This is a genomic window from Xenorhabdus sp. KJ12.1, from assembly GCF_963876495.1.
GTDB classification, from domain to species: Bacteria; Pseudomonadota; Gammaproteobacteria; order Enterobacterales; family Enterobacteriaceae; genus Xenorhabdus; species Xenorhabdus stockiae.
In genome coordinates this window covers 114696-160219 of the sequence record NZ_CAWNQH010000013.1, presented here as the reverse complement: position 1 = coordinate 160219, position 45524 = coordinate 114696, and the positions used below count along the sequence as shown (strand labels likewise).

Here is a 45524-nt window from a genome sequence, read left to right as displayed (position 1 = left end):
CAACCAGCGGAAATATCTTCACACCGTATATTTCCTTAATCATCTGTGAGCACCTGTCAGTCGGTTCCAGAAATACGTGAGGGCGATACTGCCCATTGCTCCGCACATACCTGCACTGGCGAATGTCATGTATAAGCTCAGCCCCGCCTCCAAACTGATAAATCCACCTATCAGTCCGGTAAATCCTGAAACAATGACCTGGGCAAATGCCCCAAGCCAACTCCAGCGGGCGTTGCTGGTTTTTATATCAATGATATAGCGGACTATCCCGCCCCATGCAGAAAGCAGCAAAAGTATCAGCCATTGAGATAGCTCAAAGCTGCCTGGGTCTTTATTTGGCATACGCATATTTCCACCCCATCAGAACAATGGGCGTCCGTGGGGTGAGTCTGTGGTCGCCCCTGTGAGTTGTAGTGAATAGGATGCCAGCCGCAATAGGAGATACTGAGGTTATGGAAGTGATTACGGTGGCAAATTTCTTATGTGTGGAGTTAAATCGTTATATGTGGAGTTAACTTCACATATAACCTCCAGAAACAAAAAAGGCCGCATAAGCAGCCTTGAAGAATAATTTCAAGCTTAAAAACAAAGATATTAAGAATTGGATTTATATAAATCCCAATCACAAAATGTCATATCATCTTGTCCTGGCTGCCAAGAAACCCAATCAGCATTACCAAATTCATCATATATCATAATATTTTTAGCTGGATCGTAACTACTGACAGCAGACATTCTAAGAATCATACCTGCAGGCCAGACCTTACGATGCACTTGGTTACCCAAATACATCTGAATCATCGCCCACGGGAATGAACCAACAGGTGCAACTGTATCATTTGCAATTGTAACCTTGACCTTATATTGGTCAGGATCAAACGAACATGGTGTACTATCCAGCTTATTAACATCAGACATAAACACCTCACTTTATTATTCGTTAAAGGTCATTTCATCCTACTGCTAACTAGCCGGTTAATATTACTGAGGTCAGGTTCTTATCTCAATTGAATAGCCTGTAACAGAATCAATACGCCTTAAAATAGGGTGGCGTATTATAAAGTTTATCTGTTAGTCGAGTGCGTGATTCAGTGAGGTGTATATTTGAAGTTTGGTGCTGATAACTTATTTCCCGCTTGGCTTTGCTCTTCCAGTCCAATAGCGATCATGCTCTTCTGGTGTAGCACCTTGACTCTCAAAAGCATTACTAACTTTTAGTCCATCGGGTAAAAGTGCCCAAGCAACGTAAAAATATCGGGGTTCAAACTCTTCGCCTATCCATCGATAGATGCCGTTGTATTCTTTTTCATTCCAAAAACGAACATAACCGATATGCCAGCCATCGCAGGGATTTAAAACCAGTACCTCTTTGCCATCCATATCAAATGTAGGCTGCTCAGAGGCAGGGCGAATAATTAAGGACTCTGTGATTGGTGCAGGCATTCATTCCCCCGGTGTATTTTAAGTTTGGTGCTGATAGTAAAGCCTCGTTTCGTGAAGCTAACGGTCAGGGATATCACACTGATACCGGATGCAAGATAACATTGCCGCAATGACAATGTGTTTTGCGTTCTATAGGGAGCTAGATGCTGCTCACATCAACCAAAATCATATCTAACATACTGATTTAAATATGGTATATGGTGCTGCTCGACCCCGATCTAACTACTTGAATTTGTTCCGATACTGTAGAATAACTTTCAACAATACCGTCATCCAGACGGTAGCCTGAGTAGACGCACCTTAAACAGGTCTTAATGCCTCTCAAGGAGGTGACAAGGATATTACTCTGAACATCCCGAACTTATGGGATTTCGAACTACTGCAAATTCTTCAGGAGTTGAGTTGTAAACTCTAAATTGACTACTGGTAGATATGAAAAAGCCCCGCGAGTGCGAGGCTATGGAATTATTCCGACCTCTCAGCCGGAGTGGTTGGAGTCCCAGACCTAAGTCGAAGTGACCAACTGGGCGGAATCGATAACAAGCGCCGCCCCGATTTGCCTTGTTACCCGCTCTTTCGCTTCTTGCTCCGAGCATACCTAAAATATACACTCTCATAACTTTTTTTCAAGTTATTTCAGAAATATTTATTGTTTCTATTCCTTTTTGTGAGCGCTCTCTTACTATTTCATCCTGTAACACCATATAGACTTTTGCATGAAATAAACTAATGCACCATTTCACCCGATCAATACATTGTTTGATGGTCAACCACGGAGCAATATCACTCTGCATATAGTTTGCGAGAGTCTGCACGGTGTTTCTACGAAGGTAGTAATCAGTAGCGAGAACATAGACAGGGTTAGACTTACTAAAAGCCTTTAGGATCGCCTTTTCTACAAAATCAGCTTCGTCTATATCGTTGGCACGTTTAAACATGTCACTGAGTGATTGCTTGGGGAATAAGATCATGTGAGCTTTTCTCAGTAGCTCTTCCCCTTTATACCCAGCGGTTCTTAGATTATCGAATACATCCATAAACTTCTCTTGCTGCTCTCCTGACCATCCACTAATAAATCGCCAAATACCATCGCAGCCACTACCTCCATATCCTCCAGAGTAGGCTGAACCTCCCATTTCATCAGCCCAAAGTGATAATATAGCCTTAACCCATCGTTCTTGGGCTGGCGTTAATCTGCGCGCTTTGCCTAGGTATGATTTCCTTGGCGCGCTGGCTACATGCCTGTAGCTGTTAATATCCCTCATCTTACCTCCGGCAATACTGTATGCTCTTTATCGAGACGCGTTGTATACATCAAAATTCCCGCCATTGATTTTCTATGTACCCTAACAACCATCCTTCCGTCCTCCAGTTGGAGAATGCAGCGGTGATGGCCTGTTTTTCTTTTCAGATATCTGGCCTCTTCGATTGCAGGCTCTAGTTCGGTAAACATACCTCCTCCCGTGCCCGTAATTCCCTGAGCTTTTCTTTGTACTTATCCCGAATAGACTGACATTCCTCAATCGTCCAACGGTGCCGATCATGATTGGACTCAATAGCATCTACCTCTGTCTGACCAATACGCCGGATTAACTCAACCCGGTAAGGAACAATATTCCCGGATTTATGCTGGTTACAGACGATGCACTGCCGCTGAATATTCCGTTCATCAAATCTCAACTGAGGAGCCGCAGAAGTTGTCCTATAGTGCCCCGCATCCCATTGAGAAGACGTGTACGTGCCACAGGAGACACACGGTAAGTCGCGGTCTCGTTCTCTGATATAGGTATTTACGGCGCGTTGGGCTTGTTGAATCCAATAACTGCGGGGTTTTACGGCTAACTTGCGGGCTTTGAGTTTATCTCGGTTGGCTACTTCTTTTTGTCGTCGTTCTCGCTCTAACTTCTGCCTAACTCTTTCATATTTCCTGTCTTGTCGTCGCATTCCCAATTCTGCGCCATGTTCCGGGCTACACCACCATATATGGTCAGCTTTTGGATGAAACCACTCACGACAGATTTTACATTTTCTCCGTACCTGCTTTTTCATTCCTTTCCGCCTTATTCTTGTAGTATATCGCCCAGCTGATGGCATCGAGTTTTTTCCGGCCTTTTGCATCAATGAGGTAAATACCATCCTCACAGGCGTGATTTTCCTTAACGTCAATTTCGAGCCGCTCTAAATCGTCGTAACTATGCTGAGCTAACTTAACTCTGTTCCAACCGTAATTACGTGGTAATTTGTTCACCTTATCCCCCTAAAGCCAGTCCCATAATCAGTGTGATTGTTATCCAAAAGAGTGTGAATGGGAGGTATTTCATTTGATTTGTTCCACAGTCAACCCATAGCCAAACACTGCGCCAGTATCGATATATCGCTGATTCCAATATTGAGCATTGTCATGTGCGGGTGTATGCCCGAATATAAACAGGTCAGCGCCGGTAATTTCCCTACCTATACCGCTTTCGGTCGCATCGTAAATTCGGTCTCGATTCCAGATGACAGACTGCCAATTAACCAATTTACCGAAATCATACTCATTGTCTGGATAGTCAGCATGGGCAATGACAATTACCTTGTGCCCTGTGTCCACTTCAATAACCAGAGGTAACTGCTCCGCTTTTGCCAATAAAGTCTTTGCCAATATTTTCTGCTCAGCATCCAGATACAGAAACCACTGACCGCCGTTGTTAAACCACAGGTCACTATTACCGCTATGGAATAGCGCATCTATCGCCATCTGCTCATGATTACCCCGAACCGCCCTGAACCACTTTTGAGTTATCAGGTCGAGACATTCGACATTTCGATCCCCCCTATCAATGAGGTCACCTACCGATATCAATAAATCGTTTTTATAATCAAATTCAACCTGTTGCAGTTTATCCATTAAAAGCTGATAGCATCCGTGCAAGTCCCCAACCACAAAAATACGATGATATTGATCGCCCTCTATTTTTAGATAATTTCCGTTTCTGATTTCACTCACTGCTCCTGCCTCCACTTGAGTTAAATTCGATGACCGTAATAGTTCAGCGTGTAGCGTTTCTCTGTGAGCTTTACGCCCTGATATACGGCCCATGCCTGTGAATATTCAATTAAACTGCTCATGCGCTTTACACTCATTCTGGCGGTACTTTCCCTTGCCAGCGGTACTAATTCACCTTCCAGCCCTGCGATGATTTGCCCCTCTTTTCCGGTCGCTTTGGCGTGACCAGAGACGAAAATGCATTTCCATTCCGGCGTCTTCCATGTATTACCAGCCCATTCAATACCCTGTTTAGAAACGTCACCACATAACGCATGGAACTTGTCGTTCTGCGGTAGTGTTCGGCTTGAATCTGATAGGGTGACTTGAATGGGGAATTCGTCGTTGAGGGGTAAATTATTGAGAGAGGCTATTAGGTTTTTGAGTATGTGCGCATTTCTAAGCAGAAAGACCTGCTTTTCCATCAGCCCTCTCTCTTATTCCACAATTTAATTGCATTCTTCATGCTTAATTTTGATTCAACAGAAAACAGGCACATCAAACATGTAATTTGGCACTTACATTTGGGCTTTTGATTGTGGTCTATTCTAAGCCTGAATCCATTGCACTTGCTGCAATTTTTAATTTCTTCACTCATACTCCCACCCTCCGACAAACAAAATTACTCAGTTCCACTTTCTCCACACCGATATCTGCATTCATATTCCTGCGCCTCGGTGAGACCATTTTCTCGCATTCTTTTTTGGTGAGTTTCTTATCTGAGTTCCGTATCCAAGTAACAGGTAATCCACCGGCTCTAGTGATGGTGGCTGTGATTTGGTATTTCATTCTGCCTCCAGTAGTTCATCAGGGATTTCAACTTCGTCGCCTAATTTAGAAGAGACTACAGCGCGGCATATGGCGATTTGCGGTGTTTGGCCTTCCTGTACTTTCCAAATGGAAAAATCATTCACTGTTACCGCCTTACAAGATGCTATCCAAGGAGAATCAATACACATACGGGTTAAGCTATCTAGATATTTATCAATTAACTGGACGCATATAGACCAATCAGAAGATGGCTTAAATGAATAATATCTACTTTTTTTATCTACAAAATGCCCACTTGGTAATTCCAGAAAACGACCCTTACTACAAATCTCTGCTCCTAAAGACAACGCCACAGCCCAATCCAACGCCTTACCTGTCAGCTCACTTGTTTTGATTTTCATTCGTTAATAACCCTTTTTGTGTTTTCTGTTGCTCTCACATAACCACTCATGAAAGCTTAAGTCAGTTTTCTTAAGCATCTCTTTCAGATAGTAAATCTGCCTTAATGACTCATAGGAGTCGGTAGGCGTGTATTTTTTCTCTATTTGAACAACTGGCTCTGGTATTTTTTCTCCTGCCTGAATGCGCTTAGCCATGATTTTCAATTCCCGGCTACAGAGTTTTTTAACCTCCGAATCAGTTAAGTTCTGGCGTAACATTTCAGCGTGAATATTTGTCACCATCCAGTAACAGGCGTTAGATTGCCACTCGACATCACGCCAACCACGATACTTACAATAATCACGGAACATCTCGTAAAGCTCGTCTTCGGTTGGCAGTCCGACTGACAATGCTTCTCCCTGTTTACACCACTGCACGAATTGACCCGGCGAAGGCCAGAACGGAGATTCACTGGCACGAGCCTGACGCATTCCCGCAGATAATTGCTCTTTGGTGCGAATACCATTTTCAGCGAATGCGGCGATCCACTGCTGTTTAGCCAATGCCTCGTCTGACTCGTTCCGTAGATTGGTCTGCATTGCAGCAGGAAATACCTGTTTCAGTTGCCTGAATAACGCATTGACCAATCGTTCGGCGTTCTCGTTCACTACCGGTTGATTACTCGGCTGACGGTCTTCTGACAAGCGAGATAATGCCGCACCATCACGGTTAGCAATGGCGTTAACCAGCTTGCGGTTCATAGAAATTCCTCCCATGCCTCAGCCGTGTTCCAGTTGTTAACTGACTCCGGGTTAGGGTTGGCAATTTGCTTGCGGTTGGGTTGGGTGCTCTGCGCTTCGAGCGTGTCCCATTTTTCCCGTAACTTGGTAGGTGACAAGATATTGCAATACCAGAATGCATCCTGATTTGCCCACTTGAACAGGCGGCAGATCTCCGCATGGGTTCGATTGTCGGATTGCCTCATCAAGCGAATATCATTGGCCCATGATGCCCAATTGGGTGTTTTGGTATTCGGCCTGACAACCAAGACTTTCTGATAAATCCACTCAGCAGCAGTCAGGTCTTCGGTAGTTCCCCACTTATCACCTTTAGGTGAACTGACAGCAGCATCAGGATTAACCTTGCCAGACGATTTAGATTTTCTCGGACGATCATTAGATACGTTAGTATCTAATATATATTCTTGTTCATGATGTGCGGGGTTATGTGCGTCTCCATGTGCGGGGGGCTGCTCTGAGACCGCGTTATTACTGGGTTCGTCATGTGCGGCTGTATGTGCGGCCTTATGTGCGGGTAAATTGTCTATTTTTTCGGCATAATCACTGTAATTTGTGATGGTGATCACCGTGCCTTTATGCTTTTCTCCTTCGATAGTGATCATTCCTTCCCGAACAAAAACAGCCAGCATTCTATTTACCGCATCTCTACTAGTTGGTTTATTGTTCCTATCGCACAGGTTTAGCCCGAGGTCAGCGGGAGTAGTAACTAACTGACCAGCTTTTAAGTGCCAGATGTTACCTTTGAAATTCGCTATGTAAGGTTGTCTGGCTGCATCCATAAGCAAATTTTCCCACAGCGTTCTGAGAAAAACGTCTTTAGCCCACGGTTTATTTCTGATGCTCCTGTACAACTGGATGAAACCTAATTTCTGGTTTTCCACCCTGTTGCTCCTAGTTTTTCGAGCCGCATTAAAATCAAAAACCTCCGCTGTACTCATACGGCCTCCCTACCATTAAATCGGATTTTCATGTATACTTACCTCGTTGTTGGTCGCTTTAGAGTGGGCTTGCATACCTCTTCTTCATTGAGATACCAACACTCCAAACTGTATAAAGAGGCCCTAGTTGTTTGCCCAACTGGGGTTTTTCTTTTTATCCCGCCTGTAATTCCCATCGGTAACATTCCTAAAGTGAAATGACAGTTAGACTTTGTTTAGAAAATAAAAAGAGAGATCAACTATCCTGAGATAGATGACTGTTAAACGACCAAAGCTGGTTGATGAGTGAGCCTTTACGGGATAATAATCCCGCTTGCCTGAGAGTAGCCCTACCTCCCGGCGCTATTTCGATTTGCTAGGGTTCACCAGTAGCTTGTCGTGAGGGCAGATTGTTAAAGAGCAAAAAGAACAAAAACTATGCTGCTAATTCAGGCCACATTTTCACCCAATCAGAGTGAAGATCTTTGCGAGTAACTGCACCGTTACTATGTTTTTCAATCAGCACACACAGGCTGGCACCAAGTTTTTTCTTGGTATAAACAGCATTACGCAGATATCCAGCCGTAGTTTCACACTTAGCAGCAAAGGACTCTCTCTCCTCCGCTGTTAGTGCGTTTAAAAATATCCTTAGCTTATCCATTTGTTGTCCTTCGGTTACCTAAACATAATATTAATATACCCAAGGGTAAATGAAAAGTCTATACCCACAGGCAATTTACCAACAGGTATTTTTGAACGATGATTTAAACTATGAACACAGAACTTGATTTGTATGAAATTCGAAGAAAAAAGCTGATTGAGCTTGTTTCTCAATATGAGACGCAAGAGGAATTTTCTCGCGCAATAGGAAAAGATAAATCTTATGTCTCCCGCATGTTGTATCCCCCCACGAAATCTGGATACAAAAGAATAGGTGACAAGATGGTTCATGCGATCCAGAAGGCTTTAAATCTTCCTGCTGGCTGGATGGATGGCATAGTTGATATGGCAGTAACCATAGAACCAAAACATGATTCCCAATACTACAAAGTTGAAGTATTTGATGTGCAAGCAAGTGCAGGAAGGGGTGTTATGGTTCGAGATGAATTTATTGAAACAATTCGTTCTATTGAATATACGAACGGCGAAGCAAAATCACTATTTGGTGGCAGACCAGCAGAGCATATAAAAATGATTGCCGTTAATGGAGATTCAATGGCTGGTACGTTCGAATCTAAGGATCAGATATTTGTTGATGTTTCAGTGAAGCATTTCGACGGGGATGGAATATACATTTTTCTTATTGGCAATCAAGTATTTATAAAGAGGTTACAGCTACAATATAAAAAAATGGCGATAATTTCAGACAATAAAAAATATGAAACTTGGTACTTGGATGAACAAGAGGCTAATGAATTATTTATTCAAGGAAAAGTTTTAGTTAGTCAATCACGCGCGTACAAATTCCACGGTTAACATCAAACAGGCCGCACCTAGCGGCCTCCTACCAGTTTTATTTCTTAATCAATTCATGATCGCAATCACATTTTGAAAACAATAAACAAAAAAATTACCTGAAATTTCAAACAGGTAAACTTTTCTTTGTATTTTGTTTACCTTTAGGTATTTACAATCAGGGTACCTATGGGTATATTTAAGTCATCCAAGGCAAGGAGCCAAACGTAAAAGGAAGTTCGCTCTTTAACAACCTAACTCCCACGACAGGCAACTGACGAGCCCTAGCAAACTGAAATCGCGCCGGGTAATTACTCAAAGTATCGGGTAATCATTCAGGCAATCGGGCGAGACAACCGGCCCGTAAAGGCGTACTCGTTAAGATGTTATGTCGTGTTATCAACTAAGGAGAATTTATGTAAACCAAAGCGGGTTAGACCGCAAGCGTAATGCTTTGATGATGCGGTAGTGACGCATCCCCGAATAGCCAAATGGTTAGCCTGTGTAGCGACGGGTTAGGGTTAATGATTACAAATAGCTCCGATAAGCAGCAAGAAAGCCAATCTTGCGTCGGTTATGGCTGAAAGAAGGCACTCAAGGGCATGAGCGCGACCACTGCGAGAGTGTGGTTCAGAGTGCAGTTGGCTTTGAGGTGTGCTGAACATAGCCATAGCATCAAAGCCAATTAACGGGAGAATATTCATGAAAGACAGACTTGAGTTAGCTCTTGATAATATTTTCAACGATATCCAGAAGCAGCGAAAAGAAGACTTCTGGAACAACCGCCAACCCAAACAACGCATGACCAAACAGGAACGCGACACTGTTAACGCATTAACCAGCTTTATTACGACAGTTAACGGCGCTCCATCTAAAAAACCAGTTTCAACCAAAACCAAATCCCGCTGTCTGGCGTCGGGGAATGTTACTGCGAGGGTGTAAGTATGATTCAATCTCAAATGAAATTTGCGTTGTCATGTGCAAAAGACGATAAAGAAAAATACGATTATTATCGTAGTGAGTTAAATGTTTGTCGAAATAACCCTGTTTTACGTAGACGTACTATTGAAATTTGCTTGATGTATCGTAGGCATTATCGCTCATGGCTTAATGACATTCCTTTATATCTACGTAACAACTATGGTTGCATTTAACTAACTCCAGCTCATTTCCGAGTGGGCTGTGGTGAGTGACTCTGATATATTCATGGATTCGACAATGGAATTCATGAGGGAATATGTTTGATATAAATCCAATAGTATTTTATGCAGCTATATATATGGGGATATTATATAAATTTTGGTATATTTCTATTCCTATAGGGTTACTTTTTGGCTTTCTGGCACTTAAGGTAATTAAAAAGACATTCTCCAAAATATTATTATCAATAATAGCAGCAGGGTTATTAATCCCACCAATATTGGCGGCATTAATATTTTTGGCTATTTATATAATGTATCTAAATCATTAAATCACCAGCCTCGCCAATGCGGGGCTTTTTATTACCTGAATATAGGAAAATGACAATGAGCAGAATTACGATAACAATTAAATAAATACAGTATATCTGTGATATGGCTGGTATATCTTATGAGAAGGTTGAAGAAAGTAGATTGAATGAAGAATATACCATATGTAGTAATTTACAAATTGAAGATGAAGATGGTTACAAATACACGGGGAAAGCTGTTTATTGCACTGATTACTCAGATGAAGGCGCTATGTCTCTGGAGGATAGATAATGCCTAAACACATTCACGCTGATTTAATATCTGAGTACGCTAGATTGTCTCATATTACCGATAGGCCGTGGGAATATTTTGAGATGTTTCATGGTGGTGATTGGTGTCAGTGCTACGCTGAATTAATATTCTGGTCAGATTATAAATACAGACTAAAACCACGAACTATCAAAATCGGGGAATATGATGTTCCTGAGCCTTTAAGATGCGAGCCTGAAATTGGTCAACCATATTTCTTGGTTAGAATAGATTTGATTCAAGGGGCTAGGGAATATAGATGGGATGGAGATGATTGGGACATGATGGTATTAAAATCAGGCTTAATACACCTCGACCGCGAATCAGCCGAACTCCACGCAAAAGCCCTTATTGCTCTGACTCAGAAAAAGGAATAGCCATGGGTGATGTCGGTGATGATTATAGAGTGTGGAGGGAGGAATTAAAAAGACGTAAGGAGGAACGGCATTCAATCAATAGAGATAAATATTCGTCGATTGATATTCCCTACACTATCGATAATAACGGAACTGTTCGTTTTAATACCCCAAAAGGGAAAGTACTTTTTTATCCAACCACAAATAAGTACCAGTATAAGCAAATCGTCAAGCGCGGTTCTTTAGAATCTGCAATTAATTTCGCTAAAAGTCTCGGCGCTAAGTAATCCAACCCCAAAATAACGCATCGTTTTCGCTAACGAGGGCTTCTTACATGCGCAATAACATGTTCGACGGGTGCGCAGTCATACCCAAAAAACCACAAGCAGTCAGGAACCGGCGCGCATGGAAGCGCCGAATTATTCTCTTTCTCATCTCATTAACTGTATTTATTCCTGTTTAATCACAATGGAGAAATAACACATGCGTCTCACAAGATTTGCAGTTAAAAAACGCCACGGCATGGAACAAATAGCGCGAATTGCTCAAGAGAATGAATTAACCGAATCAGAACTTGATGATTTGGTAATTGAAATTAAGTTCAGATTATTGATGGCACGGAGCAAACAACAAACAGCCAAATTTGAAAGGATCCCACTATGAGAAATTTCGGTTATAACACTTATGCCAATTGGGAGCGGGCACGGAACAAAGCAGAAGAGGATGCTGCTTATCAGGAAATGATAGAGGAAGAACGAGGTGAAAAGGCTTACGAATTATATAGCAGCCTACCGGAAGAGCCTGAGGGTGTCTTATCCCCTAAAATGATGGAGATTTTTAGTCCATTAATCGACCAGAATAGCGATGCTCTTGAGTACCTCAATGACCTTTTATATGACCTGTGTTTGCTGGAAATTAAGAGGCGGGAGGCAGCATGAAGCCCGGTATCTATTACGACATATCCAATGAGGATTATCACAAGGGTGAAGGGGTGAGTAAGTCGATGCTGGATGATATAGAAGAAATGCCCGCAGAATTTATATGCCGAAGGGATTCACCTATCGATGAGGAAAAAACAAAAGCTCTGGATATGGGAACCGCACTACACTGTTTGCTATTAGAGCCGGATGAGTTCAGCAATAGATTTATTGAAGCACCTCCATTCAATCGACGCACTAACGCAGGAAAGCAGGAAGAACAGGAATTTCAAAAAGAATGCGCCGATACTGGAAAAATCATCATGGATTATGAACAACATCGGAAGTTAAAGATCATAAGAGATAGCGCAATGGCTCACCCAACCGCAAAGTCACTGTTGGAGATTGACGGAAAATCAGAGTGCAGTATCTATTGGGAAGATTCGACAACAGGGATTTTATGCCGCTCCAGACCCGACAGGCTGGTTGAAAATCATCACTGGATAGTTGATGTAAAAACAACGGCAGACATAAACAGATTCGATAAAACAGCCTATGACTATCGTTATCATGTACAAGGCGCATTCTATTCAGATGGGTATAAGGAAATAATCGGTGAAACACCTACATTCGCTTTTATCGTTGTTAGTACCACCGTGAATTGCGGTCGCTACCCAGTAAGAACTTACATCATGACTGAGCAGGCTAAATCAGCAGGACGCGCAGCCTACCAAAGAAACCTTGCCACCTATGCTGAATGCCTGAGAACAGATGAGTGGCCCGGCCTGCGAGAACTATCACTACCCTACTATGCAAAGGAGCGAAGAGATGACTAATACACCACCGCTAGCGCAAGCTGATTTACAGAAAACTCAGCCACAAACTAAAGTCGTAACCACCAAAGATCAGGCTCTTATTCAGTTCATTAATAAGCCCAGTATGAAGGCGCAATTGGCTGCTGCTTTGCCTAATCATATGACCCCTGACCGCATGATCCGTATTGTCACCACTGAAATTAGAAAGACTCCAGAACTCGCTAATTGTGACATGCAAAGTTTTGTTGGTGCAGTCGTCCAATGTTCTCAGTTGGGACTTGAACCCGGTAATGCACTGGGTCATGCCTATATTTTACCATTTGATAAAAAACAAAAAGAAGGTAATCGGTGGGTAACTGTCAGAACTGACGCTCAGTTAATTATTGGCTACCGGGGAATGATTGATCTGGCTCGTCGCTCCGGTCAGATAGTTAGTATTTCCGCTCGTACAGTCAGGAGTGGCGATAAATTCCATTTTGAATATGGACTCAGTGAAAATTTAACACACGTTCCGGGCGAAGATGAGAACGCACCAATAACCCACGTTTACGCAGTAGCCCGACTAAAAGATAGCGGCGTTCAGTTTGAAGTCATGACATTTAATCAAATTGAGAAAGTCAGAACACAAAGCAAAGCGGGCAGCAATGGACCGTGGGTATCTCACTGGGAAGAGATGGCGAAAAAAACCGTAATTCGTCGCCTGTTTAAATATCTACCTGTGTCTATTGAGATGCAAAAAGCTGTCGTTCTGGATGAAAAAGCAGAAGCAAATATCGATCAAGAGCATGCTGCAATCTTTGAAGGTGAATTCGAAGAGGTACAACAGGATGGACAAGGAACCGAATAAATATTTTGAAGGTAAGCCGTGTAAATTAGGTCATACAGCAAGGTATGCAAAAAATAATTGCTGTGTTCAGCGCCATAGGGATTCAGATAAAAGGAGACGGGAAAAAAATAAGAAAAACCCGCCTGCGGAAATTTCCAAAGGGAAAGTATATTGCGAAACTGATTTCACTCACGAAGTCCTTATTCTGGGTAACCTGAATAGTCATTTAAAACACGCAGGCCTTAATCACAGCAATACCCCAACCATACTATCTACGTGATTTAACCAATTCTAACCCTACACCCTATCACTACGCTGCTGCGCGGCGGGAGGATTATTATGCATATCGAAACATCGGATGTCGCTAAAATACAGATCACGGATGTACCACGTCATGATCCTATTCATGTTTATCTGGAAGATTACGGTAATAAGATGGGCCGGATAACAATCTCTGAATATGGTAACTCATGGTCTGCATTCTGGCCTGCGATGGGCTGCTCGTTATCTGATTTTGTTCTCAAGGCTGATAACGGGTATCTCATTGGATATCTTGCTCCCGCGCTAAACATTGATAGTCCAAAATACAAAAGGATGGATTCTCGTTTAAATGCTGTGAAAGAAGCATTGAGGAGATTGCATATATAGCAACTCAATTAGACATCAGTTTTAACACCTGTCACTTCGGCTGGTTTGATACTGATATGTGTAAGAAAGCAGAGAGTATATGCAGGAGAATTAATAATGAACAATGATGTGATTAGAGACATAAATACAACATTAGAATCAGCCGAGAATTTAAAAGCAGCAGGAGCTAATGAAATAACATTGGATTTAGACTCATACATCACGATATTAAAACGTCTCGCAAAATATGAAAATATGGAACCCGCCGGCCATTTCATCGTTAGTGGAGATGGTTTTATCGGCGAAGTTTTTCATGAATTCAATAATGACCCCGATGTATTTAAGCTCTACCGTCATCCAAACAAATAACGAGAAGTAATATGGACTACAGTCAATTATCAGATTTTGAAATTAACAAGCTAGTAGCTGAAAAATTCAACTTATCACAATGTATTTTTTGCGCCAATGATTCAGAAGAAATGATATGGAATGTTTCATCAGGTGATAATTATGGTGGCTTTATCAGTAAACGAGGCCGGGCATTCGATCCCTGTAATAATCCATCAGAATCTATGCCAATAATTATTAAATATGGAATCAGTCTTATATTTCAGGACAGAAAGTTTCATTATGCAAGTAATGATGGTGAAATAGAGTGCTTTCTTGATAATCCATATAAAGCAGCAATGGTTATATTTCTGCATATGAAGGACATGGAGAATGAAATATAGCCTCATATTGGCTGATCCCCCGTGGCAATATAATAACGTTGCCAGTAACGGAGCCGCTAATAACCACTATACCACCACTGATTTTTATTCCCTCACCCGACTTCCCATAGAACAAATAGCCGCTGAAAACTCTGTGCTCTGCATGTGGTATACGGGAAATTTTGCACTGGAAGCCATCAAGCTATCTGAGGCATGGGGATTCACGGTCAAGACTATGAAGCTGTTCACATGGGTCAAGCTGAATAAGTTAGCAATGGATCGCATAGATAAAGCCATTCAGGAAGACAAGCTGTTCGATAGCTGGGATTTCATGGAGCTGCTTAATACTGAAACACGGATGAATGGTGGCAATTACACTCGCAGCAACTCAGAAGATATGTTGATCGCCGTTAGGGGTAATGGACTACCCCGACAAAGTGCCAGTGTGAAACAGGTTATTTATTCATGCTTAGGTGAGCACTCACAAAAGCCGCGAGAGGTTCACCATAGACTTGAGCAATTATACGGTGATGTACCCCGCATTGAATTATTTGCCCGTGAGACAGTCGAGGGCTGGGATTTATGGGGCAATGAATCACCCCAAAATAATATCGAATTTATTAGTGAGGTTAAATTCATCACCGATGACTAACGAATTCGAGAACGCAAGGAGGAAGGTGGCAAGGGATTGCCTTAAGGAACTGAAACAGCATCCAAAACGTACAGCTCAACAAACCAACCAAATACTCACCAAGCACCTACCCCGATTTAAAACCACTATGTCGTCATATCAAAAGAGTAAGTTCCTGCCTGTGATGTGGCTGAGATATTACGTAGATATGATTGATAAGGAGATGAGATGAATTTCATTATTCGCGGTATCTTCATGTCGAAAAAAAGGAGATAATTATGGAACGCCACGATTACACCCTTATTACCGACACGGAGCTAATAGAGCTGACCGGGTATCAAAAACCATACAAACAGTGTCAATCACTAGAAAAAGCCGGTATTTTCTTCATTAAACGCCCCGATGGACGACCTCGCACTACGTGGGGTCATTTTAACAATCCTATCTCCAGGCTTTCTGACTCAACCTCTACTGAAGAACCTGATTTTGGAGCAATATAGCATGGCCGGAAAAAGGAAAAACCCAGAAGATAACTGGATGCCACCGCGTGTATTTCGAGGTCGGTCTGCCTATGAATTTAAGCACCCGGACGGGCGTACTATCCGTCTGTGTGCTCTGGATACTGATAAATCAGTTGTATGGAAGCATTACGAAAAATACCTCCACGATGAGAAAAATGTTTTTAATTATGAGTCACTCACAAATCATTTCTTACGCTCTGCTGATTTTATAGAACTTGCAGCAGACACACAGAAAGATTATCAGAAATACGCCAGAAAAATTATTCTTGTCTTTGGCAAAATGAACCCTGATAACATTAAGCCAGAGCACATTAGAAAATATATGGATAAGCGGGGCTTAAAGAGCAGAACGCAAGCTAACAGAGAGAAATCCTTCATGTCGCGAGTATTCCGCTGGGGATATGAGCGAGGATTGGTTAAAGGCAACCCCTGTAAAGGTGTTAAGCAATACCGCGAAAACACGCGTGAACGTTACATTACTGACATGGAGTATCAGGCACTTTATAACTCTTCCCCTCTTATTATTCAGGTTGCTATGGAATTGGCTTATCTTTGCTGCGCTAGACAGAAAGATATCTTAGAGCTTCGTAAAGATCAGTTAATGGAAGCCGGTATTTACATCAAGCAGCATAAGACAGGAAAGAAGCAAATCAAAGGATGGTCAGAGAGATTAAGGAAGACTATCAAAATGGCTGAATCTCTTCCACGAAAAGAAGGTATTCATAGTCTATATGTTCTCCATCAAGATAATGGAAAAAGGTATACCAGAGATGGATTTAATAGTAGATGGTTCAAGGCGAAAGAGACTGCTACTAAACAATTTCCAGAATTAGATTTTAATTTCACTTTTCACGATCTGAAGGCGAAAGGTATTTCTGACCTTGAAGGAACACTACAAGAAAAGCAAGTTATCTCCGGTCATAAGAACATCGGTCAGACTGCCAGATATAATCGCAAGGTGGAAATAGTGCCTGTTGTAGGCAATCAAAAAAATGGAAAGAACAAACACCAAGGGAGTTAAAGTACCTTGTGTCTGATGCTTATAAATGTTCAGAACATAAGTCATTTTTAACCCGTAACATGTTGTTTTTATTACATGAGAAAAATCCCTTATGTTCTGAAAAAAATAACAACGAATTGATTTTTAAGTAAATATATACTGATTTAAAATCCCTCGGCTGTAAGGCTGTGCGGGTTCAAGTCCCGCCCTGGGCACCAAATTAAAAACCACTGATAAAACAGTGAGTTGGGGAATAAAAAAGGCCACCGCAAGGTGGCTTTTTTCTTTGATCAAAATCACATTCCTAATATTATCCTAATATCCATTCCTAATATTTTGGCAGCAAAATTGGCAGCAGTGATGTTTTCTTCTCGCGCGCTGATCGACAAAAAACAGTAGAAATTTATTTTTGATTAAATAGTCAACGTTGAAAACATAACAACGATATTGATGTTTTGAGTTATGGGTATCATTTGAAATAACGCAGAGATTTGATTAATGGACGAAGAAAAATTAGAACTGGCATACGTTCCTGCCTTGATCTTACTCCTTGTACATGCTCAGAATAAAAAAGGGACTCCTTTGACCAGAGAGGAAGTCGAAGATATTCGTGATAATGGTACATGCATAGTTTGCCCTGTTTCGGTAAACCAAGCTATGGATGAAAAAAGAGGCTACTCGGATATTAACCCGGATTATGTATGGAAAGAGTGGCAGGAGTATTTAGAGTCAGTGCAAAATTAATCCCTGCATCAAATCCTACATCGATTCATGTATACTCATCTATAATGGATAAAATCAATTGATTAAGGCAGCAGTATATGATCCCCAAAAAAATTCACTACGTGTGGGTAGGTAATCAACCAAAACCCGAGTTGGTACTTAAATGTATAGATAGCTGGAAGAAACATCTCCCTGATTATGAAATCATCGAATGGAACAACGAAAGATTTGAAGAAATCAAAAATACATACTCAGAACAAGCATACCAGAATAAAAAATGGGCGTTTGTTTCTGACTACATTAGACTCTATGCTCTTTACCATGAAGGTGGAATCTATTTAGATACTGATGTAGAGATTACCAAAAACATGGATGAGTTCTTACAATTAGATTTTTTTAGTTGTTATGAAAAAGGCGACGAATACTACCCTATCACTTCAGCGGTCATGGGAGCAAAAAAGAAAAATGCTATTATTGGTGATTTATTAAGTCAATATAATGATCTATATTTTGAAACAATTAATGGATTAGATCTGGAAACCAACATAATAAAAATAACATCTTATTTTAAAAGTGAATTCAACTTATTACCCCCATATGATGGAACAAAAAAAACCTATTTAAATGATAACTCAATTATTTATCCATCTAATTATTTCTGTACTCCTGAATTAGGTATGATAAATTTTGCAATACATCATTTCAATGGTTCTTGGTTACCCTCTCATTCCCGCAAAGATAAATTAAAATTTTATAAAAATAAACTAATTTTCTCTCGTTTCATTAGATTAAGAGATACAGGAGAACCTCAAGTATCATCAAAGGAAAAAGTACTTTTCAAAATCCCCGTATCAAAAAATAAACAATATGTATTAATAATGAAAAGATAATGGTTCATATTATGAAAATATTTGTCATTAATATTAAAAGTAATTTAGACCGCAGATTAGCTATACAGCGACAAGCAGACACATTGAGCTTACACATTGAGTTTATAGATGCTGTAAATGGTGCTGAGTTAACTGATTGTGAAGTGTCAAAGTTGGTATATGACTACCCTAACTGCAGATTAACCAAAGGTGAAATTGGTTGCGCTTTAAGTCACTTATTCATATACGAAAAAATTATTAAAGAAAAAATTTCTCATGCTCTCATCTTGGAGGATGATGCTATATTATCTGATAATATTCATAATGTCATATCAGAGATAGAAAATATAGATAATATAAAAAAGCCTAATGTATACTTACTCAACAAAGCCGAAAAATATGTTAATAACAGAAAGGTCGAAGCAAAAGAATTGCATATATATCAAGCATATGAAGCCAGCGGCACGTATGGATATTTGATAAATAAAATCGCGGCGAAAAAATTATTAAAAGAATTAAAGCCAATAAAATATGAAGCTGATATGTGGGGTATATTCAAATTTAGACACTTTATAAATGTGTACTGTATTATTCCACATGTTATCAGTACATTTGATCTAGATACACTTAGTTCTTCAATAGAGACAGAGAGATCTTCATTAAAAAAAGAAAGAGAATCATATCGTCATAAATTAAAGAAGCAAGAGCCGAATTATCAATTTTATAGACTGAAAGATTTACTCCTTAAAAAATTCATCTATGAAATAAAAGAATTATCTTAGTATCATATAGAAAGCCCACATGGGCTTTCTATCATATCCAATATATTAATCTATCACCCAAATTTCCCCCATCTTCCATGATGAATCTTGACAAGTCGCACTTCGTCCATCTCCAGCTAATGTAAAGATATGAAATTGTGGGTAGCCACCAGCATACCAAGAAACTTCATATTGCCATCCACCAACTGGAAGAATGACAGCTGGAGCAAACCAGCCAGAACCATTACCTCTAAATAATAAATACTTACCCCTGACATCTTCAGTAAACCCAACATTCTCCCATTTTCCCCAACTTCCAGAGAAAACCCTACGAGCATTCACCCCAGCCCCTTTAAGTTGGTATCGGCTGTTAGATTCTCCTTTTGTATAACTTTCTCCTCTCAGTGCATAATTTCCTGCTAGTTGATAATTACCAGCTGGTTGGTAGTTTCCTTTAGATTGATATTTCCCATCCGACTCTGGCTTAGTGTAACTCTCTCCTTTCAAGGCATAATTCCCTGCAGGGGCATAGTTACCTTTTGATTCATATCGACTGTTACTTTCCGCTTTAGAATAGCTATAGCCATTCTCCAGATATTGGCCTTTGGGTTGATATTTCCCATCCGACTCTGGCTTCGTATAACTTTCGCCTTTCAACGCATAGTTTCCGGCAGGGGCATAATTGCCTTGAAGTTGAAAACGGGCATCCGATTCTTCTTTGCTATAAGCCCCCACCTCATCAGCAGTCAGATCAGCTTTTAGTTCTACCCATGCATTCCCTGCTTTTGGCTCTTCTTTGTTGTTCTCAATGCGGGATTGCCAGAGTTTCTGCTTATGGTAAACCAATCCACGCAGAGGATAAGGTTGGCCCTCCATTGTCCATTGCGCCGCGCCAAAGGTCTGGATATCTCCCACGGCTTCGGTAATATCGTGGAAAATACCATTCATCTTTTCACGTTCGATATTCATGGCAGCAGGATCTTCGTTTGGATCAAGTCCATATCCACTACCATAACCTTGAGCATATGAAACAGTACCATCTTCTCGAGGCTGATCAGGAATAGAAACTCTATCTCCCTGCGCTGCAAAGGGAACTTTAAATGTTTTTGTCATGAGATTAGGCTCCGAAGTAGCTGTTGAAGAAATTGGCATGTGAGTAGCCAAAGCCAAAGATATTACTGACACTGTTTTCAGCTTGATTTAGTGTGACAGTTTGTTTTTTCCTGATTGGAGTATCAGGAAATACATTATCTTTTTTCGTCGCCTTATCAGGTTTACTATCTTGAGTATTCATATATAACCCTCATTTAATCAACAAAGTATTTTGCTAAGTAATATGAAGGCGGTGTGGTCATTTCCGCCCGTAAACATCAAATTGGGTTTATCAACACGGAACTTTCTGTTTTAATAAATTTTTGTTAGTGATGTAAGAATTTATCTTTTTATAGCAGAAGGATGTCATATAAAACATTAATAAAATTTATTTCGACAATAATGTCCAATGAAACACCTCGTGATATTTGTGGGTAACCATATTGTGATTGGAGTTAATATAAAAACTGTTATTATTAGTGATACACCAGCTGGCTTATCCACTGTTAGTATTTCTGCATTAAAAAAATGCCAAGTGAAATAATATCAATATATCTCACTTAGCTCATATCAAATTTATTATTGCTTTGTAAATCAGGGTATGACTAATGATTTTGATTCTTACAAAGGAAAACTATAATATTACGAAAAAATAAAATGCCATAATTAATTAATCAGCCAAATCTCCCCTATGCTCCATGAAGAATCCTGGCAACTTGCACTTCGCCCATCACCTGATAATGTAAAAATGTGGAATTGTGAATTACCACCAGCATACCAAGAAACTTCGTATTGCCACCCACCAACAGGCAAAATTACAGCAGGGGCAAACCAACCTGAAGCATGACCTTTAAACAACAAAAACTTACCTCTGACATCCTCAGTAAAGCTTGCACTACCCCATTTGCCCCAGTTACCAGAGAAAATTTTGCGGACATTCACACCCGCACCTTTAGGTTGGTATCGCTCATCAGATTCGCCTTTTGTGTAACACTCCCCCCTAACCGCATAATTCCCTGCCGGAGCATAGTTTCCAGCAGGTTGATAATTGCCACGAGGCTGATATTTCCCATCGGACTCCCCTTTCGTGTAGCTCTCCCCCCGCACGGCGTAATTACCTGTTGGCTGGTAATTACCCTGTGGCTGGTACTTAGCATCTGATTCGGGTTTAGTGTAACTTTCGCCTTTCGGGGCATAACTACCAGCAGGCGCATAATTGCCTTTCGGCTGAAAACGCCCGTCACTTTCGTCTTTAGAATAGCTATAACCGGCAGCCAGATAGTTACCTGTCGGCTGGTATTTACCATCTGATTCTGGCTTGGTGTAACTCTCCCCTTTCAGCGTATAATTCCCGGCAGGTTGATAGTTGCCTTTCGGTTGAAAACGATTATCAGACTCTTCTTTGCCATAGCTGTACCCCGCAGACGTATAGTTGCCCAATGGCTGAAAGCGTTGGTTGGCCTCCTCTTTGTTGTATGCTCCAACCTCTCCGGCAGTTAGGTCGGCTTTGAGTTCAAGCCAAGCATTGCCTGCTGCGGGCGCTTCTTTGTTATTCTCAATACGGGATTGCCACAATTTTTGCTTGTGATACACCAGTGCCCGTAACGGATAAGGCTGTGCTTCTACTGCCCATTGCGCCGTACCGAACGTCTGTATTTCTCCCACGGCTTCCGTAATATCGTGGAAAATCCCGTTCATTTTCTCGCGTTCGATATCTTTCGCTGCCGGATCGGTATTCTGGTCACGCTCGTAATCGTAACCGTAGCCCTGCGTATAAGATACCGCGCCGTCTGGCTGGACTTCATTAGGTATAGCGACCCTGTCCCCTTGCGCAGCAAAGGGGGTTTTAAAGATTTTAGTCATGGATTTAAGCTCCGAAGTTACTGCTTAAGTAGTTGGTGTGTTTTTTACCAAAGCCAAAGGCTTTTTTCGTGACGACACGGAATTTGACGCCGACACCGGAAGGTCGGGGCATCAGGTCAAAGTTTTCCAGTAAGACCCGTAACTGCTCGTCAGGATTGAAGTTAAAAACGTAATACATATACGTCATATCCAGCGGATCGAGCACAAAGACCTTGCTGTCATCACGCCAGAAAAAGCGTTCTAAAAAGGTATTGATGTTAACTACTGTCGGGCTTTGCGTCAGATTGAAGTAGCGCATACGGATAATCAGTCGCTTTTGCCCGGAGGTTAATTGCAGGGTGTAATCACTGTTACGCCGGAAGTTGCCCTTAAAATTACGTTTCTTACCAAAGCCCACACCGATTTTAGTTTTATCACTGGGGGCCACATCAATTCCCAGTGACACATCCAGAATTCGCGCCCAGACCGCCAGCCCGAAATCATTGGCGGTATCGATATTGAACACATCCCGATACCAGTTAAGCCAGAACGCCACATGGCTTTGTTCAAAATAGGCGGCTTTGTGGTACGCCAGTGTGTTGAGTTTCGGAGCGTTTTCGTACTGCCAGAGGATGGCGCGCAGCAGATCAGAATGAAAATCAAAAGACTGTATTTTCATGTGACCACCACCTGCACTGAGCCGCGATGCAATCGGGCTACTTCGTTAAGTTTGATGGGAATTGTCCCCATTAACCAGTGCTGGCCATCGGTGGACAACTCCACTTTGGTGATAAACAGTCGCGGTTCGATGCTGTTAATAGCAGCGGAAATTTCAAACGGTGACACTTCCCGCCCGACGACCAGACCGCTATCACCGTCCAGTTCACCCCGTACCCACTGCTCGACAGCAGCGGGAATAAGGCTTTGGGCATCCACCGTCGATTTCTTCACGGTCACCCGGCAAAAAACGATTTTCTCCGTCGGTCTATCAAAGCGAATTTCATATTCCTGCCCGCTCACCCGTTCGGTGACAATCACCACTTCCTGCCCGTTATAGGCTGCCCCAATGGTTTTGGTACGCAACAACGCACGGGCAATGGCTTCCCGGTCGCCACCCTCCACGCAAACATACACGCTGTGGGGCAGCAGTTTGATACCATCAAGGGTGAGTATCTGTGCGGTCGCGTTTTCCCGGTAAGAAAGCGAGTTCACCCCTTCCAATTCGTACAGGGAAGACGTGATCGCTTCGCCCACGCTGACGGTATTTCTGGCCAGTGTCTGTTTACGGCGACGCCGGGCACTGATATCCGATTCGGCTTCACGCCCGACAACGGCATGAGTCGGATTTTTGACAGTCTCCCAGCCCAGAATCGAACTGGCCACACGCTCAAGGTGTCCGGCTTTGCATTCGATACTACCCGGTTCAACCGCCCGCATATCACCGGTGGTTTTGCCGTTCTTGCCGATAATCAGAGTACTGATCGTTTCAAATCGTGCGCCGGTCACCGATTCCGCCTGTGACCCTTTCGGGATCACCGTATCAGGTACGCCGCTAAATTCTACGTTACTGAGATAAGACCGTGTGGCGGAAAAACGCCCGCCCCCCATCAGTGCCCAGATCGCATCTAAAAAGAGTCCACCGGCAATGTCCGGGTTTATCTGGTTGGCGAGTTCGGCATTGTTACGCACCATGGCATCACGGTTCTCAATCTCCATCGTCACCAACACACCTTGCGGAGTTTCCGGTGACAGGTCGATATCCTGACCAAATGCAGCGTAAAAGTCATTTTCCACCCCGCTGCGTAACTCTGCCGTATCCGGCACAATCACGCCCTGCCGGGTAACGTAGTGATAATCAGCCATTGAAGGTAAAACTCCCATAAATAGAGCGGATAGTGGTGAGATAACGCAATGTGTTATCAGCAATCGTGGCTTCAAACGAAACCACCTCTTCCACACCCGCCACTTCGTGCATGCGTTCACGGAACGCCGCTTCAAACATTGGAATATCAGCTTGCCGACCAAACACGGTTTTCCAGTACGGCAATCCTTTATCGACTTTATGCAACATTTCCCCGCGCAGGGCACGGGCATAGTGAGTGCAGAGGTTCCTGACTGCTTGTGCGTTTTTACACAGTGACAGGTTGCCATCATTACCCAGCACCAAATCGTTATTGGCATCCACCGCAAAAGTGATCATAACGGTGCTCCTGTATGGCTATCACCGGTGTGAACACCACTGTGTTGGTGGGTATCTCCGATATTGCATCCGTTATGGTGCATCGTGCCGCCATAAGAATCGCTGTTACCATTGACCGCATGGTTGCCATTAATCATGACATTGCCGGTGAATATCGTTTCAGGTGCGTTAACTTCAAATTTAGGCGTGTCCAGTACCGCCTTATCCTTGTGCAGTGACAAACAAACGCTGCCATCCATTGACTGGATAACCAAGGCATCGATATTTTTGCCCTCAATCACCCAGCCTTTCAGGGTATCGGGGAAAAACATCGCATCACTGAACGAATGCAGCCGTGCCGTGTTCGGCTGGTCTTCCTGTCCACCGCGCTGGCAGATCAAGCTGATATCCCGGTCGTTGGCTTTTAACCAGCCAAAATCACCGGGCTTGATGGGAACGCGCAGAAAAAAGCCCCCGCCGCCAAAACGAAATACCGGGATATTCTGCACCGGTGCGCGGGATATTGTCTGTCCTTCAGTGGTGGCCATCATTACCAGCGGTTTAATGACTGCACGGTTGGTGTGCTCATCATAACTGACCACCGTGGCAGGCAGCATATCTTCCACATTGAGCAGCAGATTGCGGAAAGCCGCCATAAATTGCCCCGCCAGACTACCTTCACTGGCGATATCGCTATTGGGTTGGTTCATGTTTACGCTCGCTTACAGGTGGCGGTGTAGAAAAAGGCATCATCGTGGGAGGCAATATCAAATTTCAGTTGCTCAATAAGGTAATCGCCGTTCAGCGATTTATTCAGTTTGCTGTCAAGGCGCAACATACCGCCCAAAAAAGATTCACCATCAATCAGAAAACTGACGTCTAAGCCCTTTTCAGTGGCTTTAGGAATACCCACCATGCCCGACTTCATATTCAGGATACGCAGGCGATTCTTCAGCGCTTTATCACTGTCTTTGACGTACAACACATCATCATCAATAAAAGCTTTGACACCGCCGGATTCCTGCAAGCGGGCAATTTGTGACAATGCCGCGCCACAGTAGTACCAGTTAGCAATGTTTTTCTCGCTGGCCTGAAAATCCAGTTTGACCTTGCAGTCATTGGCGATCCCCTGTGCAATCTCAGACAGCTTTTTGATGGCTCCGCCACTGGATGAGACGATATCACCGCTACGGCTGTTGCCTGTTTTGGCTTTCAGCGTCAACGTGACATCGGGTGGTGAGACAATTTCAGCACTGACAATATCACCGACAAATACCCGAAACAGTCCGGTATTCACCCGACCGGCTTCGAGTATCAAACGGCGCGGTTGTTTGTTTTTAGTGTAGGGACTGGTCTGAGTGAGAAGGTAATCGCGGGTATCGCTGCTCAGACCATCAATCTTGACCGAACATTCATTTTGTAGCGGATTGGCGTATTTGGTGCCGGAAGCTGAGATGCGCATGCCTTCGTACCAGTTGAGCCGCCCGCTGACTTCAATCCCCAGCCGGATGCGTCGCAGGTCTATCATCATCACTCCAATAAATAAGCGTTTGGGTCGATTCGAACTGTTCCCACCAGGGCAGTTCATCCTGTTCAGTCAATAAGGAAAAATTACCGGTCGAACCGAGGTAGGCATAAGGAATTAATGGGGCATTGGGCATTAACCGGCTGCCCTGAATAATCATCACATCATCACGCTGAATATCGCACAGCATCATGTTTCTGGCGGCTTTGAGGGTGATCACCCAATTGGTGTCACCAAGCGTCACGGCCAGCCGTTGATTGGGAATGGCCCGTAACGGGATTTCACGCATATTAACCTCCGCTATTGTTTTGTCCCGAATAAGCCCTCACCATCCATGATTTTAGTGGCGATGGATTTTTTCTTACCCTCAACGTCTTTAGTCTGGACATTGCCCCGATTGACCGTGCCGGACTGGGCTTTTTTCGCCACCCGACGTGGTGGCAGCTCGCCGTATTCCGGTTCGATGGTGCGCCATTCGGCAAAGCGCAGCGATAACTTAATCGCATCCGCCATCTCCGGCACTTCGTCATGATACAAATTAGTCAGGATCATCGGCTGATAGGTTTTCACCCGTGTCTGGATACCTACCAGTTGGTGCGTATCGTAAGCCTGCTGCATGGCGGCAAAGTGGTTCTTGAGTTCGCCGGTGAGCAGCACCTCCATACCAATCTCCACCGCTTCAATCACAATATGGTCACTGCGGGTTTCGCCGTTCTCCACCTGAAACTTCGTCACCTTATGCTCATCACGCACACTCACCTGCAAAGGATTGGCTGATTCAAACAACGTGACAAACGTGTCCACATTAAAAATTTTCACCTCAGTGATCATTTCTCCACTCCTGTCGCTGTTTGTTGGCCTAAGTCTTTCAGTTGGTTATTCAGCTCACCTTTCATATCCTTAACGACGCCTTGGGCATCCGTGGCTTGTGTGGTGATAGTGATTTCGCCGATTTGGGTATTGGTTTCATGAGTCTGGTGCGACTGGTTGCTGATAGCCTGACTGGTGACCGGATTAAGCGGGTTATTAGATGCGGCGGTCAGGCTCTGGTTCAGTTTATCGATATCGGCTTTCAGGGCTTGTTTATCATCGGCGTTGATATTATCGGGTTTCGGTGGTTTGGTCGTGATCTCACCCGCGTCATTGATGGAACGCTCAACCAGCTCCACTGTCTTATCCTCACCAAAGCCAAACCAACCCTTGACGGTACTGAGACCTTTAGATACGGCATCCAACCCTTTGCTTATCCAGCCAATGACTTTTTTCACCTGTTCCCACATCCATTCAAATGCCCCCACAACGGCATCGGACACCGAATCAAAGACACCGCTGAACTGTTTACCCCATGCCAGTAAATCCGTCATGGAACTTAACAGCCAGTTAATAAATTGAGTGATTTTCTGATCCATCGTATTGAACGCATCAATGACCAAATCGGCGATAAATTTCACTATCGCCTTCAGGTAGCCAAACAGCATTTTCCACGTTTCCCACAGCAGCATGATCACTTTCTTCACCATCGGGTACTTATCCAGTATGCACCCGATCATCGAATCATTGCCCTCAATAAAGTTCATAATGTCGTCATAAACAAGAGCAAAGGCCGCCGCCAGCAACGCAATAGCGGCAATAATCGCCAATATGGGCCAGGTGGCTGCCAGTGTCGCCGCCGCAGCTGACAGCATCGGCGGCACGTAATAGGCCGCAACAGCAACGCCGATAGCCAGAAAAAAGCCAATAATGAGGTGCTTGTTTTCTTTGCAAAAGCCGATAAACCGGGAAAGCCAGTCCATGCCTTTAGCGAGAACGGGAATGACCATTTCCAGAAAGCTATTTTTGAGCAGGCCCGATGATTGCTGAAACTTGTTCATCGCCGCATTGAATTTGACCGATTTTTCGATGCTCTCTTTGGTGATGCCTGCGTACTCTTTCTGGATCCCCATCACCCGTTCCAGCTCTTTACGGCCTTTCATCATCATTTCGACGGTTTTGTCATCGGAGACGCCCAATCCGACCAGTGTTGCCTTGGCTTTGTCAAACTTCATGCCCTTGACTTTATCGGCGGTGGTCAGGATCTTCTCCATCTTGTGGGTCGTGTTGCCGAAGGCCTGTGACATCGCCTCAAGGTCAGCCTGCGCCGCTTCACGCGAGCCGCCCAGTTCTGCCATTGCACCACCAAACGCATCAACATCCTCCGTTGCTATGCCGATTTTCTTGCCGAGTTTATCCAGTGCTTCAATTTCTTGTGAACGTGACACCGCATCAGCAAAAATCCCACCGATACTCATCACGATACCGACCGCACCCAGGGCTTTGGTCGCAAATCCTGCCAAGGATTCACCGGCAGTTTTGTATTTGCTGTCAGTCTCAGTCAGCGCACGTTGAAGATGATGTTGGGCTTTGGCTTCATCAATCGCCGCCTGAATGCCTTTAGTCCGCATCGTTTCGACAAACCGGGCATAATCAGCTTGCAACACGTCTACAATGGCATTCACCGCTTCTTTCGCTTTGACGTTCTTTTTCTCGGCATCCGTCAGGCTATCCAGTTCACCATTGAGCGTACTCAATTCCCCCTGTAACTGATCATACTGTGCCGTCAGTTCAGTCACGGTTGTCCCGCTGTCCTGTAAGCCGAGACTGGCTTGCTCACGCTGACTGTCCAGTGTGGCAAGCACCGTTTCCAGTTCGCTGATCCGGGTGCGTACTGCGTCCAGTTTCTCCTGCGTATCATGAATATTGACATCAATATCAAGCGATTCTCCGCCCGCAACGGCTTGCAATGACGTTGCCAATGCCTGCACAAACTGACCAAACCCGCCCGCACCGGCTTCTGCTGCCTGTTGTACCTGCCGCATATCAGCAAGCATGTCATCGGTCGAACGACGGAATGATTCAAAGGCAGCATCAGCCTGACGGGTATCAAATTCAAATACCTGCACAAAGGTATCTAACAATGACATACATTACCTCGCTGTTGACGCGGCTAACGCTTCGTTATAACGGTTGGTGATGGCGATCTCCCACAGGTCAAACGCCTCTTCCAAATCTATGGACGTTTTGAGTTCGGTGAGGGTGGCGTAGCCTGCGCTGACGATAACGGCAATGAAGCCATCAGCGTTTTGATAATCGACGGGAGTGAACCGCTGATTTTGTCCAGCAGAAAGGGGAGGAAACCGCGGCTCCCGTCGGTCCCGAAAAAACTGGTGTTGTACCTCAGCATTTCCAGTTCGAGGCGGATCAATGCTTCGCCATCCGGCACATGGTTATCAATCAGGGTCTGGGTTTTCAGCAAAATTTCGTCACCATCACGCTCAACCGCCACATAGCGCATCATCTTCAGCATCGCCTCATGACTGATAGCGTAATCGCCAATTTTCGGCGCATTGGACAGCGGGTATTTCGCCAGAATCTCGCGCCCGATGGTGGCTGGCAGTCGGCTGATAATAAAGGTATGTTCCTCACGGTCGGCATCCGTGATAACGATGGTTTTGGGTTTAATTAACATAACGGTCTCAAATCAGAAAAGGCGGAAAATCCGCCCGATGTGATGAAAAAGCACTTAGCGTGCGCGAGTGCGGTCAAAATCCTGAAAGACAAACGTGTATTGCTTCGATTTCAATCGCCCGGCACTGGCAGCAGAGTTACCCCGACTGCCGTTGGTGATCTTGCCATTACGGGCGGTGGTGGTCGAACCATCACCATAGGAGGCAACCAACGTGATAATGTCACCGGCATGGCGGCGACCTTTCTTGGCAGTATTGGCTTCTAACAAGATGGCAAGGTTTTCATCTTCCTCACTGCCTGCCAGTACGTTGATGGTCACCGTTTGTGGCGTCGGCGTTGACCAGTAAGTCAAATTACCGTTGATATCCATCCCGGTCTGGGCAATATCGACAGCGGGTAAGTCCAGTGGGTCGGCATCATCCGCAAACTGGGTAATTTGAATGCCTGCCGGGAATGTGGTGCTGGCCTGTATCACCAGACTTAAGCCGGTAGCGGAAATATCGTACATTTTTCTTACTCCTTAAAACCAACCTTAAACTAGATTGTGGGAACCTTCGACTTTACGTACCCAGTCGCCCTTACCGTAAATCAGCACGTATTTCATGACATATTCAGGCTGGCCGGAAGCCCCGGTTTGCTCCACGACCTGCGTGTTATACCAGTAGCCTTTATCCTGTACGTCATGCCAGGCCAAATCATCCCCGGAGGCATCACTCACCGCGAGTTTCTGCACGTCGGTTAAGGTCTTTCCCGGTAAGATAGTGCCATTATTGAGCGCCTTGGTGACGGCACCTGCAATGATGGTCATAGCACGGGCTTCGCCGTCTTTGTTCGCCGGAATACCGCGTGTGGCCATCAGCAGACTGAACCATTGCTGGGTAATATGGGCTTTCAGCCACTGTTCGTTAGCATGAACGCTCATATCCAGCGGATTGGAGGACGAACCACACAAGAAGCCGCGTTGGTAGAATCGAATTTGTGACCCCGCCACAGCCGTTTCGCCGTAGTAGTTAACACGCAGCTTATCGAACCGGTCAGCATCCAGATCGGCGCTGATTTGAGAGGGGAAAGTCACCCCAAACTGGCGGTACATATAGTTGGTGGTCGCGTTATTTCGGTCATAATCAGTGGCGGCCATGATCGCCATCGGTAATGCCTGTACAAAAACATGCTCATCCGTTTTCAGGTTCAATCCGGTCGATGCCGTACCGACCAGTGCGGCACTCCAGTCTTCCGCTTTTTCCGCCGTGACCGACACATGCAACTGGTATTTGACATTTTCCCCGGCCACATACTCTGCCAGTTCAACCGCTTGCGGCAGAGCCATATCCGTTAAAAAGGTCGCGCTACCGAACGAATCAGAAATTTTCTCGGCGGCAATGAAAGCCTCCAGTGGCGATTGTGCAGCATTGCCTGCCGAACGGTTGCCGGATGAAAGCCCCATCGCATCCGCCAGTACCGAATAGGTCACGTTGATCTCGGCTTTCTCCTGCACCCCGCCATTTAAGACAAAAGCACTGTCCATTGCGTTAAAGGTCAGGTAAGCATTGGCAAATTGCGGGGCTTTCTCCGCGTTCAGTTTGGCTTGTACCGCAGAAGCAATATCGGCATAGGAAGTCGCCTTCGATAAGTCAATATCAGTGAAGGTTTTCATGACACTGCCAATCGTCACAGTAAAAGTGCCATCAACCAGTGCTTTCAGTTCATCAAGGACAGCGGCTTTGCTACCATAAATCGCCGGTGTCCGGCCTATCGGCTCATAAGCGGCAATCTGTAACTCTTTCGGCTTACTGACAGGCGCAGGGCTCACGTAACTAAAATACTGTCGGGCAAACCTGGCCTCTGGCGAGTCGCTCCCTAGCAGGGCGTCGATTTGACCGGAAGCAAACTCTAATACTTTGCCTGCCGGAATTTTCGGGTTGGTTGAAAACAAGCGTCCCGTCAGTTTGCGCATGGGTACGCTGGATGCACCGATCACCGCACTGGCGATATCGACGTATCGGGTTTGTTTTATCGGCATAAAGTCACCTTAGATTCGATAAAGATCAGGAAACAGCACATTGACCGTAGCTGTGTTGGGTTTGATGTAGCGTGAATGGGTGATAGTGATATCAAACGAGGGTGACAACTCGTAGTTGCCCTGATCGTTAATCAGAAATGGCATCCGTAAATTGCCTGCGCGTTGGATGCCAATCCCTTGCTTGCGCAGTGTCTCCACAAAGGGTAGCGAGTTCATGATCATGCGCACGGTGGCAGTCATATCACCCGCAGTGTACTGTTCAAAACGCCCTACGCCCTGCACCTGTAGCGTTTTCTCCACAATCTGGATTTCACGATGGTTGGCGTTGCGATCGGTGCAATGATAATTTCTCCCTTGCCAGCCGTGAGCGCTCTCACTGATAGGAAAAAACATCACAAAGCGGTTCTCTCGTCCTTGTTTGGTCGATTGAAAACCTGCGACGACAGGCACAGCAATCCCCGCCTCATTTAACTGCTTCAACAGCTGTGCGCGCAGGGCAATATAAACGTCATTATCCGTCATACTCACCGGCCTCAATGCAGACAATCGACAGCCAGCCGTCCTGTGTATACCAGTCGGCATCACCCATCACATCGTAGCGACGCCCGGCAAAAACCATAAAATCCGGCGACTGCTCCCGCTGGATATGGCGGATATCGTGCGTGGTGTAGAATTTACGGTAGACTTTCGCTGTATCCAGCCCCATGTCCTGCCCATCCTGCGTATCGATGGCCTGCCAGCTTCCGCGAATGGCTATCGGATCATGATAGGTGTTTTGCCACTGACCTAATTCATCCAGCTCACGCGATCGGAAGCGATACCACTGTACGGTTTGTTGCGGGATATAGCGCGAGGCAATGCGCTGTAAATTGCCGAACATGATTATTTGTCCTCCACACTGAACGTGACGGATTGCAGCATCAGGCCGCTGTCCACCAATGGCTTATGGGTTGCTTTGCCTTTGCTGTGACGGCTTGCCCGTGCTTTCACGGTGCTGTCTTTCAGTGGCGGCGTAGTCACAGCTTGGATAGCAAGCTGAATATCACCGACGGCAACACCACCCATCTGGCTCAGACCATCGGAGACTGAGAGAGTGTCGCCAATAGCGGCTTTAGCAGCACGAAGCATCAAATCAGCATATCTGTCCTGATTATCCTGCATCGCCGGGCGCATAAAGGGACGAGGCGGAATATTGCCAGCAGGACTGCCCAGTTCCTGAATCGCGGCCACATACGCAATCGGCGTGCCATCGGGGTATTTGCTGTGTTCAAAGAAGCCGACTTTAAGCTGCTTCTTGCCCAGCTCGTCATACACCTGCTTGAGCCGGGTCAGTTTCGGGCTCATCGCCATACTCGCCCCCGATTTGGGAAACGCCCACCCACACCGCGAAAGGCCGATCGTTCGCCCCGACCACCCACATACATCGGAGCACGCCCACAACGATTGAGTAACGCCAGATATTGCTGACCAAAAGGCGTTAAGTTAAACCAGTGCGAGGTATTCGAACCCACAGGTGGGGCAGTAAAGCTGACATTGACACTACCCATGGTCGCGGCAGTGACAACGCCCGTTGGCGATTCACCCTGTGCCATTAACTGGCGCAGTTGCAGCATATGCGCCACCACCAGAATCCACAGTTCGTCAGTACAAACACCCCGGCACGGTGAAAAGTAATGCCGGGCGGATTGGGCGATGATTTCGATATCCTCATCGGGTTGAGCATCAAACTGCGGATACAACACCCGAAACGCTTTCAGGGGGAATGTATCCGTGTTCATTATTTGCCCTTACCTTTATTAATCTTCGGGGTATCTTTGCCCTCAGCCTCCAATGATTCCGGCGTATTGGGGGCCGACTGATCGCTGGCCTCCATATTAGTGGCCACTTTTTCGGGATCGGCCTCGCGGCTTTCGACAGTGATAAAACCATTTTCCTTATGCAGCCTGAAAACAGGGTTGTCTTTAAGCTGGGCATACTGTTCGGCACTGACTTCGGTCACACGCCCGCGTGGGGTATGCATCGCCCGGGTCATGATATTGGCCTGCCCGTGAATAAACACCGCACCGTCACGCACGGTATAGTTCTGGTCGTTGGACAGGGTGCAATAGATATAGAGAGATTGAGACATGAAGAAACTCCTGCCTTGAAGAATAAACAAAGTGCCCTCAGCAGAGGGCTGAGATTAAATGCCGGTTAAGCGGGTGATCGCCCACGGACGGGTAACAAAAATACCGGCGGTGGCGTTGGTTGCATCTTCCAGATAGCCCTTGATGCCATTTTCAGAACCCAACAATTGGTATTTCACGGGCACAACTTGCAGCAGGGTGGCATTAGTGGCGGTAGAACCATCATCCACACTGTCAGCGAACAGATAAGTGATATCTCCCCCGCCGTTAGCTCCGACAAATTCTGGCGAAAAGATAAAACGCAGGTTTGGGTAGTTTTCCTTCGCCCATTGTCTGACCGTTTCCCCTTGCGCCACCGGATTCGCTTTACTCAGCACTGAACGGAAGCCCAGAGGTAAAACCACTGTCATCGAATCGCTGTCTTTAATGCGGCCTCCGGACGATTTTTCGAGCCGGTCGAACAGGGTGTTCATATCCCCGGTCACTTCGGCAAACGTAGCCTGCAACCACGGTTGCTTCGCCGTCTCATACGCGGGCAGGTTAGGATCATTCAGCAAACCAAAAACGCGGGTCTGCGGACTGTTAAAGCCGTAGTAGCCCACGCGTTCACGGGATTGCTCCAGTGATGCAGTAGCAGCATGACGTTTTTCTGCTGCCGTTTCAAAACCGGCGGCTGACTGGCGAGCCTCTTCCAGCTTACCGACCTGAAAACCCTGTTCAAAACGGACAATGCCACGGTGTTCCAAATCCTGTACATAGGAGGCCAGCGGGATATTAGTATGATCACCATACAGCTCGGCCTTACCCGTCGGCGTGGCAACATTCAGAATAATTTCTTCATCGTGCCACTCACCGGCGGTCATGACCCCTGTGATCTCATCCAGAATACGGATACGGGTGGCAGTACGGATCAATCCCGGCAACACATGCTGTAACATATGACGCTGAATAAAACCGCCGCTCATCGCCGGACCGGTTAGCGCTGAGTCCATCGCCGATAGCCCGCCAAAACCGATTTGTGCCAGTTCGCTATAGGTCCACTTCTGGTCTGCTGTGATATGTAACGGTCCTCGCTGACTGATTTCTCGCCCGGACAAATGAAACTTTTCTTTACTGACAGCCATTAGTGACCTCCCTGCGCTGCAACGGGATAAGGAATTTCAGTCAGGCGAACCACACACAGATCGGGTGTTTCTGCTGACTCCACATGACGGGAGATAAAGCCAATCACCCGGTCATTGGCGGTTATCGGCTCTTTGGCAGACAGTTTGCCGTCAATGTCAAACACCACTGGCGCATTGATACGCGCAACACCCGTTTCAAGCTGAGTGTACACTTCGCCCATCGTCAGGAATTCGCCGGTGGTGCCGTTTAGAGCATACTCCGCCCCGATACGATAGGCTTTTGGGTTGATCATAATCCCGGCAAAAGCGCCATCACCCCCCACACGCACCGTTTCGGCATGGTTATCTTTATAGGTATAGGCCAGCCCGAACCCATTCTTGGTTTCATCCGCCGAGGACAGAACAGCCGCCGTCACTCGCACTGGGCCTTCGTGTGAAATTTCACCAACAACACCCGATATCAGGCCGTTGGCAACACTTTTTGGTATGGCCATTATGCTGTGCTCCATTTGTCTTTGATGGATTGCTGGCTGATTGCCGCATCCATTGTTGAGGTGTTTTTTTGCGAGTCAGGCACACGCCCGTGCATCCACGCATCCAGTGCGATCACTTCCTGCCCTTTCTGACAGGGAATACCGAGATGTTTGATACCGTATTCCGCTACGCCCTGCTTGGTCATGCTGCTGTGGTCAAATACGCCGACAAACGGTGTGAGTTTGTGCACCAACGTGTCACGGCCTGCCAGTTGTTTAATCAGATCGCCCGTGTCATAGGTGGGTTTCGCTTTCTCCAGCTTATTAACCTTGCGTTTCAGGCGAGAAATATCATCCATTGCCTGTATGCCCCGACGAACTCGTTTGAGGCGGCGATTCAAACTATCGGTCGTGGCCTGATCCAGATGTTCTTTGGCTTCTTCAATCGCCTGCTCTGCCGCTTCAATAGCAACTTCGGCATTTTCCACCGCTTCAGGATCGCCGGATTCGGCAGTTTCAGCAGCAGCTTCGGCTTCTTCTACCGCATCTTCGACTTTCTCTTCCACATCATCCTGGGCTTTCTGTTCTGGGTCGGGGTCAGCGTCTGTGTTGTCCTTTTGCTCTTTATCATCATCCTTTGCCGGTGCCTGACCAGAACCCGTTATTGCAGCCGCAATCATCGCCTGCAATGCCTCGGTCTGTTCTGGCGTAAAACCGCTATTATCGGTGGTCGGCTGATCTTTTTTGTCTTTGTCTTCTTCGGTAGCCATGCTGACTAACTCCTTAGTATCGATGGTAATAATGCGTTGATCCTGCACAGCGACATCCGGGCCGGTTCGCCCCTCTTCTACCAGTGCAAGATGATTGGCGCGAATATCGCGCTGAATGGCATCATAGTGCTCGCCGTCAAACGTGCCCGGCGTGAAGTCGTAACGGCAACGATAACCCGGTGAGAGTTCAATCTTGCCGCTGTTGATTTGATTTAAGGCAGAGCTGGATAATATCTTGATATTGCCTTTGAGGTAGGGATAGTCGAAATAGACGCTTTCACCAATCACACCCTCAATGCCTTTTCTCTCGGCAGGGGTGGCCTCTTTGCCTAACATCTCGTGCTCATCCACAAACGGCATCAGTTTGAATGAGTTGATCGTGGCGATATTTTCCAATTCTTCCTGTGGGCGCAGTACCTTGTAAATCTGATCGGCAACGGGAGCGCCAATTTCCGACCCCAGATAATCAAAAACCCCCACTTTAGAGATGGGGTTATCTTTAACTTCCAGCCAGCCGTTCAGGTCGTAAGTGCGTTTACTCATGTCATGGGTTCTCTCCAAAATCGACAACGGGTGTCCAGAAGCATTTACAGTTTGGCAATTCACCCGGCAATCCGCGCTGACCTGTCCGGTCATCGATAATCGGCGGGTTTTTCAGCTCGAACACCTGACCATCTAACTTTTGATGCAGTTTGCGTGGTTCAGCACTGCCACCGGAGTGATGCCAGACCGCTTTGCGAATGCCTGCCGACTTCATCCGCTCATAATTAGCCGCCGTGGTAATTTTTCGCGTCTGGTCAACGGCGATAAACTGCGCCCGTTTTTCGGTCACGCTGCCAATCGCTCTGATTTCCCCCAGTAAGGTCTTTGCACCCTCACCCGCTTGGCTGATAGAACGTAATGCCGCACTTTCAATGCGAAAGTGAAACTGTTGCGGTATGGATTTAATCAGGGCGACATTTTCAGCGGTGGCAGCGGTCAGACGATCTTGCATCTCTGCCGGGCGTTCAGGGGTTTTAATGGTCAGGCCACCAGAAAGTTGTTTGAGTGAATCATCCAGATTACGCTTGGCGTTGAGATCGGTCTGACTGACAAACTGATCTGCCAGCTCTGCGGCTTTGCGGTTAAAGATACTGTCCCAGCGGCGTTTTAATTTGTTGAGCCAAATACGCGTCTGGCTGGCAATGCTGGCATCCATCGCTACCGATTCAGCATCATCCTGTAATTGGGTTAATACCTGTTCGTAATCTTTGAGCATCCGTTTGATTAGTCGTGACAGGTCACGCTGATAGCGGTCAGTTGCTGCCGCCGAATAATGCAGGGGCTTGCCCTTCATGACTGCTTGTCGCGCCGTTGCCCACTGTTCCCGGCTCTTCTTCAGGCGGAGTTTCTTCGCCATACGCATCCTCGTTAATCTCTAAGCCGAAGTAACTGGATTCTTTATCCGCTGCCAGTTTCTGGCGGATATCATGACCATCTACCGCTCCCACGTTGGCGTAGTTAACCGCTGTCTGGGAGTTTTTCAGCTCGATATCGGCATATTCAGCCGCTGTCGGGCTGTCCAGTGGTCGCCATGAGATACTGATGTCCACAATTGGCAACCCTTCACTGCGTAACAGGATTTCATAATGACGCTGGAGTAAATCTTCCAAATCGTTGGCCTGAATACTCTCCAGCTCTTCGCGGTAGGCGGCTTCTTCATACTCGCCACTGGAATTAAAGCCTTTGGGCGTGGTACCCAATAATTTAGTGGCAGGGACATTGGCAGCCGCGGCGACAAGCTGATATTGCGTCATAATGGTGGCATCTAAGTCAGCCAATGACGTATCAAACTGCTGAACGGTGTCTGAATTGCTGGTGATCTGCACACCGTAGTTATCCCGCATCAGCGCGAAATATTCGATATTCTCCGCAATCACGCCCTTATCCGCATTTTCTGCATCTGCCATACCGAGTGTTAATAATCGCTTAGTCATGGCTAGCTGCGGCGCTTCATTGGCGGTACGCTCAGAGGCGTACACCCGCTCGTAGACGCGCTCTGGTACAGAGACACCAAAATAGTTGTACATTGGCTTGAGCACGTTCGGTACGGGGAACGGCACAAACTTCACCAGATGGGATTTATGATAACGCCGTCCGCCAATGCGGTAATAAGTCGGCTCGTAGAAATGCAGTGAGGCCGGATCTTGCACGTTATCGACGATCAGTTCCGGTGTTACCCACTGTGGATCAATCTGCTTAATCCCCTTATACGAACCCGGCGCAATACCATCGGGATTAAAGGGATTTTCATAGAACTCTTTCGGATTGGGTGTTTCCACCACAAACAGGGCAATGCGTCCCCCGTATACGCGCCCGAAATGCACCAGCTCTTTCATCGCCTGATGAATACGATATTTTTTGTCCAGTTTCTTGAGCCGGTCGATAACTTCACTGTTTTCACAGTCAATTTCATACCCTTGCCGGATAGCATCACGAGCGGGCATATTGCAGGCCTTATCCACCAGCCAATGCTTGGCAATCACCGCACACAGGTTATTGCCGATAAACAACTGGTTGGCATACCACGCGGCTTGGGCTTCCGGTACACCATACAAACTGCCTGCTTTAAATGAGGGGATCGAGCCATCCACCGAATCCATCGCCACGCCGGTCATTGTAGGCTGTGGCAATTCCAGTCCTTTAAAGTTGTTATCTTTAGCAAGCGATGGGTATAAATCGGTGGAAAATGCTGAACGTTGAACAGGCGGTGCTGTAGGCTTTCGTTTTGAAAACGGCCACATAAACATTACCTCTTGGTTGTAAAGAAACTACCTTTTTTCTGGTACAAATCGCGTAGAGCCTGCGTCATACAGTCCACCACATCATCATGCGCCCCGACTGGGAAAGTGGTAATTTCGTTAACAGCATCGACCACCCACGGTGCAATATCTTTATGCGGCAGAAAAATATTACCGGCTTCCCATTCCGCCGTTACTGCATGAGCACGAGCAACTTTACTGCCATCCGGTTCAATCGGTATCAATCCTGAAACAATACTTCGAAGTGAATCCATGACAGCTGGGCCATTGGCTTTATCTTCCACCAGCTTACGGCGGCCTTGTGGGAATTTCTCCGCCAGTTTTTGTACGGCTTTCAGGGTTTCGGTAAAGGTCATTCGGGCGCGGATTTGATACAACAGATAGGCATTTGCGCCCTTTTTTCCCCAGACCTGCCCAACCACATAGTCCGTCCCCTCACCATCTTTGAAAGTCATATCCCAGCTGTGGATCACCTTGTCGAATTTCTCCGGCAAGTCTTTCGGCAGGTAGTAATTCACCCAGTCTTCTTTAAAGATTGTGCCGCCAGACGGCTTCGGCGACTGCTGATACATAGCTGACCAGAAGTAATCCCCCAGAATGGCTTTGGTATCGAGCAGTTTTTCAATAGGATGCAACTCAGGCACTAAGGCTTCACCCTGTTCATTAATAGCCGGGAACGCCAACACTTTGGCTTTCTGGCTGATTTCAATCACCTTACCGGACAAATCATCGGTCGCCCAGCGCGTGGCCATAATGATCTCACCGCTGTTTTTTGACAGGCGGGTTTTAAAGGTAGAAACGTACCAGTTCCAGATGGCATTCTTGGTGGTTGCGCTCAGGGCCTCTTTCGAGTTCTTAATCGGGTCGTCGATAATACCCAAATCCACTTTCTTCCCCGTGAGTGGTCCACCGACCCCGGCAGCAATGTAAGAACCTTTGTTACCCATGATTTCGAAGGTGTCGCTGTTTCGCTTCGCCATCGTTTCAATCGTCACTACCCGTTTGGGGTTCAGTGAAGACGCTGGGAATAAGTGCTGGTATTCCTCACTCATCATGATGCGCTGTACATCACGGTTCATGTCCGAGGCTAAATCTTTGCCGTAGGACAATCCGGCAACCCGTTTATCCGGGTACTTACCAAAGAAGTAAGCCGGGAGGTAGCGTGAAACAATATCTGATTTGCCATGCTGTGGTGGCGCACCCAGAATCAGTATCGGGCGTTTGCCATCCATCATATCCAGCAGGAATTCATCTAAGGCCGCACAGACCTGACGTGAAAAATCACTGGTGATATATTCAGGGTTTATATACTGAATGAACTCATGCAGACTGCGCCGGGCAATCTCTCTTTCGATAGCCTCATCCAGCATTGCATTATCGATATCCATGTCAGTGCCCAAAGTGAGAAAAATACGCGGTTCACGCCAAAATCACGGTGAAATGATTTTCACGTTTTTGATAACAAATCAGTAACAAATAAAAGCCCGAAAATCAGGCAGAAGAGTGAGACTTTTACCCGTTTAAGGTGACATTTTGATTGAGTTGGAAAGTGGCGATTCCGATAAGATCCATTATGTTAAATAGGGCTATTTTTCCCGATTTTTTCTCAGTTTCAGCAACTGCTCAAAAGTCAGGTGACTGAGGTCGATTGAATTCGGTGTCATCGAGCCATCGCTAGAACTTAAATCGACTTTCTTCGCTGATTCCCAGCCGAGCAGTTCCGCCAGTTGCTTGATGGCAGATTTCGGGTCATGGAGTTTTAACTTGATACCATCTTTGCCCGTGGTCAGTTCAGAAACGGCGCTGAGTGCAGCCGGATTTTGCAGAGCAGAATCTTTGAATTGCCATGTTGCCTGAAAGACAGGCTTGCCCTTGTCGTCTTCGCCTATCTGACTGTTACGGAAATCGGCGATATCATGAATAGAGACACGCCCCATTGCAGATAACCGCTCTAACGCTTCCTGACGGCTCATAACAGCATCAGAAACGGCTTCTTGGTTCATGGCGTCGAGAAAGGTTTTAACGTTATCAAATGTTATCATTCGGCTAGCCTGAGTTCGGGCAGATTCACCTTTCGCCTTCCCTCCTGCCTTACGATAAGCATCGACCTGATTTAATCCTTTCAGGATACCCAGTGCGAATTTTTGCTGTAATGGAGTTAAGGCATCAAAAAGAACTTTTTGCTCATCAGTGAGTTGGATTTTCTTTTGTGCCATTTTGCTTACCTATAAAGTCAGATAGCTATTGCCTACATTTAAAATTGCATTAGAATCTGTCAATTTATGTAAACATTAAAGGTCTATTCATATGGATAAATGGGTTTGTACTAAGTGTGGCGAAAAGGAAATACCTCAAGACACAGAATATTGTGAAGGATGTGAAGAGAAATCCTTTAAAAAAATTGGAGGATGGCTTTATCTTCCTGCTATCGGTTTAATAGTCATGATACTTTCAAGTATAACTGGAATTGTTACAACTATTAATGAAATATTTCCATTTTATAGCCAACTTACTGACCGTTGGAAATGTTTCATAACATTTGCATTTATCTTGGATTTATTAATATTTTTACTCATTATTGTCACTACTATTTTCTTTTTTAGGAAATCCAAGAAAACACCTTATCTATTTATATCACTGCTCATATTAAACATCACTGTCCAAGGTATTATGATATTTTTAACGATAAATGTGATGTCTGCCCCCGTAGAGCCAAACTACACACTCAATCTTATACGCAGTATTCTTCACGCTGCTGTATGGATACCTTATTTCATTGTATCAGTTAGAGTTAAAAAAACTTTTGTGAACTAACTGTTCCCGCCTCTTTTTTTATGGCTACCTGCAACCACCTGAGATGTGGTGGTTACACTCTGAGGTTTACTGACACTGTGTTTTGATATACTCCTGCAATCCTAGAATCATTTGTTCGGAGGTTGCAATACGTTCTCTGAGTAACCAATAATTTCGGATAGCGGTGTCAGTTGGTCGGGCGGTGGTTGCAGTAGCCATACTGGAGGTGGTAGGGGTTTTAGACATAGAACACTCTGCTTTGATGTACACCCGCTCAGAATGAATAAGAGAAGCAGCGTACAACCTATCAATTTCAACTTTGGCATTAGCGAGTTCCTGAGTATGTTTAGTATCTAACTCATGCAGCATGTTAATGTGCGTGTTTTGATAGTTGAGGGTGTCGGTCAGTTGCTGAATTTCAGCTATCTGGTCGCTATTGATATCGAGCTGTTTCTTGTATCCAGAGCGGTATAAGAAAGCTGCAGATGAAGCAATAATCAACGCGATAACAGTGCCGCTGGTGAAATTGAGTTTCATGATACAAACATCTGACGTTCAGATGCTCTGCGACTATCTAACCCTCGCATGACCTTACCTGCCGCTTTATTCCATCGAGGGAATTCTGCCGCAGCACCAATGTAATCGCCTTGGTTAAGTTTCCGCAATAAAGTGGACCCTGAAAAATTACCGTTACCACAGTTGAAGATAAACGAGCACAGTGCATCAAACTGACCTTGATTCAACGGCACTCTAACCAATTGCCTTAATGTGACATATATAGGTTGGAGATCATCATGCAGAAATACTTCAGCCTGCTGTTCTGTGATCACATCGCCCTTTTTAACCCCTTTTGTATGACCATAGCCAATGGTCCACGGGATACCACCCGTTGCGGGGTCGGGATAGGCTTTCAGTTTCAGACCTTCAAACTGCTTGATGCACTCCAGACCTTTAGTGCTGATTTCCATCAGAGGATGCTCCCGTTCTCTTCTCTGCCGCTTTACGCAATAATTGACCAATAAAGTCCGTACCCAAGTAGCCAATCACCACACTGCCGATGTAGGCCAAGTCAGGATTCAGACCAAATAGATTTAATACGTCACGAATAAACCAGGCAAACATGGCACACATAAAGGCATCGATTGACACCTTTAACCAGCCGCCACCGTGATAGCGACCGCGAAGAAATGCCATCGTTCCAGCGAGGGTTGCTCCGATGCCTTGCTCTCTTATCGATATGAGCCAGTCTCCGAGGTGTACCCAGATATCAGGATTTTCTTTCATCTTCATATTCCACCCCATTAGAACAATGGGCGTCCATGGGGGTGAAATAGGTTCGCCCCTGAGAGTTGTAGTGAATAATTGCAGTGGCAGATTGGGTTAATAAACTGATAGCCACTTCTTGTTTTCGTCCCTCAAATAAGGGAGAAAAAACGGAAATAGGTGATAAAAAAGGCTACACCGAAGCGCAGCCTAACAATCAGAATGTAGTTTTAATTAGATTATTTCCATATGAAACAATAAGGCAGTGAATCGCCATCATTTTGTTGTTGCAACAGGCTACCTAATTTTTTGGCATCGTCATTACCGTACTCACCGATAAATTCGTATTCGTGCTTACCATATAAGTGGCTGTCGGTACTGCTACCCAATTGATAAGGTGTACCATCCACTGTTATCGTGAGGTTTTGCTTAAATAAATCCACCAACTTCTGATAACCGGTTTGATTGTTATCGGAAGAGACCCGAATAAAGATTTTCTGGTGTAACCCATCCCAGACGAGAAAAGCAAATGTTGTGATAGCGGTTTTATTCTGAAGGCCACTCAGCGTACCAAATGGGCCAAGATGTTCACCGGCAGGTTCAAACTCTGCATCAGCAAGATATCCCCACATCTGATCTTGGTTAGAAAAAGATCCCGTACCGACGACAAGATTAAAGCTCAGCATACAATCTGTCGGTTGTGGTTTTGAGCTGGATTTCATCAGATGCCAGTCACACGCCATCAGATCATCAGGTGTCGGCTGCCACGGGAACCACTCGCCGTGTTTATTGCTCTTTTCGATATAAACAGGCTCATGAGATGTCAGGCGCATGTGTTCACCCGGTGCATCCCAATCACTGCGGTGTAATTTATTCCCCAAATACACTTGAATCATCGCCCATGGACAAGAGCCAACAGGCGCAGTGACTGTATCAATCTTATATTGTGCGGGAATAATTTTGCATTGCTTTTCAGCGTTCAGATTTTCTGGCTTATTAACTTTAGACATAAACACCTCACTTAATTGTTAATTAATAAAGGTAATTTCATCCCGTGCCAAATAGACAGCTAATACTACTTAGGGCAGATTTTTATCTCAATTGAATACCCTGTAACAGAACCAATACACACTAAAATGCGGCTACCTGTTACAAAACTTGTCTATTTATCGAGTACATCATTCAGTGAGTTGTAAACTCATAATTTACTACTGGTAGAACATAACTCGCTGATCTCTTGTTCTGTCTGCTTAAACCGTTCTTCTTCAAGCTCAACGCCCAAAACCCGACGATTGAGTTTCAACGCTGCTTTCAATGTCGCACCGGAACCCATAAAGAAATCGGCCACCAGATCCCCTTCCCGGCTGCTGGACTGGATAATATGTGCCATCAGGTCAGCGGGTTTTTCGCAGGGATGTTTGCCCGGATAATATTGGACGGGCGCAAATTGCCAGACATCGGTATAAGGCACGGCGGCGGTGACGGTGAACGAACGGCGCATTAAACCGTATTCCTGACGCAGCTCTTCATATTGTCGCGATAACGTCAGGTGAGATCCCACTAGTTCATCATAGGGCTTGTTCAATTCGCCACACTGGTGCTTTTCGTTAGCGATACGATCAAATAACACCTGCAGTTTTTGATAATCGACTTCATTGGGTAACTGCCATTGGCTATCGCTGAACCAGTGACTGGCCATCTGCTTTCCAGTGGCCTTGTGAATGTCTTTTGCCGTGATACCTAACGTTTTCCGGGCATCACGAAAATAATCGATGAGTGGTTTAAATACCGACTGTTTCAGTTCGCGGCATTGCTTGAAATAGCCATCGCCTTTGGGATGATAAGGCCCTTGATAATGCTCGGCAAAAATGATGCGTTCTGTAGCCGGGAAATACATTCTCAGGCTTTCTTTGTTCTGCCTGCGCCATGGGCCAGAAGGCTTCGCCCAAATGATATGGTTCAACACGTTAAATCGTTCACGTACCAGCAGCTCGGTATCAGAGGCCAGACGCGAACCACAGAACATATACAGGCTACCGTTGGGTTTCAGTACCCGCCAGAATTCAGCCAGCAGTTCATCCAGCCACGCAAGGTAAGCCGTCGCATCGGCCCACTGATTATCCCAGCTACAATCTTTTACGCGAAAGTACGGCGGGTCAGTGGCGATCAGGTCTATGCAGTTATCCGGCAGGGTTTTGATAAATTTCAGAGAGTCGTCGTTAATTAATGTGATACCACTTAAATTCACAATATATTCCATCTATCGACGCTGACTGGCTCTCTGGAAAGCCACGGCATAAAAGGCAGGTACAATGCTACCCACCTTTCCTTCACCGCGTAAAACATTGCCCCATCAAGGGCAACGCCTGAAAAACGTATCATCGTTCCGGCTTTCCATTAATCCAGCCAGACGAAATTGCGTTAATAATAATTGGCAACGGGGTTCAGTGAGTCCCGTTAATTTGTAAACATCCGAAACATTTACCCAACTATCATGGGGAAGGGTTTCTAATACACAGGCGGCTGTTGTTGTCATATCTTCATGTTTTAGCATGATAATGTTAACCTTTTGGTCAGTTAGTCGGCGTGAACACACATGTAACTCTGACCAAGCACAACAGCAAGCCTTATGTTTATTTCAGGTATAAAAAAACCTCGCGCTTGGCGAGGCTTGTTTGTCACGGTTACAAATAGCGCAACA

The 45524-nt window shown here is 45.3% G+C and carries 64 protein-coding genes; 19 read left to right on the top strand and 45 right to left on the bottom strand.

Going from position 1 to position 45524, the window contains the following annotated elements; translation table 11 throughout:
* Window positions 1-39: 39 nt before the first annotated feature.
* The 13 genes from AACS92_RS02970 to AACS92_RS02910 form a co-directional block, all read right to left on the bottom strand.
* Complete coding sequence (locus AACS92_RS02970) at window positions 40-348, bottom strand: phage holin family protein (protein WP_099109878.1); 309 nt, start codon at window positions 346-348, stop codon at window positions 40-42.
* Window positions 349-594: 246 nt separating this feature from the next.
* Window positions 595-918: a Thoeris anti-defense Tad2 family protein gene (locus tag AACS92_RS02965; RefSeq protein ID WP_099109877.1), complete on the bottom strand. Its 324-nt coding sequence runs from the start codon at window positions 916-918 to the stop codon at window positions 595-597.
* Between the two features lie 207 nt (window positions 919-1125).
* Window positions 1126-1443, bottom strand: a complete 318-nt coding sequence (locus AACS92_RS02960; RefSeq protein WP_099109876.1) for a hypothetical protein — start codon at window positions 1441-1443, stop codon at window positions 1126-1128.
* 626 nt (window positions 1444-2069) lie between these two features.
* Window positions 2070-2708, bottom strand: a complete 639-nt coding sequence (locus AACS92_RS02955; protein WP_099109875.1) for a hypothetical protein — start codon at window positions 2706-2708, stop codon at window positions 2070-2072.
* Between the two features lie 172 nt (window positions 2709-2880).
* Window positions 2881-3492 (bottom strand): recombination protein NinG, encoded by a 612-nt coding sequence (locus tag AACS92_RS02950; RefSeq protein ID WP_099109873.1) that lies wholly within the window; start codon window positions 3490-3492, stop codon window positions 2881-2883.
* Window positions 3464-3691, bottom strand: coding sequence for a hypothetical protein (locus AACS92_RS02945; protein WP_099109872.1), 228 nt, complete (start codon window positions 3689-3691; stop codon window positions 3464-3466). The genes AACS92_RS02950 and AACS92_RS02945 overlap by 29 nt, the downstream gene beginning before the upstream one ends.
* Before the next feature lie 69 nt (window positions 3692-3760).
* Entirely contained in the window at window positions 3761-4432 is a 672-nt protein-coding gene (locus tag AACS92_RS02940; RefSeq protein ID WP_099109871.1) for a metallophosphoesterase, read from the bottom strand.
* 20 nt (window positions 4433-4452) lie between these two features.
* Window positions 4453-4896: a recombination protein NinB gene (locus tag AACS92_RS02935; protein ID WP_099109870.1), complete on the bottom strand. Its 444-nt coding sequence runs from the start codon at window positions 4894-4896 to the stop codon at window positions 4453-4455.
* A gap of 169 nt (window positions 4897-5065) precedes the next feature.
* Entirely contained in the window at window positions 5066-5260 is a 195-nt protein-coding gene (locus tag AACS92_RS02930; RefSeq protein ID WP_099109869.1) for a DUF1187 family protein, read from the bottom strand.
* Window positions 5257-5643 carry a phage protein NinX family protein gene (locus tag AACS92_RS02925; RefSeq protein WP_099109868.1) on the bottom strand — a complete coding sequence of 129 codons (387 nt, stop codon included), beginning with the start codon at window positions 5641-5643 and terminating at the stop codon, window positions 5257-5259. Before AACS92_RS02925 ends, AACS92_RS02930 begins: the two co-directional genes overlap by 4 nt.
* A gap of 3 nt (window positions 5644-5646) precedes the next feature.
* Window positions 5647-6384, bottom strand: a complete 738-nt coding sequence (locus AACS92_RS02920) for a replication protein P (protein ID WP_099109867.1) — start codon at window positions 6382-6384, stop codon at window positions 5647-5649.
* Entirely contained in the window at window positions 6381-7361 is a 981-nt protein-coding gene (locus tag AACS92_RS02915; protein ID WP_241537932.1) for a replication protein, read from the bottom strand. The genes AACS92_RS02920 and AACS92_RS02915 overlap by 4 nt, the downstream gene beginning before the upstream one ends.
* Before the next feature lie 415 nt (window positions 7362-7776).
* Window positions 7777-8001 carry a transcriptional regulator gene (locus AACS92_RS02910; RefSeq protein WP_099109866.1) on the bottom strand — a complete coding sequence of 75 codons (225 nt, stop codon included), beginning with the start codon at window positions 7999-8001 and terminating at the stop codon, window positions 7777-7779.
* 110 nt (window positions 8002-8111) lie between these two features.
* Between AACS92_RS02910 and AACS92_RS02905 the strand changes: the two genes are divergently transcribed.
* The 18 genes from AACS92_RS02905 (at window position 8112) to AACS92_RS02820 (ending at window position 19332) form a co-directional block, all read left to right on the top strand.
* The gene (locus tag AACS92_RS02905; RefSeq protein ID WP_099109865.1) at window positions 8112-8816 is read left to right on the top strand and encodes a S24 family peptidase; all 705 of its coding nucleotides are present in this window, start codon (window positions 8112-8114) and stop codon (window positions 8814-8816) included.
* Window positions 8817-9497: 681 nt separating this feature from the next.
* Window positions 9498-9737: a hypothetical protein gene (locus AACS92_RS02900; protein ID WP_099109864.1), complete on the top strand. Its 240-nt coding sequence runs from the start codon at window positions 9498-9500 to the stop codon at window positions 9735-9737.
* Window positions 9738-10032: 295 nt separating this feature from the next.
* Window positions 10033-10266 (top strand): hypothetical protein, encoded by a 234-nt coding sequence (locus AACS92_RS02895; protein WP_099109863.1) that lies wholly within the window; start codon window positions 10033-10035, stop codon window positions 10264-10266.
* Between the two features lie 270 nt (window positions 10267-10536).
* The gene (locus tag AACS92_RS02890; RefSeq protein WP_099109862.1) at window positions 10537-10932 is read left to right on the top strand and encodes a hypothetical protein; all 396 of its coding nucleotides are present in this window, start codon (window positions 10537-10539) and stop codon (window positions 10930-10932) included.
* Between the two features lie 2 nt (window positions 10933-10934).
* Window positions 10935-11198: a hypothetical protein gene (locus AACS92_RS02885; protein ID WP_099109861.1), complete on the top strand. Its 264-nt coding sequence runs from the start codon at window positions 10935-10937 to the stop codon at window positions 11196-11198.
* Window positions 11199-11394: 196 nt separating this feature from the next.
* Window positions 11395-11574, top strand: coding sequence for a hypothetical protein (locus AACS92_RS02880; RefSeq protein WP_099109860.1), 180 nt, complete (start codon window positions 11395-11397; stop codon window positions 11572-11574).
* On the top strand, window positions 11571-11849 hold the full coding sequence (locus AACS92_RS02875; RefSeq protein WP_099109859.1) for a hypothetical protein: 279 nt from the start codon (window positions 11571-11573) through the stop codon (window positions 11847-11849). The genes AACS92_RS02880 and AACS92_RS02875 overlap by 4 nt, the downstream gene beginning before the upstream one ends.
* The gene (locus AACS92_RS02870) at window positions 11846-12664 is read left to right on the top strand and encodes a PD-(D/E)XK nuclease-like domain-containing protein (protein ID WP_099109858.1); all 819 of its coding nucleotides are present in this window, start codon (window positions 11846-11848) and stop codon (window positions 12662-12664) included. The genes AACS92_RS02875 and AACS92_RS02870 overlap by 4 nt, the downstream gene beginning before the upstream one ends.
* Window positions 12657-13490 (top strand): recombination protein RecT, encoded by an 834-nt coding sequence (recT, locus tag AACS92_RS02865; RefSeq protein ID WP_099109857.1) that lies wholly within the window; start codon window positions 12657-12659, stop codon window positions 13488-13490. The genes AACS92_RS02870 and recT overlap by 8 nt, the downstream gene beginning before the upstream one ends.
* A gap of 318 nt (window positions 13491-13808) precedes the next feature.
* A complete protein-coding gene (locus AACS92_RS02860) occupies window positions 13809-14117 on the top strand; it encodes a hypothetical protein (RefSeq protein ID WP_099109855.1) in 309 nt (102 codons plus the stop codon).
* 96 nt (window positions 14118-14213) lie between these two features.
* A complete protein-coding gene (locus AACS92_RS02855) occupies window positions 14214-14465 on the top strand; it encodes a hypothetical protein (protein ID WP_099109854.1) in 252 nt (83 codons plus the stop codon).
* A gap of 11 nt (window positions 14466-14476) precedes the next feature.
* Entirely contained in the window at window positions 14477-14827 is a 351-nt protein-coding gene (locus AACS92_RS02850; RefSeq protein WP_099109853.1) for a phage protein NinX family protein, read from the top strand.
* Window positions 14817-15458 carry an MT-A70 family methyltransferase gene (locus tag AACS92_RS02845; RefSeq protein ID WP_099109852.1) on the top strand — a complete coding sequence of 214 codons (642 nt, stop codon included), beginning with the start codon at window positions 14817-14819 and terminating at the stop codon, window positions 15456-15458. The genes AACS92_RS02850 and AACS92_RS02845 overlap by 11 nt, the downstream gene beginning before the upstream one ends.
* 257 nt (window positions 15459-15715) lie before the next feature.
* Entirely contained in the window at window positions 15716-15937 is a 222-nt protein-coding gene (locus AACS92_RS02840) for a DUF4224 domain-containing protein (RefSeq protein ID WP_099109850.1), read from the top strand.
* Window position 15938: 1 nt separating this feature from the next.
* Window positions 15939-16979 (top strand): tyrosine-type recombinase/integrase, encoded by a 1041-nt coding sequence (locus AACS92_RS02835; protein WP_099109849.1) that lies wholly within the window; start codon window positions 15939-15941, stop codon window positions 16977-16979.
* 477 nt (window positions 16980-17456) lie between these two features.
* Window positions 17457-17702: a hypothetical protein gene (locus AACS92_RS02830; RefSeq protein ID WP_099109848.1), complete on the top strand. Its 246-nt coding sequence runs from the start codon at window positions 17457-17459 to the stop codon at window positions 17700-17702.
* Between the two features lie 77 nt (window positions 17703-17779).
* Window positions 17780-18571, top strand: a complete 792-nt coding sequence (locus AACS92_RS02825) for a glycosyltransferase family 32 protein (protein WP_099109847.1) — start codon at window positions 17780-17782, stop codon at window positions 18569-18571.
* Window positions 18572-18582: 11 nt separating this feature from the next.
* Entirely contained in the window at window positions 18583-19332 is a 750-nt protein-coding gene (locus tag AACS92_RS02820; RefSeq protein WP_193756918.1) for a glycosyltransferase family 25 protein, read from the top strand.
* 45 nt (window positions 19333-19377) lie between these two features.
* On the opposite strand, the gene AACS92_RS02815 is transcribed toward AACS92_RS02820, so the two are convergent.
* The 26 genes from AACS92_RS02815 to AACS92_RS02690 all read right to left on the bottom strand — a co-directional run bounded on the left by AACS92_RS02815 (window position 19378) and on the right by AACS92_RS02690 (window position 40983).
* Window positions 19378-20424 carry a hypothetical protein gene (locus AACS92_RS02815; protein WP_099109845.1) on the bottom strand — a complete coding sequence of 349 codons (1047 nt, stop codon included), beginning with the start codon at window positions 20422-20424 and terminating at the stop codon, window positions 19378-19380.
* Between the two features lie 4 nt (window positions 20425-20428).
* Window positions 20429-20605: a hypothetical protein gene (locus AACS92_RS02810; protein ID WP_193756917.1), complete on the bottom strand. Its 177-nt coding sequence runs from the start codon at window positions 20603-20605 to the stop codon at window positions 20429-20431.
* A gap of 464 nt (window positions 20606-21069) precedes the next feature.
* Window positions 21070-22266: a hypothetical protein gene (locus tag AACS92_RS02805; protein ID WP_241537931.1), complete on the bottom strand. Its 1197-nt coding sequence runs from the start codon at window positions 22264-22266 to the stop codon at window positions 21070-21072.
* 4 nt (window positions 22267-22270) lie between these two features.
* Complete coding sequence (locus AACS92_RS02800; protein ID WP_099109844.1) at window positions 22271-22924, bottom strand: DUF2612 domain-containing protein; 654 nt, start codon at window positions 22922-22924, stop codon at window positions 22271-22273.
* On the bottom strand, window positions 22921-24108 hold the full coding sequence (locus AACS92_RS02795; protein WP_099109843.1) for a baseplate J/gp47 family protein: 1188 nt from the start codon (window positions 24106-24108) through the stop codon (window positions 22921-22923). Before AACS92_RS02795 ends, AACS92_RS02800 begins: the two co-directional genes overlap by 4 nt.
* Entirely contained in the window at window positions 24101-24445 is a 345-nt protein-coding gene (locus AACS92_RS02790) for a hypothetical protein (protein WP_099109842.1), read from the bottom strand. The genes AACS92_RS02795 and AACS92_RS02790 overlap by 8 nt, the downstream gene beginning before the upstream one ends.
* The gene (locus AACS92_RS02785; RefSeq protein ID WP_099109841.1) at window positions 24442-25134 is read right to left on the bottom strand and encodes a Gp138 family membrane-puncturing spike protein; all 693 of its coding nucleotides are present in this window, start codon (window positions 25132-25134) and stop codon (window positions 24442-24444) included. Before AACS92_RS02785 ends, AACS92_RS02790 begins: the two co-directional genes overlap by 4 nt.
* Before the next feature lie 2 nt (window positions 25135-25136).
* Window positions 25137-25952, bottom strand: coding sequence for a baseplate hub protein (locus AACS92_RS02780; protein ID WP_099109840.1), 816 nt, complete (start codon window positions 25950-25952; stop codon window positions 25137-25139).
* Window positions 25918-26238, bottom strand: a complete 321-nt coding sequence (locus AACS92_RS02775; RefSeq protein WP_099109839.1) for a phage baseplate plug family protein — start codon at window positions 26236-26238, stop codon at window positions 25918-25920. The genes AACS92_RS02780 and AACS92_RS02775 overlap by 35 nt, the downstream gene beginning before the upstream one ends.
* A gap of 11 nt (window positions 26239-26249) precedes the next feature.
* Window positions 26250-26780 carry a phage baseplate protein gene (locus tag AACS92_RS02770; protein WP_099109838.1) on the bottom strand — a complete coding sequence of 177 codons (531 nt, stop codon included), beginning with the start codon at window positions 26778-26780 and terminating at the stop codon, window positions 26250-26252.
* Window positions 26777-28909 (bottom strand): hypothetical protein, encoded by a 2133-nt coding sequence (locus tag AACS92_RS02765; RefSeq protein ID WP_099109837.1) that lies wholly within the window; start codon window positions 28907-28909, stop codon window positions 26777-26779. The genes AACS92_RS02770 and AACS92_RS02765 overlap by 4 nt, the downstream gene beginning before the upstream one ends.
* Window positions 28910-28995: 86 nt before the next feature.
* Entirely contained in the window at window positions 28996-29454 is a 459-nt protein-coding gene (locus AACS92_RS02760) for a hypothetical protein (protein ID WP_099109836.1), read from the bottom strand.
* 54 nt (window positions 29455-29508) lie between these two features.
* Window positions 29509-29961: a phage tail fiber protein gene (locus AACS92_RS02755; protein WP_099109835.1), complete on the bottom strand. Its 453-nt coding sequence runs from the start codon at window positions 29959-29961 to the stop codon at window positions 29509-29511.
* A gap of 24 nt (window positions 29962-29985) precedes the next feature.
* Window positions 29986-31473: a DUF3383 domain-containing protein gene (locus tag AACS92_RS02750; RefSeq protein ID WP_099109834.1), complete on the bottom strand. Its 1488-nt coding sequence runs from the start codon at window positions 31471-31473 to the stop codon at window positions 29986-29988.
* A 9-nt stretch (window positions 31474-31482) separates the two neighbouring features.
* The gene (locus AACS92_RS02745) at window positions 31483-31995 is read right to left on the bottom strand and encodes a phage gateway protein (protein WP_099109833.1); all 513 of its coding nucleotides are present in this window, start codon (window positions 31993-31995) and stop codon (window positions 31483-31485) included.
* Window positions 31985-32353 (bottom strand): phage collar protein, encoded by a 369-nt coding sequence (locus AACS92_RS02740; protein ID WP_099109832.1) that lies wholly within the window; start codon window positions 32351-32353, stop codon window positions 31985-31987. The genes AACS92_RS02745 and AACS92_RS02740 overlap by 11 nt, the downstream gene beginning before the upstream one ends.
* Before the next feature lie 2 nt (window positions 32354-32355).
* The gene (locus tag AACS92_RS02735; protein WP_099109889.1) at window positions 32356-32817 is read right to left on the bottom strand and encodes a hypothetical protein; all 462 of its coding nucleotides are present in this window, start codon (window positions 32815-32817) and stop codon (window positions 32356-32358) included.
* Window positions 32814-33251: a DUF4054 domain-containing protein gene (locus AACS92_RS02730; RefSeq protein WP_099109831.1), complete on the bottom strand. Its 438-nt coding sequence runs from the start codon at window positions 33249-33251 to the stop codon at window positions 32814-32816. The genes AACS92_RS02735 and AACS92_RS02730 overlap by 4 nt, the downstream gene beginning before the upstream one ends.
* A complete protein-coding gene (locus AACS92_RS02725) occupies window positions 33251-33601 on the bottom strand; it encodes a hypothetical protein (protein WP_099109830.1) in 351 nt (116 codons plus the stop codon). Before AACS92_RS02725 ends, AACS92_RS02730 begins: the two co-directional genes overlap by 1 nt.
* 54 nt (window positions 33602-33655) lie before the next feature.
* Window positions 33656-34723 carry a major capsid family protein gene (locus AACS92_RS02720; protein WP_099109829.1) on the bottom strand — a complete coding sequence of 356 codons (1068 nt, stop codon included), beginning with the start codon at window positions 34721-34723 and terminating at the stop codon, window positions 33656-33658.
* Complete coding sequence (locus AACS92_RS02715; RefSeq protein ID WP_099109828.1) at window positions 34723-35217, bottom strand: structural cement protein Gp24; 495 nt, start codon at window positions 35215-35217, stop codon at window positions 34723-34725. Before AACS92_RS02715 ends, AACS92_RS02720 begins: the two co-directional genes overlap by 1 nt.
* Complete coding sequence (locus AACS92_RS02710) at window positions 35217-36509, bottom strand: DUF2213 domain-containing protein (protein ID WP_099109827.1); 1293 nt, start codon at window positions 36507-36509, stop codon at window positions 35217-35219. Before AACS92_RS02710 ends, AACS92_RS02715 begins: the two co-directional genes overlap by 1 nt.
* Window position 36510: 1 nt before the next feature.
* Window positions 36511-37224 (bottom strand): phage minor head protein, encoded by a 714-nt coding sequence (locus AACS92_RS02705; RefSeq protein ID WP_099109888.1) that lies wholly within the window; start codon window positions 37222-37224, stop codon window positions 36511-36513.
* Window positions 37225-37261: 37 nt separating this feature from the next.
* On the bottom strand, window positions 37262-38749 hold the full coding sequence (locus tag AACS92_RS02700; protein ID WP_099109826.1) for a phage portal protein: 1488 nt from the start codon (window positions 38747-38749) through the stop codon (window positions 37262-37264).
* 5 nt (window positions 38750-38754) lie between these two features.
* Complete coding sequence (gene terL / locus AACS92_RS02695; RefSeq protein WP_099109825.1) at window positions 38755-40155, bottom strand: phage terminase large subunit; 1401 nt, start codon at window positions 40153-40155, stop codon at window positions 38755-38757.
* Between the two features lie 198 nt (window positions 40156-40353).
* Window positions 40354-40983: a terminase small subunit gene (locus AACS92_RS02690; protein ID WP_099109824.1), complete on the bottom strand. Its 630-nt coding sequence runs from the start codon at window positions 40981-40983 to the stop codon at window positions 40354-40356.
* A gap of 91 nt (window positions 40984-41074) precedes the next feature.
* Here AACS92_RS02690 and AACS92_RS02685 point away from each other — a divergent pair, with 91 nt between their 5' ends.
* Entirely contained in the window at window positions 41075-41581 is a 507-nt protein-coding gene (locus tag AACS92_RS02685; RefSeq protein WP_099109823.1) for a DUF2569 domain-containing protein, read from the top strand.
* A 66-nt stretch (window positions 41582-41647) separates the two neighbouring features.
* On the opposite strand, the gene AACS92_RS02680 is transcribed toward AACS92_RS02685, so the two are convergent.
* The 6 genes from AACS92_RS02680 to AACS92_RS02655 all read right to left on the bottom strand — a co-directional run bounded on the left by AACS92_RS02680 (window position 41648) and on the right by AACS92_RS02655 (window position 45377).
* The gene (locus tag AACS92_RS02680; protein WP_099109822.1) at window positions 41648-42097 is read right to left on the bottom strand and encodes a lysis protein; all 450 of its coding nucleotides are present in this window, start codon (window positions 42095-42097) and stop codon (window positions 41648-41650) included.
* The gene (locus AACS92_RS02675) at window positions 42094-42528 is read right to left on the bottom strand and encodes a lysozyme (protein ID WP_099109821.1); all 435 of its coding nucleotides are present in this window, start codon (window positions 42526-42528) and stop codon (window positions 42094-42096) included. The genes AACS92_RS02680 and AACS92_RS02675 overlap by 4 nt, the downstream gene beginning before the upstream one ends.
* Entirely contained in the window at window positions 42512-42844 is a 333-nt protein-coding gene (locus AACS92_RS02670) for a phage holin, lambda family (protein ID WP_193756922.1), read from the bottom strand. The genes AACS92_RS02675 and AACS92_RS02670 overlap by 17 nt, the downstream gene beginning before the upstream one ends.
* 218 nt (window positions 42845-43062) lie before the next feature.
* On the bottom strand, window positions 43063-43833 hold the full coding sequence (locus AACS92_RS02665) for a Thoeris anti-defense Tad2 family protein (protein ID WP_099109819.1): 771 nt from the start codon (window positions 43831-43833) through the stop codon (window positions 43063-43065).
* A gap of 188 nt (window positions 43834-44021) precedes the next feature.
* Entirely contained in the window at window positions 44022-45083 is a 1062-nt protein-coding gene (locus tag AACS92_RS02660) for a DNA-methyltransferase (protein WP_193756916.1), read from the bottom strand.
* 93 nt (window positions 45084-45176) lie between these two features.
* Window positions 45177-45377 carry a hypothetical protein gene (locus AACS92_RS02655; protein WP_099109817.1) on the bottom strand — a complete coding sequence of 67 codons (201 nt, stop codon included), beginning with the start codon at window positions 45375-45377 and terminating at the stop codon, window positions 45177-45179.
* Between the last annotated feature and the right edge of the window lie 147 nt (window positions 45378-45524).

Coding starts and splice junctions, on each gene's coding strand:
- AACS92_RS02970 (WP_099109878.1), bottom strand. CDS start 348: ATGCGTATGCCAAATAAAGACCCAGGCAGCTTTGAGCTATCTCAATGG.
- AACS92_RS02965 (WP_099109877.1), bottom strand. CDS start 918: ATGTCTGATGTTAATAAGCTGGATAGTACACCATGTTCGTTTGATCCT.
- AACS92_RS02960 (WP_099109876.1), bottom strand. CDS start 1,443: ATGCCTGCACCAATCACAGAGTCCTTAATTATTCGCCCTGCCTCTGAG.
- AACS92_RS02955 (WP_099109875.1), bottom strand. CDS start 2,708: ATGAGGGATATTAACAGCTACAGGCATGTAGCCAGCGCGCCAAGGAAA.
- AACS92_RS02950 (WP_099109873.1), bottom strand. CDS start 3,492: ATGAAAAAGCAGGTACGGAGAAAATGTAAAATCTGTCGTGAGTGGTTT.
- AACS92_RS02935 (WP_099109870.1), bottom strand. CDS start 4,896: ATGGAAAAGCAGGTCTTTCTGCTTAGAAATGCGCACATACTCAAAAAC.
- AACS92_RS02930 (WP_099109869.1), bottom strand. CDS start 5,260: ATGAAATACCAAATCACAGCCACCATCACTAGAGCCGGTGGATTACCT.
- AACS92_RS02925 (WP_099109868.1), bottom strand. CDS start 5,643: ATGAAAATCAAAACAAGTGAGCTGACAGGTAAGGCGTTGGATTGGGCT.
- AACS92_RS02920 (WP_099109867.1), bottom strand. CDS start 6,384: ATGAACCGCAAGCTGGTTAACGCCATTGCTAACCGTGATGGTGCGGCA.
- AACS92_RS02915 (WP_241537932.1), bottom strand. CDS start 7,361: ATGAGTACAGCGGAGGTTTTTGATTTTAATGCGGCTCGAAAAACTAGG.
- AACS92_RS02910 (WP_099109866.1), bottom strand. CDS start 8,001: ATGGATAAGCTAAGGATATTTTTAAACGCACTAACAGCGGAGGAGAGA.
- AACS92_RS02905 (WP_099109865.1), top strand. CDS start 8,112: ATGAACACAGAACTTGATTTGTATGAAATTCGAAGAAAAAAGCTGATT.
- AACS92_RS02900 (WP_099109864.1), top strand. CDS start 9,498: ATGAAAGACAGACTTGAGTTAGCTCTTGATAATATTTTCAACGATATC.
- AACS92_RS02895 (WP_099109863.1), top strand. CDS start 10,033: ATGTTTGATATAAATCCAATAGTATTTTATGCAGCTATATATATGGGG.
- AACS92_RS02890 (WP_099109862.1), top strand. CDS start 10,537: ATGCCTAAACACATTCACGCTGATTTAATATCTGAGTACGCTAGATTG.
- AACS92_RS02885 (WP_099109861.1), top strand. CDS start 10,935: ATGGGTGATGTCGGTGATGATTATAGAGTGTGGAGGGAGGAATTAAAA.
- AACS92_RS02880 (WP_099109860.1), top strand. CDS start 11,395: ATGCGTCTCACAAGATTTGCAGTTAAAAAACGCCACGGCATGGAACAA.
- AACS92_RS02875 (WP_099109859.1), top strand. CDS start 11,571: ATGAGAAATTTCGGTTATAACACTTATGCCAATTGGGAGCGGGCACGG.
- AACS92_RS02870 (WP_099109858.1), top strand. CDS start 11,846: ATGAAGCCCGGTATCTATTACGACATATCCAATGAGGATTATCACAAG.
- recT (WP_099109857.1), top strand. CDS start 12,657: ATGACTAATACACCACCGCTAGCGCAAGCTGATTTACAGAAAACTCAG.
- AACS92_RS02860 (WP_099109855.1), top strand. CDS start 13,809: ATGCATATCGAAACATCGGATGTCGCTAAAATACAGATCACGGATGTA.
- AACS92_RS02855 (WP_099109854.1), top strand. CDS start 14,214: ATGAACAATGATGTGATTAGAGACATAAATACAACATTAGAATCAGCC.
- AACS92_RS02850 (WP_099109853.1), top strand. CDS start 14,477: ATGGACTACAGTCAATTATCAGATTTTGAAATTAACAAGCTAGTAGCT.
- AACS92_RS02845 (WP_099109852.1), top strand. CDS start 14,817: ATGAAATATAGCCTCATATTGGCTGATCCCCCGTGGCAATATAATAAC.
- AACS92_RS02840 (WP_099109850.1), top strand. CDS start 15,716: ATGGAACGCCACGATTACACCCTTATTACCGACACGGAGCTAATAGAG.
- AACS92_RS02835 (WP_099109849.1), top strand. CDS start 15,939: ATGGCCGGAAAAAGGAAAAACCCAGAAGATAACTGGATGCCACCGCGT.
- AACS92_RS02830 (WP_099109848.1), top strand. CDS start 17,457: ATGGACGAAGAAAAATTAGAACTGGCATACGTTCCTGCCTTGATCTTA.
- AACS92_RS02825 (WP_099109847.1), top strand. CDS start 17,780: ATGATCCCCAAAAAAATTCACTACGTGTGGGTAGGTAATCAACCAAAA.
- AACS92_RS02820 (WP_193756918.1), top strand. CDS start 18,583: ATGAAAATATTTGTCATTAATATTAAAAGTAATTTAGACCGCAGATTA.
- AACS92_RS02815 (WP_099109845.1), bottom strand. CDS start 20,424: ATGACAAAAACATTTAAAGTTCCCTTTGCAGCGCAGGGAGATAGAGTT.
- AACS92_RS02810 (WP_193756917.1), bottom strand. CDS start 20,605: ATGAATACTCAAGATAGTAAACCTGATAAGGCGACGAAAAAAGATAAT.
- AACS92_RS02805 (WP_241537931.1), bottom strand. CDS start 22,266: ATGACTAAAATCTTTAAAACCCCCTTTGCTGCGCAAGGGGACAGGGTC.
- AACS92_RS02800 (WP_099109844.1), bottom strand. CDS start 22,924: ATGAAAATACAGTCTTTTGATTTTCATTCTGATCTGCTGCGCGCCATC.
- AACS92_RS02795 (WP_099109843.1), bottom strand. CDS start 24,108: ATGGCTGATTATCACTACGTTACCCGGCAGGGCGTGATTGTGCCGGAT.
- AACS92_RS02790 (WP_099109842.1), bottom strand. CDS start 24,445: ATGATCACTTTTGCGGTGGATGCCAATAACGATTTGGTGCTGGGTAAT.
- AACS92_RS02785 (WP_099109841.1), bottom strand. CDS start 25,134: ATGAACCAACCCAATAGCGATATCGCCAGTGAAGGTAGTCTGGCGGGG.
- AACS92_RS02780 (WP_099109840.1), bottom strand. CDS start 25,952: ATGATAGACCTGCGACGCATCCGGCTGGGGATTGAAGTCAGCGGGCGG.
- AACS92_RS02775 (WP_099109839.1), bottom strand. CDS start 26,238: ATGCGTGAAATCCCGTTACGGGCCATTCCCAATCAACGGCTGGCCGTG.
- AACS92_RS02770 (WP_099109838.1), bottom strand. CDS start 26,780: ATGATCACTGAGGTGAAAATTTTTAATGTGGACACGTTTGTCACGTTG.
- AACS92_RS02765 (WP_099109837.1), bottom strand. CDS start 28,909: ATGTCATTGTTAGATACCTTTGTGCAGGTATTTGAATTTGATACCCGT.
- AACS92_RS02760 (WP_099109836.1), bottom strand. CDS start 29,454: ATGTTAATTAAACCCAAAACCATCGTTATCACGGATGCCGACCGTGAG.
- AACS92_RS02755 (WP_099109835.1), bottom strand. CDS start 29,961: ATGTACGATATTTCCGCTACCGGCTTAAGTCTGGTGATACAGGCCAGC.
- AACS92_RS02750 (WP_099109834.1), bottom strand. CDS start 31,473: ATGCCGATAAAACAAACCCGATACGTCGATATCGCCAGTGCGGTGATC.
- AACS92_RS02745 (WP_099109833.1), bottom strand. CDS start 31,995: ATGACGGATAATGACGTTTATATTGCCCTGCGCGCACAGCTGTTGAAG.
- AACS92_RS02740 (WP_099109832.1), bottom strand. CDS start 32,353: ATGTTCGGCAATTTACAGCGCATTGCCTCGCGCTATATCCCGCAACAA.
- AACS92_RS02735 (WP_099109889.1), bottom strand. CDS start 32,817: ATGAGCCCGAAACTGACCCGGCTCAAGCAGGTGTATGACGAGCTGGGC.
- AACS92_RS02730 (WP_099109831.1), bottom strand. CDS start 33,251: ATGAACACGGATACATTCCCCCTGAAAGCGTTTCGGGTGTTGTATCCG.
- AACS92_RS02725 (WP_099109830.1), bottom strand. CDS start 33,601: ATGTCTCAATCTCTCTATATCTATTGCACCCTGTCCAACGACCAGAAC.
- AACS92_RS02720 (WP_099109829.1), bottom strand. CDS start 34,723: ATGGCTGTCAGTAAAGAAAAGTTTCATTTGTCCGGGCGAGAAATCAGT.
- AACS92_RS02715 (WP_099109828.1), bottom strand. CDS start 35,217: ATGGCCATACCAAAAAGTGTTGCCAACGGCCTGATATCGGGTGTTGTT.
- AACS92_RS02710 (WP_099109827.1), bottom strand. CDS start 36,509: ATGAGTAAACGCACTTACGACCTGAACGGCTGGCTGGAAGTTAAAGAT.
- AACS92_RS02705 (WP_099109888.1), bottom strand. CDS start 37,224: ATGCTCAAAGATTACGAACAGGTATTAACCCAATTACAGGATGATGCT.
- AACS92_RS02700 (WP_099109826.1), bottom strand. CDS start 38,749: ATGTGGCCGTTTTCAAAACGAAAGCCTACAGCACCGCCTGTTCAACGT.
- terL (WP_099109825.1), bottom strand. CDS start 40,155: ATGGATATCGATAATGCAATGCTGGATGAGGCTATCGAAAGAGAGATT.
- AACS92_RS02690 (WP_099109824.1), bottom strand. CDS start 40,983: ATGGCACAAAAGAAAATCCAACTCACTGATGAGCAAAAAGTTCTTTTT.
- AACS92_RS02685 (WP_099109823.1), top strand. CDS start 41,075: ATGGATAAATGGGTTTGTACTAAGTGTGGCGAAAAGGAAATACCTCAA.
- AACS92_RS02680 (WP_099109822.1), bottom strand. CDS start 42,097: ATGAAACTCAATTTCACCAGCGGCACTGTTATCGCGTTGATTATTGCT.
- AACS92_RS02675 (WP_099109821.1), bottom strand. CDS start 42,528: ATGGAAATCAGCACTAAAGGTCTGGAGTGCATCAAGCAGTTTGAAGGT.
- AACS92_RS02670 (WP_193756922.1), bottom strand. CDS start 42,844: ATGAAAGAAAATCCTGATATCTGGGTACACCTCGGAGACTGGCTCATA.
- AACS92_RS02665 (WP_099109819.1), bottom strand. CDS start 43,833: ATGTCTAAAGTTAATAAGCCAGAAAATCTGAACGCTGAAAAGCAATGC.
- AACS92_RS02660 (WP_193756916.1), bottom strand. CDS start 45,083: ATGGAATATATTGTGAATTTAAGTGGTATCACATTAATTAACGACGAC.
- AACS92_RS02655 (WP_099109817.1), bottom strand. CDS start 45,377: ATGCTAAAACATGAAGATATGACAACAACAGCCGCCTGTGTATTAGAA.